General features: G+C 63.4%; 54 protein-coding genes (2 of these 54 cut by a window edge). 18 read left to right on the forward strand and 36 right to left on the reverse strand.

The genetic code is table 11. The annotated features are described in order from the left end of the window. Nucleotides 1–153, reverse strand: partial view of a TrmH family RNA methyltransferase gene (locus tag NKI19_RS01835; protein WP_352488926.1) — the 5' end (the start) only. The gene continues 645 nt to the left of window position 1, outside the view; only the first 153 of its 798 coding nucleotides appear in the window; the start codon lies at nt 151–153; its stop codon lies beyond the left edge, outside the window. A 315-nt stretch (nt 154–468) separates the two neighbouring features. Here NKI19_RS01835 and NKI19_RS01840 point away from each other — a divergent pair, with 315 nt between their 5' ends. Continuing rightward, nucleotides 469–1,473 carry a L,D-transpeptidase gene (locus NKI19_RS01840; protein WP_352488928.1) on the forward strand — a complete coding sequence of 335 codons (1,005 nt, stop codon included), beginning with the start codon at nt 469–471 and terminating at the stop codon, nt 1,471–1,473. A 70-nt stretch (nt 1,474–1,543) separates the two neighbouring features. Here NKI19_RS01840 and NKI19_RS01845 read toward each other — a convergent pair whose 3' ends face one another. The 4 genes from NKI19_RS01845 to NKI19_RS01860 form a co-directional block, all read right to left on the reverse strand. Then, entirely contained in the window at nt 1,544–1,882 is a 339-nt protein-coding gene (locus NKI19_RS01845; RefSeq protein WP_292663671.1) for an ArsR/SmtB family transcription factor, read from the reverse strand. Between the two features lie 173 nt (nt 1,883–2,055). Further along, the gene (locus tag NKI19_RS01850) at nt 2,056–2,862 is read right to left on the reverse strand and encodes a HugZ family pyridoxamine 5'-phosphate oxidase (RefSeq protein WP_352488930.1); all 807 of its coding nucleotides are present in this window, start codon (nt 2,860–2,862) and stop codon (nt 2,056–2,058) included. Continuing rightward, nucleotides 2,834–3,595, reverse strand: coding sequence for a 3-hydroxyacyl-CoA dehydrogenase (locus NKI19_RS01855; protein WP_352488931.1), 762 nt, complete (start codon nt 3,593–3,595; stop codon nt 2,834–2,836). Before NKI19_RS01855 ends, NKI19_RS01850 begins: the two co-directional genes overlap by 29 nt. A gap of 61 nt (nt 3,596–3,656) precedes the next feature. After that, the gene (locus tag NKI19_RS01860) at nt 3,657–4,193 is read right to left on the reverse strand and encodes a GNAT family N-acetyltransferase (RefSeq protein ID WP_352488933.1); all 537 of its coding nucleotides are present in this window, start codon (nt 4,191–4,193) and stop codon (nt 3,657–3,659) included. Nucleotides 4,194–4,475: 282 nt separating this feature from the next. Here NKI19_RS01860 and NKI19_RS01865 point away from each other — a divergent pair, with 282 nt between their 5' ends. Continuing rightward, entirely contained in the window at nt 4,476–5,465 is a 990-nt protein-coding gene (locus tag NKI19_RS01865; RefSeq protein ID WP_352488934.1) for a glutathione S-transferase family protein, read from the forward strand. Nucleotide 5,466: 1 nt separating this feature from the next. Here the strand turns inward: NKI19_RS01865 and NKI19_RS01870 are convergent, their stop codons facing one another. Continuing rightward, a complete protein-coding gene (locus NKI19_RS01870) occupies nt 5,467–5,967 on the reverse strand; it encodes an NUDIX domain-containing protein (RefSeq protein ID WP_352488935.1) in 501 nt (166 codons plus the stop codon). Between the two features lie 53 nt (nt 5,968–6,020). On the opposite strand from NKI19_RS01870, the gene NKI19_RS01875 reads away from it, so the two are divergent. Further along, entirely contained in the window at nt 6,021–6,965 is a 945-nt protein-coding gene (locus NKI19_RS01875; protein WP_352489129.1) for a metallophosphoesterase family protein, read from the forward strand. 76 nt (nt 6,966–7,041) lie between these two features. Here the strand turns inward: NKI19_RS01875 and NKI19_RS01880 are convergent, their stop codons facing one another. From NKI19_RS01880 to leuA, 4 genes are all read right to left on the reverse strand, one after another. After that, nucleotides 7,042–7,659, reverse strand: coding sequence for a hypothetical protein (locus tag NKI19_RS01880; protein ID WP_352488937.1), 618 nt, complete (start codon nt 7,657–7,659; stop codon nt 7,042–7,044). A gap of 132 nt (nt 7,660–7,791) precedes the next feature. Continuing rightward, nucleotides 7,792–8,595 carry an alpha/beta fold hydrolase gene (locus NKI19_RS01885; protein WP_352488938.1) on the reverse strand — a complete coding sequence of 268 codons (804 nt, stop codon included), beginning with the start codon at nt 8,593–8,595 and terminating at the stop codon, nt 7,792–7,794. A gap of 229 nt (nt 8,596–8,824) precedes the next feature. Further along, complete coding sequence (locus NKI19_RS01890) at nt 8,825–10,615, reverse strand: tetratricopeptide repeat protein (protein WP_352488940.1); 1,791 nt, start codon at nt 10,613–10,615, stop codon at nt 8,825–8,827. Between the two features lie 143 nt (nt 10,616–10,758). Beyond that, the gene (leuA, locus tag NKI19_RS01895) at nt 10,759–12,435 is read right to left on the reverse strand and encodes a 2-isopropylmalate synthase (RefSeq protein WP_352489131.1); all 1,677 of its coding nucleotides are present in this window, start codon (nt 12,433–12,435) and stop codon (nt 10,759–10,761) included. An 838-nt stretch (nt 12,436–13,273) separates the two neighbouring features. On the opposite strand from leuA, the gene NKI19_RS01900 reads away from it, so the two are divergent. From NKI19_RS01900 to NKI19_RS01910, 3 genes are read left to right on the forward strand one after another with little or no spacing between them, the layout of a single operon-like run. Next, nucleotides 13,274–14,440 (forward strand): ATP-grasp domain-containing protein, encoded by a 1,167-nt coding sequence (locus NKI19_RS01900; RefSeq protein ID WP_352488941.1) that lies wholly within the window; start codon nt 13,274–13,276, stop codon nt 14,438–14,440. A gap of 4 nt (nt 14,441–14,444) precedes the next feature. Continuing rightward, nucleotides 14,445–15,221 (forward strand): esterase family protein, encoded by a 777-nt coding sequence (locus NKI19_RS01905; RefSeq protein ID WP_352488943.1) that lies wholly within the window; start codon nt 14,445–14,447, stop codon nt 15,219–15,221. An 18-nt stretch (nt 15,222–15,239) separates the two neighbouring features. After that, the gene (locus NKI19_RS01910; protein WP_352488944.1) at nt 15,240–15,554 is read left to right on the forward strand and encodes a nuclear transport factor 2 family protein; all 315 of its coding nucleotides are present in this window, start codon (nt 15,240–15,242) and stop codon (nt 15,552–15,554) included. Nucleotides 15,555–15,572: 18 nt separating this feature from the next. Here NKI19_RS01910 and NKI19_RS01915 read toward each other — a convergent pair whose 3' ends face one another. From NKI19_RS01915 to NKI19_RS01930, 4 genes are all read right to left on the reverse strand, one after another. Then, nucleotides 15,573–16,661, reverse strand: a complete 1,089-nt coding sequence (locus NKI19_RS01915; RefSeq protein WP_352488945.1) for an AbrB family transcriptional regulator — start codon at nt 16,659–16,661, stop codon at nt 15,573–15,575. Between the two features lie 270 nt (nt 16,662–16,931). After that, complete coding sequence (locus NKI19_RS01920) at nt 16,932–17,240, reverse strand: putative quinol monooxygenase (RefSeq protein WP_352450553.1); 309 nt, start codon at nt 17,238–17,240, stop codon at nt 16,932–16,934. Between the two features lie 50 nt (nt 17,241–17,290). Then, a complete protein-coding gene (locus tag NKI19_RS01925; RefSeq protein ID WP_352488946.1) occupies nt 17,291–18,088 on the reverse strand; it encodes an SDR family NAD(P)-dependent oxidoreductase in 798 nt (265 codons plus the stop codon). 72 nt (nt 18,089–18,160) lie between these two features. Further along, complete coding sequence (locus NKI19_RS01930) at nt 18,161–18,613, reverse strand: DsrE family protein (RefSeq protein ID WP_352488948.1); 453 nt, start codon at nt 18,611–18,613, stop codon at nt 18,161–18,163. 101 nt (nt 18,614–18,714) lie between these two features. Here NKI19_RS01930 and NKI19_RS01935 point away from each other — a divergent pair, with 101 nt between their 5' ends. Continuing rightward, nucleotides 18,715–19,803 carry a hypothetical protein gene (locus tag NKI19_RS01935; RefSeq protein WP_352488949.1) on the forward strand — a complete coding sequence of 363 codons (1,089 nt, stop codon included), beginning with the start codon at nt 18,715–18,717 and terminating at the stop codon, nt 19,801–19,803. Nucleotides 19,804–20,023: 220 nt separating this feature from the next. Here the strand turns inward: NKI19_RS01935 and NKI19_RS01940 are convergent, their stop codons facing one another. Both NKI19_RS01940 and NKI19_RS01945 read right to left on the reverse strand, forming a co-directional pair. Then, on the reverse strand, nt 20,024–20,953 hold the full coding sequence (locus NKI19_RS01940; protein ID WP_352488950.1) for a cation diffusion facilitator family transporter: 930 nt from the start codon (nt 20,951–20,953) through the stop codon (nt 20,024–20,026). A gap of 217 nt (nt 20,954–21,170) precedes the next feature. Beyond that, nucleotides 21,171–23,360 (reverse strand): anthranilate synthase, encoded by a 2,190-nt coding sequence (locus tag NKI19_RS01945; RefSeq protein ID WP_352565763.1) that lies wholly within the window; start codon nt 23,358–23,360, stop codon nt 21,171–21,173. 321 nt (nt 23,361–23,681) lie between these two features. Here NKI19_RS01945 and NKI19_RS01950 point away from each other — a divergent pair, with 321 nt between their 5' ends. After that, the gene (locus tag NKI19_RS01950; RefSeq protein WP_352488953.1) at nt 23,682–24,452 is read left to right on the forward strand and encodes an isocitrate lyase/PEP mutase family protein; all 771 of its coding nucleotides are present in this window, start codon (nt 23,682–23,684) and stop codon (nt 24,450–24,452) included. 13 nt (nt 24,453–24,465) lie between these two features. On the opposite strand, the gene NKI19_RS01955 is transcribed toward NKI19_RS01950, so the two are convergent. The 3 genes from NKI19_RS01955 to NKI19_RS01965 form a co-directional block, all read right to left on the reverse strand. After that, the gene (locus NKI19_RS01955; RefSeq protein WP_352565765.1) at nt 24,466–25,515 is read right to left on the reverse strand and encodes a M14 family metallopeptidase; all 1,050 of its coding nucleotides are present in this window, start codon (nt 25,513–25,515) and stop codon (nt 24,466–24,468) included. Nucleotides 25,516–25,616: 101 nt separating this feature from the next. After that, nucleotides 25,617–26,993: an FAD-containing oxidoreductase gene (locus NKI19_RS01960; RefSeq protein ID WP_352488956.1), complete on the reverse strand. Its 1,377-nt coding sequence runs from the start codon at nt 26,991–26,993 to the stop codon at nt 25,617–25,619. Then, nucleotides 26,990–27,451 (reverse strand): DUF4126 domain-containing protein, encoded by a 462-nt coding sequence (locus tag NKI19_RS01965; protein ID WP_352488957.1) that lies wholly within the window; start codon nt 27,449–27,451, stop codon nt 26,990–26,992. The genes NKI19_RS01960 and NKI19_RS01965 overlap by 4 nt, the downstream gene beginning before the upstream one ends. Before the next feature lie 147 nt (nt 27,452–27,598). On the opposite strand from NKI19_RS01965, the gene NKI19_RS01970 reads away from it, so the two are divergent. Continuing rightward, nucleotides 27,599–28,156 carry a sugar O-acetyltransferase gene (locus NKI19_RS01970; protein ID WP_352488959.1) on the forward strand — a complete coding sequence of 186 codons (558 nt, stop codon included), beginning with the start codon at nt 27,599–27,601 and terminating at the stop codon, nt 28,154–28,156. A gap of 56 nt (nt 28,157–28,212) precedes the next feature. On the opposite strand, the gene NKI19_RS01975 is transcribed toward NKI19_RS01970, so the two are convergent. Then, nucleotides 28,213–28,722 carry an RES family NAD+ phosphorylase gene (locus tag NKI19_RS01975; protein ID WP_352488960.1) on the reverse strand — a complete coding sequence of 170 codons (510 nt, stop codon included), beginning with the start codon at nt 28,720–28,722 and terminating at the stop codon, nt 28,213–28,215. Further along, complete coding sequence (gene parS / locus NKI19_RS01980; RefSeq protein ID WP_352488961.1) at nt 28,719–29,198, reverse strand: type II RES/Xre toxin-antitoxin system antitoxin; 480 nt, start codon at nt 29,196–29,198, stop codon at nt 28,719–28,721. Before parS ends, NKI19_RS01975 begins: the two co-directional genes overlap by 4 nt. Before the next feature lie 270 nt (nt 29,199–29,468). Here parS and NKI19_RS01985 point away from each other — a divergent pair, with 270 nt between their 5' ends. Both NKI19_RS01985 and NKI19_RS01990 read left to right on the forward strand, forming a co-directional pair. After that, nucleotides 29,469–29,663 carry a type II toxin-antitoxin system HicA family toxin gene (locus NKI19_RS01985; RefSeq protein WP_352565767.1) on the forward strand — a complete coding sequence of 65 codons (195 nt, stop codon included), beginning with the start codon at nt 29,469–29,471 and terminating at the stop codon, nt 29,661–29,663. A 63-nt stretch (nt 29,664–29,726) separates the two neighbouring features. Then, nucleotides 29,727–30,158, forward strand: a complete 432-nt coding sequence (locus NKI19_RS01990; protein ID WP_352565768.1) for a type II toxin-antitoxin system HicB family antitoxin — start codon at nt 29,727–29,729, stop codon at nt 30,156–30,158. Nucleotides 30,159–30,288: 130 nt separating this feature from the next. Here NKI19_RS01990 and NKI19_RS01995 read toward each other — a convergent pair whose 3' ends face one another. Beyond that, nucleotides 30,289–31,281, reverse strand: coding sequence for a GlxA family transcriptional regulator (locus tag NKI19_RS01995; RefSeq protein WP_352488964.1), 993 nt, complete (start codon nt 31,279–31,281; stop codon nt 30,289–30,291). Nucleotides 31,282–31,409: 128 nt separating this feature from the next. Here NKI19_RS01995 and NKI19_RS02000 point away from each other — a divergent pair, with 128 nt between their 5' ends. Then, entirely contained in the window at nt 31,410–32,057 is a 648-nt protein-coding gene (locus NKI19_RS02000; protein ID WP_352488965.1) for a cysteine hydrolase family protein, read from the forward strand. A gap of 76 nt (nt 32,058–32,133) precedes the next feature. On the opposite strand, the gene NKI19_RS02005 is transcribed toward NKI19_RS02000, so the two are convergent. The 9 genes from NKI19_RS02005 to NKI19_RS02045 form a co-directional block, all read right to left on the reverse strand. Further along, the gene (locus NKI19_RS02005) at nt 32,134–33,813 is read right to left on the reverse strand and encodes a formate--tetrahydrofolate ligase (RefSeq protein WP_352488966.1); all 1,680 of its coding nucleotides are present in this window, start codon (nt 33,811–33,813) and stop codon (nt 32,134–32,136) included. A gap of 307 nt (nt 33,814–34,120) precedes the next feature. Beyond that, nucleotides 34,121–35,245: a DUF2333 family protein gene (locus tag NKI19_RS02010; protein ID WP_352488967.1), complete on the reverse strand. Its 1,125-nt coding sequence runs from the start codon at nt 35,243–35,245 to the stop codon at nt 34,121–34,123. 15 nt (nt 35,246–35,260) lie between these two features. After that, entirely contained in the window at nt 35,261–36,565 is a 1,305-nt protein-coding gene (locus tag NKI19_RS02015) for a DUF6638 family protein (RefSeq protein ID WP_352488968.1), read from the reverse strand. 109 nt (nt 36,566–36,674) lie between these two features. Continuing rightward, nucleotides 36,675–37,091: an endonuclease domain-containing protein gene (locus NKI19_RS02020; RefSeq protein WP_352488969.1), complete on the reverse strand. Its 417-nt coding sequence runs from the start codon at nt 37,089–37,091 to the stop codon at nt 36,675–36,677. A 137-nt stretch (nt 37,092–37,228) separates the two neighbouring features. Then, on the reverse strand, nt 37,229–39,139 hold the full coding sequence (locus NKI19_RS02025; protein ID WP_352488970.1) for an AAA family ATPase: 1,911 nt from the start codon (nt 39,137–39,139) through the stop codon (nt 37,229–37,231). Between the two features lie 24 nt (nt 39,140–39,163). After that, complete coding sequence (locus tag NKI19_RS02030) at nt 39,164–40,309, reverse strand: hypothetical protein (protein ID WP_352565770.1); 1,146 nt, start codon at nt 40,307–40,309, stop codon at nt 39,164–39,166. 35 nt (nt 40,310–40,344) lie between these two features. After that, nucleotides 40,345–41,433, reverse strand: coding sequence for a hypothetical protein (locus NKI19_RS02035; RefSeq protein WP_352450536.1), 1,089 nt, complete (start codon nt 41,431–41,433; stop codon nt 40,345–40,347). A 203-nt stretch (nt 41,434–41,636) separates the two neighbouring features. Further along, nucleotides 41,637–42,026 carry a c-type cytochrome gene (locus tag NKI19_RS02040; protein ID WP_352488972.1) on the reverse strand — a complete coding sequence of 130 codons (390 nt, stop codon included), beginning with the start codon at nt 42,024–42,026 and terminating at the stop codon, nt 41,637–41,639. A 138-nt stretch (nt 42,027–42,164) separates the two neighbouring features. Further along, entirely contained in the window at nt 42,165–42,776 is a 612-nt protein-coding gene (locus tag NKI19_RS02045; RefSeq protein WP_352466807.1) for a thymidine kinase, read from the reverse strand. A 236-nt stretch (nt 42,777–43,012) separates the two neighbouring features. Here NKI19_RS02045 and NKI19_RS02050 point away from each other — a divergent pair, with 236 nt between their 5' ends. The 3 genes from NKI19_RS02050 (at nt 43,013) to choV (ending at nt 46,099) form a co-directional block, all read left to right on the forward strand. Further along, nucleotides 43,013–43,948: a choline ABC transporter substrate-binding protein gene (locus tag NKI19_RS02050; RefSeq protein WP_352488973.1), complete on the forward strand. Its 936-nt coding sequence runs from the start codon at nt 43,013–43,015 to the stop codon at nt 43,946–43,948. A gap of 118 nt (nt 43,949–44,066) precedes the next feature. Continuing rightward, complete coding sequence (gene choW / locus NKI19_RS02055) at nt 44,067–44,921, forward strand: choline ABC transporter permease subunit (RefSeq protein ID WP_352488974.1); 855 nt, start codon at nt 44,067–44,069, stop codon at nt 44,919–44,921. Then, nucleotides 44,918–46,099: a choline ABC transporter ATP-binding protein gene (gene choV, locus NKI19_RS02060; RefSeq protein ID WP_352466810.1), complete on the forward strand. Its 1,182-nt coding sequence runs from the start codon at nt 44,918–44,920 to the stop codon at nt 46,097–46,099. Before choW ends, choV begins: the two co-directional genes overlap by 4 nt. 56 nt (nt 46,100–46,155) lie before the next feature. Here choV and NKI19_RS02065 read toward each other — a convergent pair whose 3' ends face one another. After that, nucleotides 46,156–47,565, reverse strand: a complete 1,410-nt coding sequence (locus tag NKI19_RS02065) for an ATP-binding protein (protein WP_352488975.1) — start codon at nt 47,563–47,565, stop codon at nt 46,156–46,158. Beyond that, on the reverse strand, nt 47,562–48,278 hold the full coding sequence (locus NKI19_RS02070; protein ID WP_254819161.1) for a response regulator: 717 nt from the start codon (nt 48,276–48,278) through the stop codon (nt 47,562–47,564). The genes NKI19_RS02065 and NKI19_RS02070 overlap by 4 nt, the downstream gene beginning before the upstream one ends. 237 nt (nt 48,279–48,515) lie before the next feature. On the opposite strand from NKI19_RS02070, the gene NKI19_RS02075 reads away from it, so the two are divergent. From NKI19_RS02075 to clpS, 3 genes are all read left to right on the forward strand, one after another. After that, nucleotides 48,516–48,845 (forward strand): hypothetical protein, encoded by a 330-nt coding sequence (locus NKI19_RS02075; protein WP_352565815.1) that lies wholly within the window; start codon nt 48,516–48,518, stop codon nt 48,843–48,845. 36 nt (nt 48,846–48,881) lie between these two features. Continuing rightward, nucleotides 48,882–49,097 carry a hypothetical protein gene (locus NKI19_RS02080; protein ID WP_254819162.1) on the forward strand — a complete coding sequence of 72 codons (216 nt, stop codon included), beginning with the start codon at nt 48,882–48,884 and terminating at the stop codon, nt 49,095–49,097. Nucleotides 49,098–49,352: 255 nt separating this feature from the next. Then, nucleotides 49,353–49,658 (forward strand): ATP-dependent Clp protease adapter ClpS, encoded by a 306-nt coding sequence (gene clpS / locus NKI19_RS02085; RefSeq protein ID WP_023679498.1) that lies wholly within the window; start codon nt 49,353–49,355, stop codon nt 49,656–49,658. A 38-nt stretch (nt 49,659–49,696) separates the two neighbouring features. On the opposite strand, the gene NKI19_RS02090 is transcribed toward clpS, so the two are convergent. The 3 genes in view from NKI19_RS02090 to NKI19_RS02100 are tightly spaced (at most 3 nt apart) and all read right to left on the reverse strand, a layout consistent with a single transcriptional unit that may run on beyond the window. Beyond that, nucleotides 49,697–51,784: a hypothetical protein gene (locus tag NKI19_RS02090; protein WP_352488976.1), complete on the reverse strand. Its 2,088-nt coding sequence runs from the start codon at nt 51,782–51,784 to the stop codon at nt 49,697–49,699. A gap of 3 nt (nt 51,785–51,787) precedes the next feature. After that, a complete protein-coding gene (locus NKI19_RS02095; protein WP_352565772.1) occupies nt 51,788–54,610 on the reverse strand; it encodes a DUF4159 domain-containing protein in 2,823 nt (940 codons plus the stop codon). Continuing rightward, nucleotides 54,607–55,400: the 3' portion of a DUF58 domain-containing protein gene (locus tag NKI19_RS02100; protein ID WP_352488979.1), read on the reverse strand. The gene runs 121 nt beyond the window's last position; the window shows 794 of its 915 coding nt (coding positions 122–915); its start codon lies off the right edge, out of view; the stop codon is at nt 54,607–54,609. The genes NKI19_RS02095 and NKI19_RS02100 overlap by 4 nt, the downstream gene beginning before the upstream one ends.

Below are 55,400 nucleotides of genomic sequence, written 5' to 3' on the forward strand. Positions count from 1 at the left end.
TGCCTCGAAGCGCCGAGCGGCAAGCAGCGTGTCGAGCACCACCTTGCCTTCGGCGACGAAACGGCCTTGCCGGCCGGCAAGGTCTCGCTCGCGGATGTCGAGATAGGCGGCGACGCGGGGATCCTGCGGGTCGTCTATGCGGATGGGGTTCATGGCTTCCTCGCCGGACCCTGGCGTCGGCCGCGAATCGGGATTCGGTGTCGGAAGGCGTGATTGCCGGATCCGAAGCTCGGACCGTATCTCAGCGTCCAAATGGATGCACGTCGTTCGAACGGTCAAGCCCAATCAGGTGGTGCCGGGATCAGATTGGGCCTGCCTGCCTCTTAGCGACAGGGAAATCCTGATTCCCGCGGCACGGCTCGTCGGCCAAGCTGCTTCAATGCAGAATTTTCGATGGAACGAAGGAACCGCATGGGGCCATACCGCGTCATAGAAGCGGGCTCCTGCTGCGGTCCTGGGAGGACATCGATGATCAGGCTCCTCCTCGTCTTTGCCGCCACGCTTGCCCTCGCATGCGGCGTGGCTCGCGCGGCCAAGCTCGATCCTGCCACCGTCAATCAGGCCCAATTCACTGTCGGCGAACCGAAGGGTGTCGATCCGATGCTGCTGAAGGCGCAGATCCTTCTGGATCGCGCCCGCTTCTCGCCGGGCCTGATCGACGGCCGCCCTTCCCAGAACTTCGCCAAGGCCGTTGCTGCGTTTCAGGCGGCAAACGGACTTCCGCCCGACGGCAAGCTCAGTCCACTGACCTGGAGCAAACTCATCGCAACCTCCGCCAAGCCGGTGCTGGTGACCTATGAGGTCATGCGCAAGGATGTGCGCGGACCTTTCACCAGGCGTATTCCGGCCCGCTTGGAGAGGATGGCCCGCTTGCGGCGGCTCGGCTACCGCAATGCGGTGGAGAGGTTGGCCGAGCGCTTCCACGTCAGCGAACAATTGCTGAGAATGCTCAATCCGGGCACCAGCCTCAGAAAACCAGGCAGGACCTTGGTGGTTCCTGATGTCGGCAGGGGTGACCCTCCCGCCGGCGTCGCCGCCGTCGAGGTCGACAAGGGCGCTCGCCTGGTGCGTGTGCTCGACCGTGCCGGCAAATGGCTGGCGGTCTACCCCGCCTCGATTGGGAGCGAGGAGAAGCCGGCGCCAAGCGGCATGGCAGAGGTCAGGCGCGTGGTGCACAACCCTACCTACCACTACGATCCGGACTTCGCTTTCAAGGGGGTCAAGACCAAGCGGCCCTTCACCATCGCTGCCGGGCCGAACAATCCCGTGGGATCGGTCTGGATCGATCTATCCATCGAAAGCTACGGCATCCACGGCACGCCGGAACCGGGCAAGATCGGCACGACCTTTTCGCATGGCTGCATCCGCCTGACCAATTGGGATGCCGAAGACCTTGCCTCCATGGTGCAGCCGGGCACCAAGGTCGAGTTCAAGGACGAGATTGCGCAGGCCGCCGACGAGCGTGTTCAGTAGCAAGGCTGACTTGGCAGCAAGGCGGACTTTGCAGCAAAGCGGATTGGCGGGAGCATCTCCCTCCGGCCGCTCAGGTCCCGGCGCGACGCAGCCGGTGAGCCATCTGCGACAGTTCACCTTCGCCGAAAATGCCGTCCAGCATGTGCAGCAATTCGCGCACCGCCTCGGATTTGCAGGAATAATAGATCATCTGCCGATCGCGGCGGGTCTCGACAAGGTCGGAAGCCCTGAGCTTGGCCAGATGCTGTGACAGGGCGGATTGGCTGAGCGACACTTTCTCGGCTATGGCGCCGACCGACATTTCGCCCTCGGCCAGATAGCTCATGATCAACAAACGTTTTTCGTTGCCCATCAGCGTCAGAAACGCAGCCGCGGTTCCGGCGTTGGCGACTAGCTTGTTCGAGACCATAGATCCCCCATACGTTCTTGCTCATCCGCCGCTATGGGGGCAATAGCGTCGAATTCCATAGACTTTCCCTATAGATGCACGCCAGCGATTCAGCGTCACTCGCAAAGGTAGAACATTTCGCTCAAATCTCAAGGCTTGCTTTCCATGCAAGCCGATTAACTGTGCGGCTGTGATTAATTTGCCGATCGGGCAGCCTTTGCCATGTCGACCAGGACAGGCCTGAGGTCGCGCGCCGCTCTCAGCGGCTCGGGGAAGAAAACCCGACAGACATTGTCGCCGGATACGAGATCCATCCCGTCGGCGTCGAACCCGGTGACGATCCAGCCGTCACTCCCGGCCCCGCCGAAACGACTTGCGTAGAGGGCAATCGCATCGAGATGGTCGGCGTTCATGTGGTCGAGTGCCGATTGCTCGCCGGCGGCAAGCTCGTCGACGATCGCGCCCGTCGCGACCAGATCGGTGCGGTCGAGCAGATAGGCCTTGCCGAAGCCGCCGTTCAGGCTGGCGCGCTCCGGTTCGAGCCGGAAGATCGAGAAGTCGCCGAGCCCGGCATAGAGTTTTGCCTTGGGGTTGCGGTTGAGGTAGCGCCGTTCGGTGCGGGCGTGTTCGCTCGATCCGCGTTCGAGCCGCACGGCGCGGCAGACGAGCGTCAATCGCGGATGCGCCAGCGGATCGCCCTTGCCGGGTTCGCCGACGAGCAACGAGCAGCGCGGGTCGGCAAGGATGGCGCCGGTATGGGCGGACAGCATCGACACCAGGATCAATGGCGTGCCGTCGATGTCTGTGGCGACGCCGACCCGGCTGGCCAGCGGCGAACCGGTTCCTGGTTCGAGCACTGCCAGCGCGCCGAAACGGGCGCTGCGGATGAGCGTCTTTGCCAGCCTGATCGCCTCGGCGTCGGTCGCGCGGATCACGTCTTTCCTGGATTCGTCCAAGGCATCACCGTCGCATTTATTTCGGCGCCATGCGGATGGCGCCATCGAGGCGAATGGTCTCGCCGTTGAGCATCTGGTTCTCGATGATGTGCAAGGCAAGTGCGGCATATTCCGAAGGCTCGCCCAAACGGGAAGGGAAGGGAACCGCGGCGCCGAGCGAATCCTGCACCTCCTGCGGCATGCCGGCCATCATCGGCGTCCTGAAGATGCCGGGCGCGATGGTGCAGACGCGAATGCCGGAGCGGGCGAGATCGCGCGCTACCGGCAGCGTCATGCCGACGACGCCGGCCTTGGACGCGGAATAGGCCGCCTGGCCGATCTGGCCGTCATAGGCCGCGACCGATGCAGTGTTGACGATGACGCCGCGCTCGCCGCCCTGCAGCGGTTCGAGCCTGGCGGTCCGGTCGGCGACCAGGCGGATCATGTTGAAGGTGCCGATCAGATTGACCTCGATTACCTTGCGGTATTGATCGAGCGGATGCGGTCCGTCCTTGCCGATCGTCTTCATGCCGATAACGATGCCGGCGCAATTGACCAGGATGCGTGGCGCGCCGAGCGTCTCTGCCACTTCCGCGACTGCCGCGGCACCGCTCCCGGCGTCGCTCACATCGCATCGGACGGCGATGCCGCCGATGTCGGCAGCCACCTTGGTCGCACGCTCGATACCGAGATCGAGGACGGCAACCCTGGCGCCGCCGGCGGCAAGAGCGCGCGCCGTTGCCTCGCCAAGGCCTGAGCCGCCACCGGTGACGATCGCAATCTGGCCGTTCGGGTTCATCTCGACGTCCTCCTCCTTGCCCAAAATGCCGCGAAGCCACCGTGCGACAGCACCGGCATGGTCATGCCATCGCGGCGATGTGCGCGGCAATCCTTGCCTGGTCGGCGTGGCAAACCTCGCCCGCCAGCCTCGCCACCGCGCCCGGCACGATCTCGTGCGCCAAAAGCCGGTCGGGGTCGACCGGACGCGGCATGGAGATCTGCCCGCGCGGCAGCCTCCAGAAGCCGAGCGGGCCGTAGTAGGGTTCGTCGCCGACCAGCATCACGGCCGGCGCGCCGGCCTTAGCGGCGGCTTCCAGCGCGATTGCCACCAGCCGGCGGCCGATGCCGAGATTTTTGAAGGCCGGCCGCACGGCGAGCGGCCCGAGCATCAGCGCGCGGCCGGCACCGGCGGCGATGCGCGTCATCCGCACCGAGGCGACGACGATTGCGCCGTCGACGGCCACGAAGGACAAAGCGCGTTCGTGCGGGCCAGTTTGGCGGATCTTGTAGGCGGCAAGCACGAAACGGCCCGGCCCGAAGGCCTCGTCGTTGATGGCTTCGATTTCAGCATCATGCGCCGGAGTTTCCGGCAGGTATTTCACGTCGGCAAGGCTCATGGTCTTTGCGTTCCGGTATACGAGGAAAGGTTTGCTGCAAGCGGCAGCGTTCGCCAGTCAGCGCTTCATCAAGCGCGGGCGCTCTTTCGTCGTCGGTCGAACCGGATCACGGCAAAGTCGAACATGCGGATTGTCCGCTAGCACCAATTTTCAGCCGCCGCAATCGGCAGGCGCACCCGACACGCACTCGACGACGCAGCCGTTGACGATCTGTTCAGCGTCGGGGATTTCCGCGGCGCCGCTTGGTGCCCTACATCAAGCAGGAACGCGAAAGGATATTGCATGGGATTGCTAGTCGAAGGCCAATGGCAGGACCGCTGGTACGATACCGGGGAGAGCGGCGGCAAGTTCGTGCGGGCGCAGTCGCAGTGGCGCGATTGGGTGACCCGCGACGGCACGCCGGCCGAAGGGCGAAAACGCGGCTTCAGGGCCGAGCCCGGCCGTTACCACCTCTATGTCTCGCTCGCTTGTCCGTGGGCGCATCGGACGATGATCTTTCGCGTGCTCAAGAAACTCGAGGACGTGATTTCCATTTCGGTCGTCCATCATTTCATGGGCGCCGACGGCTGGACGTTCCTGGCCGAGGACGGAGCCACGGGCGACACGCTCTACGGCCTCGATTTCCTGCACCAGATCTACACCAGGGCCGATCCCGGCTATTCGGGGCGCGTCACCGTTCCGGTGCTGTGGGACAAACGCGAGCAGACCATCGTTTCCAACGAATCCTCCGAGATCATCCGCATGCTCAATTCGGCCTTCGACGAATGGGGCGATGCAAAGCTCGATTTCTATCCGCAACCGCTGCGCGGCGAGATCGATGCGATCAATGCGCTGGTCTATCCCGCGGTCAACAATGGCGTTTACCGTGCCGGCTTCGCCACCACGCAGGCAGCCTACGAGGAAGCATTCGGCGAATTGTTCTCGGCGCTCGACATACTGGAGGACCGTCTGTCAAAGCAGCGCTATCTCGTCGGCGGCCGCATTACCGAGGCCGACTGGCGGCTGTTCACGACACTGGTCCGCTTCGACCCGGTCTATGTCGGCCATTTCAAGTGCAATCTGCGCCGTATCGCCGACTATCCGAACCTGTCGAATTACCTGCGCGACCTCTACCAGGTGCCGGGCGTCGCCGGTACGGTGAATCTCCACCACATCAAGTCGCATTATTACGGCAGCCACGAGACGATCAACCCGACGCGCATCGTGCCGGTCGGGCCAGAGCTCGACTATGGCGCGCCGCACGACCGCGCGCGATTCAGGAAGGCGGCGTGATCTACCAATAGGGTAGTGCTGGTTGACCCCCAAAAATCTCAGCGATGCGCCGCAGCGTCGCCGGCGTCGTTCCCTCCGGCAAGCGGTCGAGCGGGAAGAAGCCGGCTTCGGCGATCTCGCGATCGGGCAGTTTCGGTGCTGTCTGGTTGAACTCCTCGACCAGATAGAGGCCAACATGGTCGCGGCGGCTGGCGCGGCGGTTGAAATGCAGCGATTTCAGCACCGGCGGTCCGGTCAGCGCGATGTTGCCTTCCTCGAACAGTTCGCGCGCCAGCGCCTCGATCATGGTCTCGCCCGGCTCGACGCCACCGCCGGGCAGGTGCCAGCCAGGAACATAGGTATGGCGGATGAGGAAGACGGAATTGGAGGCTCGGTCGTGGATCAAGCCGCGCACGCCGAGCGTCATCGGCCGCCGCAGTACGAAGTACAGGTGAAACAGCCTCGCCCTGAGGCCCGGCCAGCCAGTCTGGCGCAGGGCTTGCTCCGGATCCGGCGCCGTCATCGTCCGCGAAACCGTGAGTGGAAAGCGGCGCGCGCCTCGCCTATGAAGAAAAGATGTTCAGGCTCGCGCATATTTCCGATGTCCATCTGGGGCCGCTTCCCGATGTAACCTATCGCGATCTCGCCTCCAAGCGCGTGGTCGGTTACGTCAATTGGCAGCGCAATCGCCGCCGCCACATGCACGACGCCGTCATCGACACAATCGTCGCCGACATGAAGGCCAGCGGGCCGGACCATCTCGCCATCACCGGCGACCTGGTCAATCTGGCGCTCGACGGTGAGATCGAGATGGCCAAGCACTGGCTGGAGACGCTGGGCTCGCCCAACGACGTGTCGGTGGTGCCGGGAAACCATGACGCCTATGTGCCGGGCGCCTTCGACAAGACCTGCCGGTCGTGGGCGGCGTGGATGACCGGCGACGGCGTCAATACGCCGGTCGACCGCAACACTTTTCCCTATCTGCGGGTACGCGGCGATGTTGCGTTGATAGGCGTCTCGACGGCGCGCGCCACGGCTCCGTTCATGGCCAACGGCTTCTTTCTCGAAGGCCAGGCGGAACGGCTGCGCGGCATGCTCGACGCCACGGGCAAGCGCGGCCTGTTCCGGGTGATCATGATCCACCATCCGCCGTTGCGCGGTGCCGTTTCGCAGAACAAGCGGCTGTTCGGCATCTCGCGCTTCCACAAGGTTCTTCACCGGCACGGCGCCGAGCTTGTGCTGCACGGCCATTCCCACGTGCCGTCGCTGTTCTTCATCGGCGCCCGCAAAACAAAAATCCCGGTGGTCGGGGTCGCCGCCGCCGGGCAGGCCCCGGGCAGTTCGCATGCGCCGGCGCAATACAATCTGCTCGACATCGACGGTGAAAAGGACAATTGGCGGATCAGGCTGACGCGCCGCGGCCTGACCGGGCCGGCATTGCCGCCCAGCGACCTGCAGACGCTGGAGCTTGGCGTCGAGGCCGAGGCGTCGATGGCTAGAGCAATTCCAGGAAAAGTGTGAAGCGGGTTTCCGTCCGGAATTGCGTCAAAACAAAGAGATAGAGCGGTTCGGCGTTTCCGTGAAACGATGAACCGCTCTAGAAACTGATTTTCATCGCGACGATGCGGTCCCAGAACAGCACGAGCGAAATCGCCAGGCCGACCAGGGCGCCGGCGGCGATCAGGCCGAGGCCCGAGAAGAACGCCGACCAGCCGTTGGCGCGTGCGGCGATTCGCAGCGGCGGCTCGGCCTCCGCCACCAGGGCGCGTTTCAGGCCGGCGACGGCCTGCTCGATGCCGCCTTCCATCATCCTCTGGCGTTCGACGACGCGCTCGGCGACGTAGCGCGTCACCTGGTCGGCAACGACCTTCATGTCGGTCGACTCGGCGAGGACGACGCGGCCGATGCGCGTATCCTTGAGAAAGCGGTAGGTGCGGCGGTCGCGCCCCATGGCGACATGGCTGACGGCGTCGATCCACAGCCGTGGCTGCAGGCCGGACGAGACGGCGAAGTCGAAACTGTCCATGTCGGTGGGCACGTCGGCGAAGACCGGCGCGAGTTCGGCGGCAAGCAGATCGAGCCGCATGCGATGCGCTTCGCGCATGTCGACCACGACGTCGTCGCGGTCGGCGAAGGCGTTCTTGACGTCGCGAATGGCATCGGACAGTTTTCGCGACTGATCGATCTGGGTGATGTTCTCGCCTGCGTCCTTCATCGGCGTTGCCTCGCGGGTTTGGTTAACACCGAATTAACACAGCCGCCGGCGAAATGCACTTGCGAGATCGATGGGCCGGCAAAGCTTCGCCGGAGGAGCACCAGCGCCCCGTCGTGCCCGCGCGAGGACCGATCAGCTCGCCGCAGCGGCGAATTCCGGGCGAAACCGCCTGCCGCGGCGCCGCATATTGCGGCGAACGGCCTCGACGACCAGGCCGGGCGCTTCCTCGACCAGCATATGGCCGGCTTCCAGCACGTGGTGCAGGTGAAAACGCTTCGGCAGGCCGTCCGCCTGGCTGACGGGCAGCATCGCGTCGTCGGTTCCCCAAACCACCATGATTGGCATATTCAGCGTTTCAAGCCGCTCGTTCGGGATGACGCCTTGCCGATCATCCCGGGTCATTGCGGCTGCGTGCTCGACAAGTGTGCGCAACTGGCCGGGACGCCGGCGCATCTCCTTGAGGAGCTCGACTCTATGCTGCGGCGGCCGGCTTTGCGGTCCCGACATGGCGGCTAGACAGGCGCGAATTTCGTCGGTGCCGGCAGCCGCGGCGTAGCGGCGCAGCAGCGGGCCATTGATCTCAGGACCAAGACCGCCCGGTGCCAGCAGCGTCAGCGAGGCCAATCTTTCCGGCTCGCTCAATGCCATCAGGGCGGCCACGGCGCCGCCCATCGAATGGCCGACGAGATGGGCCCGCTTTATTCCGCGAGCGGAAAGATCGGCAAGGACGGCGCTCGCTGCGATCCTGGCCGGACCGCCGCCCGGAAAATCGAGCGATAGCCCATGCCCCGGCAGATCATAGGCCAACGTCCGCGCGCCGAGCGCCAGGGACGCGGCCACGTCGCGCCAGTCGTCGTGGCAGCCGCCGAAACCATGCAGGAAGGCAATCGTTGTCGGGCCGGTGCCCCGTTCGGCAGCGTAAAGGGATGGGGTCATGCAAACTTTATGGCTTGGTGCCGGGATCAATCAGGATGCCGGGGGCGGTCTTATGCGAGGATCAGTCTTTGCGGGAGGTCAGACTTGCATGGAGATCGGTGTTATGCGGGATCAGACTTACGTGGGGATCAGATTGGCCGGTTCAAATTGTGTCTGAATTGCGCTTTGGCCGTGCGGATGGCCAGTAAAATTTTTGCGATCACCTGACGTCGTCACGCGCCGGGAGACATCAGCTGGCGCCGCCAAGGCCGGTGGCGCGCAGGGCTTCCACCAGCCGGTTGGTCAGATCGGCGGGATATCTTCGCTCGACGAAGGTTGCGCGCGGATCGGCTGCGAATTTCGGGAATTTGGTGGTCAGTTCCTGCAGCAGCCTGCTCGCCAGCTTCTCGCGGCCGGCAGCCTTGGCGCCGATCAGCCGCGCTGCCAGATAATGCGATTTCATTTCCGTCGTTCGCAAGCCGTCGCTGGCAAGCGTCGCCTTGTTCATGTCGCCCATCATGAATTCTCCGGCGAACAGCCCGTAATCCCACCATGTCGGATGGGCGCTGGCGATATCCACGGCGTGAGCAAGGATCGGGGTGCCCTCGCTGTACCTGCCGGCGAAAACCAGCCCGTAGCCATAGGCGGCGGCCATTGCGAGATCGTAGGGATTGAGCTCATAGGCCTTGCGCATCCAGCGGATCGATTCCGCGGAATCGCCCATGCGCGAATTGAGATAACCAAGTGCGCGGTGCGCGTAGGGGCTGGTCGGGCCCATCTGGATGGCGCGATGGGCAAACGTCATCGCTTTGTCGATCGTCGCGTCGGCGGGGTAGGGATAGTGGTCGGTGACCGCTTCGAGATGCAAGGACGCGAGTTCCGAATAGACGAGCGACGACTTCGCCTCCCGGTTGGCAAGGTCTTCGAGGCAGCGGTAGGCGGCTTCATGCGTCTGGGCATTCTGGTCGAGATAATATTTGCCGTTGAGCACCAGACACGCCGTCAGCCCGGTCTGGATGCCGCTCTGCTCGATGTAGTTGTAGATCGTGCCCGAGGCGGGAAGAGCCGAGCTCAAGATGCCGGAGATCTGGTCCTCGATGGCGGTGTTCGCGCTGTCGCCGGCGGTCAGGTTGCGTGACAGCAGCACGCGGCCCGTCGCCACGCTTTGCAGCTCGAGCATGATGTCGCCGGTACGCGGCCCGGGCAGGACATCGAATACGAAGCTGGCGGCGTCGGTAATTGGATCGGGCGGGCTGTCGGCATCACGGCCGATGAAATTGATGGTATCGAAGCCGCTAAGGCCGGCGCGCAGCGATGCGGCGACACGGCGAGCCACGTCGCTGTCAGCCTTGATGGCGATGTAGACCTGGGGGAGGTTTTCAACTGGCGGCGCTGCTATGCTGCCGGTCGCCACCGCGGTCTCGACCGCCGTGTCGCCGCCGGTCAGCAACACCACGCTACCCTGGCGAAGGATCAGCACACCCAGCATGAGAATGACCAGCGCGATCGCCAGCCAGAAGAACTGCAAATGGCGCTGCAGCGAAGGTGCAGCAGGGGCGACGGCTGGAACGCTCAGCAATGCAGCCGGATGTGCCCGGTTGCCGGCATCCTCCGGCGATCCGGGCGGAGCGGTCGTCGCCATCTCCCCTGTTGCCAGCTCCGGCTTGCTCTCTGCCTCCGCCTCTGCCGGCAAGCGAATGGCGTTGAGTTCGTAGGATGGAACATAGCCGCCGCGCGGGATGGCGATGCGGACCGGTTCGGCAACGCCCTCATTGGCGAAATACTGCTGCAGCAGCTCGCGCAGCCTGCCGGCCTGAACCCGCACCACCGCATCGGTCGACGGATCGAAATCGCCGTCCTTGCCGAAGACATCCATTGCGATGGAGAAGCCCTTGAGCCGGTCGGCTTCGCCTGCCTGCTCGCGCTCGACCAGGTAGCGGAGCAGCTTGCGCGCGCGCTCGGATCGCCCGAACGTTTCGCTGGCAAGCAATCGCTCCAACGTTTCGCGCACTGCGGGGGCGGCAGGCGTGGTATGCTGCAAGTGTCGATCCCTTCGAATTCGGCACAGGTTGAGGTACAATCATATAGCGCTGGCGGCGCCTTACAAGCATGTGCTTATGGTGCGATAGCGTACCCACCGGATAAAAGTCCGGTGGGCTGATGGCGCGAGCCTGGCAGTCCCGGCTAGCCGGCCTTTCGGCCGACGATGCGGTTGGCGGCCGAAACCACGGCTTCGAGCGAGGCGGCGACGATGTTGGTGTTGATGCCGGCGCCGAACAGCTTGCCGCCCGGATGTTCCATCTCGACATAGGAAATAGCCGAGGCGTTCGAGCCGCGCTGCATGGAATGCTCGGAATAATCGAGCACCGACATCGGCACCCCGACATGACGTGACAGCGCATCGACGAAGCCGTCGATCGGGCCGGTGCCGGTGCCTGATATGGTCACCTCCTTGCCTTTGTCGAGGATCACCGCTTCGACCACGCGCCGGCCCTTGACCTCGGAGTCGGGGTAGGTGTGGTGGTCGAGGAACTTCAGCCGCGCGCCGGGCTGGTCGACATAGGTCTCGAGAAAGCGCTCGTAGATGCGCTTGGCCGGCACCTCCTTGCCTTCGGCGTCGGTGATCGCCTGGATGGCCTGGCTGAACTCGATCTGCAGGTTGCGCGGCAGGTTGAGGCCGTAATCCGCGTGCAGCACATAGGCGATGCCGCCCTTGCCGGACTGCGAGTTGATGCGGATGATGGCTTCGTAGCTGCGGCCGACATCGGCCGGGTCGATCGGCAGGTAAGGCACCTCCCAGTGCGGCGTGTTGGCCTTGCGCAGCGCCTTCATGCCCTTGTTGATGGCGTCCTGGTGCGAGCCGGAAAAGGCGGTGTAGACGAGCTCGCCGACATAGGGATGGCGCTCGGGGATCTTCAGCTGGTTGGAGTATTCGTAGACGTCCTTCATCCGGTTGATGTCGGAGCAGTCGAGCCCGGGATCGACGCCTTGCGTGTACATGTTGAGCGCCAGCGTGACGATGTCGACATTGCCGGTGCGTTCGCCATTGCCGAACAGCGTGCCTTCGACGCGGTCGGCGCCCGCCATCAGGCCGAGCTCGGTGGTGGCGATGCCGGTGCCGCGGTCATTGTGCGGATGCAGCGAGATCAACAGGTTCTCGCGATCGTCGAGATTGCGGCACATCCATTCGATGCGGTCGGCATAGATGTTGGGCGTCGACATCTCGACCGTGGAGGGCAGGTTGATGATCAGCTTGTTTTCCGCCGTCGGCCTGACGATCTCGGTGACGGCGTTGCAGATCTCCAGCGCCACTTCGAGCTCGGTGCCGGTAAAGCTTTCCGGCGAATATTCGAAACGGTAGCCGCCGCCGGCCTTGGCCGCCATGTCGGTGATCATCTTGGCCGCATCGGTGGCGATGCGCTTGATGCCGGCGACGTCCTTCTCAAACACGACGCGGCGCTGCAGCTCGCTGGTCGAGTTGTAGAAATGGACGATCGGGTTGGTGGCGCCCCTCAGCGCCTCGAAAGTGCGGGTGATCAGTTCCGGCCGGCACTGCACCAGCACCTGCAGCGAGACGTCGGCGGGCACGTTGCCTTGTTCGATGCACCAGCGGGCGAAATCGAAGTCGGTCTGCGAGGCCGACGGAAAGCCGATCTCGATCTCCTTGAAGCCCATGTCGAGCAGCAGGGCGAACATGCGCGCCTTGCGTTCCTGGCCCATCGGATCGATCAGCGCCTGGTTGCCGTCGCGCAGGTCGACGGAGCACCAGATCGGCGCCTTGTCGATCACTTTCGAAGGCCATGTGCGATCGGCAAGGCCGACGGTTGGATAGGGCTGGTATTTGCGGGCAGCGTCCGGCATGCCCTTTACCGCAGGCTTGCTGATTTCCTCTACACTCAGACGGATATCTTCTCGTGCGTTCATCGTCTTTTCTCCCGGCGGCTCGCGGATCCAGCTTCAGGCGGATTGGTGGCGAGCGGCGCCTTTACCAGAATTTCGTTCGCTTGATGTGACGTGCCAATTTTGTAACTGGCCAAGGAGCGTGCGCGTGAGCGGCGAATTCGACCGCCGGGCGCTCCTTCAGCGAACCCGGCGATCGCCGATAAGGCCGAGAAGCAGCAGGGTGGAGGCAAGCGCGCGAACGGTCTGGCCGGCAATGCCGGTCGGACGGGACGCAAAAGAGGTGGCGCGCGGGCTCATGGCGGATTTCATACAGGAGCCGGCAAAGCGAGGCAAGTGGGAGCCTCGCCGTCGCAGAAGCTGCCGATCCAGCCTCAAGACCTGGATTCCTCGCCCCCGCGAAGCGGGGGAGAGGTGGCCGCAGAGCGGCCGGAGAGGGGGCCTTCGTAGGCCGCAGTCCCCTCTCCGTCTCGGCTTCGCCGAGCCACCTCTCCCCACTTTCGTGGGGCGAGGAACCCAAGCTGGAACGAAGGCGCGGCGCCGAGGTGAAGCGATTTTTCCTGACTATAGCAACTTTGTTCTTGCTTTGTGCCGGCAGCTATGCTACTAATCTCGGTATGGTGCTAATTGGCTCCAACGACCCGCCCGCCGAGGCGGGTTTTTCATTTTTACGGTTTTGGCGTCACCTTTCGCGGACCCAGCCGCTCACTGATCCAGTTGCTCTTCCCCGAGCCCGGCAAATGCGCCAGAGTCGATTGTCGGCGGGGGTGCGATGGCTCGCCGCCGGGAGGGATCGTCCATGAACTTCGTGTTCTTCTCGCCGCATTTTCCGGCCAACGGCGCCGATTTCTGCGACCGGCTGAAGAAGGCCGGCGCCACCGTGCTCGGCATTGGCGACGCGCCGTTCGATGCGCTGGACGGCAAATTGAAGGCAGCCCTTTCGGAATATTACCGCATCGACGACCTGGAGGAGTACGAGCCGGTGTTCCGGGCGATCGGCCATTTCATCCACAAATGGGGTCGCGTCGACCGGTTCGAATCGCTCAACGAGCATTGGCTGGAGCTGGAAGCCAATATCCGCACCGACTTCAACATCTTCGGTACCAAGCTCGACTTCGTGAAGAATTTGAAACGCAAGAGCCGCATGCGGGCGTTCTTCCGCAAGAGCGGCGTCGAAACCATCGCGCAACGCAAATGCTCCGACCGCGCCGGCGCCATGACCTTCATCCGCCGCGTCGGCTATCCCGTGGTGGTGAAGCCGGATTCCGGCTCCGGCGCCTCGAACACCTTCAAAATCTCCAATGCCGGCGAACTCGACAGGTTCTTCAGGGACAAGCCGGAAGGTGTCAGCTTCGTCATGGAGCAATTCATCGAAGGGTTGGTGGTGACCTATGACGGGCTGGTCAACCGCGACGGCGAGGTGGTGCTGGCCGCCAGCCACCGCTACGACCAGAGCGTCATGGAGGTGGTCAACCGAGACCGCCATATGAGCTATGTCTGTTTTCCCGAGATCAGCCCGGCGGTCGAGGAGGCCGGCAGGAAGATCCTCAAGGCGTTCGACGTGCGCGAGCGCTTCTTCCACATCGAGCTGTTCGAAACCAGGGACGACCGGGTCATTGCGCTGGAGGTCAACATGCGGCCGCCTGGCGCATGGATGACCGATGCCATCAATTACACCTTCGATATCGATGTCTATGCCGCCTGGGCCGACATGGTGGTCAAGGACGCCGCCGGCGGCCCTTACAGGGGCAAGTATTTCACCGCCTATGCCAGCCGCAAGCGGCACCTCAACTATGTGCACAGCCATGCCGACGTGCTAGCCGCCCATGGCGACATGATCGTCCATCATCACGCCATCGAGGAGGTTTTCAGCCGCGCCATGGGAAACTACGCCTATCAGCTGCGCTCCACGGACCCGAAGGCGCTGCGCCGGGCGGTCGACTACATCCATGCGGAAAAGGCGTGAGGCGATGGACGTTTCCTATCACAAGGGTTTTGGCCGCAACCTCGGCCGCGACATGGAATACAAGCGCTACGGCCATGCCGGCCGACCCGTGGTTGTGTTCCCGACTTCGCAAGGGCGGTTCTACCAGTTCGAAGATTCCGGCGCCGTCTCGGCTCTCGCCGAGTTCGTCGACACCGGTCGCATCCAGTTGTTCACGCTGGACGGCATCGATGCGGAATCCTTCTTCGACCGCGATGCCGAGCCGGCCCATCGCATCGCCCGGCATGAAGCGTATTTCCGCTATGTGCGCGAGGAGGCGCTGCCGGAACTCCTGTCTGTGGCAGCCGAAGGCAATGGCGGGCGTACGCTGAAGCCGCTGTTTTGCGGCTGCTCGATGGGCGGCTATCATTCGTCGAATTTCGTCTTCCGCTTTCCGGAGCTGGCCAGCGGCGTCATCGCGCTGTCGGGGGTTTACTCGACCCACGATTTCTTCGGCAACGCGCTCGACGGACAGATTTTCTTCAACTCGCCGCTCGACTACCTGCCGGGTATCGTCGATCCGGGGCTGCTTGTCAGGCTGAAGGCGCTGCGGCTGATCTTCTGCTGCGGGCAGGGTGCCTGGGAGGAACGGATGCTGGCCGATACGCAGGCGCTGGAACAGATCCTGCGTGACAAGTCGATTCCGGCCTGGGTCGACTACTGGGGCGGCGATGCGGCCCATGACTGGCCGTGGTGGCACAAGCAACTGGTTTATTTCTTCGCCCGCTGGCTGGACGACGATCTGATGCACCGGCTGGATTAGGCCACATGGAGCAAGGAAATGACCACGCCCGATGCCATCCGCCGCTTTGTCGAAGCCACCAATGCCGGCGATAGCGAAGCCTTCCTGGACAGCTTCACGCCCGATGCCTTCCTGAGCGACTGGGGCCGGTCGTTCAAGGGCCGCGAGCAGATAGCGCGCTGGAACCAGTCGGACAATATCGGCGTGCAGTCCAAACCTAGCATCATTCGTATCGAACCGGAGGGCGATACCTACAAGGTCCGCATCGCAGTCACAGGCAACGGCTTCAACGGCGAGGGCGACATGGTCTTCACGCTGGACGGCGAGCGTATATCGAGCCTGGTGATCAGCTGACGCGCTACCCGGCCGATCTTACTCCCGCAGGCTTTTCGCCACCAGCCGCGCCACGCTTGGGCCGACCAGAAGCACGATCAGGAAGCGTGCCGATTGCAGCGCCATGACGAAGGATATGTCGACATGCTGCGCGGCGGCGGCGATGATGGCGACGCTGTCCATGCCGCCGGGGCTGGTTGCCAGATAGGCGGTCAGCGGATCGATGCCGAGCAGGCGGCTGATCAGGAAGGCGAGGCCGCCGCAAAAGACGATCAGGGCAATGATCGAGCCGACGATCTGCGGCAGCGCGCGGGCCGCGTGGCGCAAAATGGCCCTGGTGAAATTCAGGCCGATGCTCCAACCGATCATTGTATAGCTCAAGGCAAGCAGCCACGGTGGCAACTGCATGGTCACGCCGAGCCCGAGATGGATCACGGTGCCGAAAATGAAGGTGCCGAGGAAGAACGGCGACGGCAGCCTGAAAAGCTTTCCGGCGAGGCCGCCGACCAGCGCCACGCCGAATGTTGCGGCCAAGCCTTGCGGGTCGACCGGTGGGAACCAGACGATGGCCGGCACCTCGATGCCTGAGGTGTCGACCCAAAGCTTGGCCACCAGGGCTGCCGTCATCGACACGCAGATGACGCGCAGATAAAGCATGAAGGCGACGAGGCGCTGGTCGGCGCCGAAGGCACCGGCCATCAGCACCATGGCGGTGGCGGCGCCCGGCGACGAGCCCCAGACCGCGGTGGTGCCGGGCAGGATGCGCCAGCGGCTGATCAGCCAGCCGAGCAGGCTGGATGCCGCGATCGTCGCCATCACGACGCCGAGGAACAGCGGCCATTCCCTGTAAAAGACGGGAAAGATATCGGCCGAGATCGAACTGGCGACCAGGCAGCCGACGACCGCCTGGGCTGAGCCGAACAGAACCCGCGGCACGCGCACCGTGGCGCCGTTGGTGCCGGCAGCGATGGCCGCCAGCATCGGTCCGATCAAGAGCGCGGCGGGCAGGGCGGCGAGTTCCAGCGCGCCGGCAAACAGCACCGAGACCACCACCAGGACCGGCCACTGCCAAGCCTTGTGGATCCGCGCCAGATGCTCGATGGCCGGCGGGTTCGGGGAAGAATCCATAGATCGGCTCTTAGACCGGTCGCTAAAAAATGCGAACCTTTTTTGCGGGGGAAACGGTCGTGGGTGGTAATGGCACAACCATCCGTAGCGATCCTTCGCGCCCCCCTCTGGCCTGCCGGCCATCTCCCCCTCTAGTGGGGAGATTGGCAGCTTCGCCGACAGCGCTCTTCTTTGGAGGTTGGCGAAGGCCGAAGTGACAATCAATCTCCCCACTAGCGGGGGAGATGGCCGGCAGGCCAGAGGGGGGCGCTGTCCCGCCGGCCTCTCCCTCTATCCCGCCTTCACCGCCGGTAACCCGAACCCGCCAACAGGATGCGTTTCCACCTGAAACTCGAAGCCGGCAATGATCGGCCGTGCCTTGGCGATTGCCGCCTGGACCTCGGGCAGCTGCAGCGAAGCCTTGTGGCTTTCGGCGTCGGTCCACACTTCGGTCACCCAGATCGCGTCGGCATCGGCCGGGTCGGTGGCGATGATGTAGTTCAGGCAGCCGGGCATGGCGCCGGTGCTGGCGAGCAGGATATCCATCATTGCGTCACGCTGGCCGCGCATCGCCCGCATCTTGCCGATCAGTCCGTACATTCGCTTTTGCTCCGTTGAGATGACGCAACCAGGAGTATGCAGTTCGTCGCCTACGGCATCAACTGGCCGCCATTGACCTCGATCACCTGGTCGATGATGTAGCCGCTCAGCAGATCGGAGGAGAGGAATAGATAGGCGCCGACGCAGTCCTCGGCGGTGCCGGCGCGGCCCTGCGGGATGGTGGCGATCATGCCTCTCATCTGGTCGTCGGTCGAGTAGCGCTCGTGGAAAGGCGTCGCGATCGTGCCGGGCGCTACCGCGTTGACGCGGATGTTGAAACCGATCAGCTCCTTGGCCATGCCGCGCGTGATGTTGGAGACGAAGGCCTTGGCCGAGCCGTAAAGGCCGGCGCCGCCACCGGCTCCGTTGCGCGCGGCGATCGAGGAGGTGTTGACGATGAAGCCACCCTGCCGCTTCAGCCATGGGATCGCCTTGCGCGAAGCTGTCAGCACGGAACGCGCGTTGAGGTCCATCACCGCGTCGTAATGCGCCTCGGTCTGCTCGGCATAGGGCACGCGGCCGAGCATGCCGCCGGCATTGTTGACGAGGCCGTCGAGCCGGCCGAAATGTTGCGCACTGTCCTCGACGACGCGCTCGACATCGGCGGGAATCGAGAAATCGCCCTGGACTGGGAATACCTCGCCGCCGCCGTTGCGAATGGTCGCGGCCAGGTTTTCGGCAGCCGCGCGGCTTGAATTGTAATGCAGCGCGACGCGGCATTTCTGCGCGGCGTAGGCAAGTGCAAGCGCCGCGCCGATGCCGGTCGAGGCGCCGGTGACCAGGACCGCCTTTCCGGCAAGGTCGGGGATGACCAGAGTGGGGCTGACAAGGGTGGTGGTGGCTGGCACGTCTATTCCTCCGGGGGACTCTGCCTGCTCTTCGTAGGCCCTCGCAGTCCTCGCGTTCAAGTCCGTAAAAGCCTATGGCCTGAGATAGGCGTAGCCCTGGCGTTGCAATTCGGCGAGCTTGACGACGCCACCCCGGTCGGCTGCATGGAAGCCGTCGAGCAGGTCGGCCAGGCCGATATCCATGCCGTGCATGGTGTTGGCGCAGGCGTGCGGGCGGAGCCCATCCTGGACAAGGCCGGCGAACCGCCCGGAAATGGCGGCCGATATGCCCTTCGACTTGAAGGCGGCAAGTGCCGGGCCGTGCACGACAAGCGCGATGTCGACCTTGCCGTCGGTGCCTTCGAAGTGGTTCTTGATGTTGCCGAGCACGAAATTGACCTTGTCGAGGTCGCTGAGGTGATAGGCGACCTTTTGCCTTTCCTCTTCGACGGCCTTGACTTCACTAGCTGCTGCCTTGATGGGGCGCAGCCCGAAAAGCCCGGCAGCCCCGGCAAGACCGACGCGGAAAATATCGCGGCGTCGCATGGCTTCATCTCCCATTTGGCCTGCCCGCGCAAATTGCGTGGCCTCGGCCTCGATCCTAGCATAAATTGAAGCCACGTCTTGTCGGGGCAGGGGGAGCCAGCATGATATCAAGGACCGTGATGGGCGCCGGGAGTGGGGTTGCCTTGCTTGCCGCCGTCGCCGGCACTGCTTTCGCCGACGAGACGCTCAAACTCACCGAGCTCAGCCCCGACGGCAAGGACGCCTGCTTCGGCCGCGTCTACGACGCCGCGCATCTCAAGTCGCATCCGCAGCAGAAGGTGACGCGCATCTTCTTCTATTACGGCCGCGATCCGGTCAGCCGGCCAAACGAGGAGCCAAGCACGGGCATCGATTCCTCCTACAATGGCTTCATGGCGACGACGGTGCGCGGCGCCGAGGCGCCGGAATGGCTCGGCGGCTGGTGCAGTCACGAGTCGGAGGACGGCAAGACCGGCCCGATCCGCTGCGGCATGGACTGCGATCGCACCATGGCTTCGCTGAAGGTCGACGACAAAGGCCGGCTGATGATCTCGGACGTGCAGCCCGACCTCTATCTCGACGCCGGATCGGAAGACGAGCTCGGCAAGGCGGAGTACGAACGGCAGGCGCTGGGCAAGGACGACAACGGCTTCAGGCTCGACCCGATGCCGGCCGCCACCTGCAAGGCGGAGTTCGCGCGCATCGACCCGATCGACCCCGCCCTTGGCCCGCCATTGCGCGAGCGGCTGAAGCCGGACCAGGCCTTCTGCTACGGCCGCGACTACGATGCCGCGCATCTCGGCTCGCATCCCGATCAGCTGACGCAGACGATCCGGGTTTATCGCGGACCGGTCGAGCTGGCGTCTTTCGCCGGGGCTGGCGATCCGGCCAATTGGCCAAGCGGCGCCGATATCGCCGTTTCAGTTACCACGCGGCAGAAATCGGCCAAGGTCACGCAGGTCTACAACTGCCAGGGCGAGGGCGACCAGTGGCGCTGCGCGGCGAGCGCGAAGACGGGTGCAGCCTCCTGCGACATCGCGCAAAAGGAGGTCTTCCTCCGCCGCGGCGCCAACGGCACGATGATGCTGGCCAACCCGAACAGCGGCCTGCCGATCGTCGATCTGTGCTCGAAGGCGGCGGAAGGCGACACCAGCTCCGACGACAAGGTCTACCGGCTGGTGCCGATGCCGCAGGCCGCCTGCGGGCTATAGCAACCGCAATGCTGGAGGGACAGCGCCCCCCTCTGTCCTGCCGGACATCTCCCCCACTTGGGGGGAGATCGGCCGTCACTGCCGCCTTCGCCAATCACCCATCGTCGCAGGAGTGAGCGGCGCGCTGAAGCTGCCAATCTCCCCACTTGTGGGGGAGATGTCCGGCAGGACAGAGGGGGGCGCGAAGGATCACCACTGAGCGATTTTTCTCCGCGCCACCTCACGCGAAGGGCACGGCCGTCGTGCCCTTGGGCAGTTTCGCCTCGTCGTCGGGCTCGACATGGATGATGACGCGGACGGAAGGGATCTCTGCCTGCAGCGCGTCCTCGATGCGGTCGCAGATGACGTGGCTGGCGCCGACCGACATGTCGGCGTCGACGACCAGATGGAACTCGATGAAGGTGGCGCGGCCGGCGATGCGGGTCTTCAGGTCGTGGACCTCGAGCGCGCCCTTGCAATTGGCCGAGATGATATCGCGGATGCGGATATGTTCCTGGGTGTCGACGGCGCGGTCCATCAGCCCGTTCATCGACGAGCCGATGACGTGCCAGCCCTGCCAAAGAATGTTCAGCGCCACGATCACGGCAAGAGCCGGATCGAGAACCTGCCAGCCGGTCAGCACGGCGCCGACCAGGCCGATGAACACACCGACCGAGGTCGCCACGTCGGTCATGATGTGCCTGCCGTCGGCGACGAGAGCCGGCGATTTTTCGCTTCGGCCGGTGCGGATCAGCGTCAAGGCCCAGACGGCGTTGATGACCGTTGCGACGCCATTGACGGCAAGGCCGGTCCATGGCTGTTCGAGCGGCGCGGGGTGTTGCCATGACCACCAGACCTCATTGAGGATCAGCAAGGCGGCAAGCACGATCAGCACGCCTTCGAGGACGGCCGAGAAATACTCGGCCTTGTGGTGGCCGAACGGATGGTCCTGATCGGCCGGCTTGTAACTGACCCGGATCGCCCAATATGCGGCGGCCGAGGCAATGACGTTGACGATCGATTCCAGCGCGTCCGAATAAAGCGCAACCGAGCCGGTGATGTACCAGGCGGCCAGCTTCAGGCCGAGCACGACGAAGGCGACAATGATCGACCAGAAGGCGAGGCTGGCGACCTTCTGCCTGGCGGCGGTTTTGATTTCGGCGGTGGTCATTGAGGAGGCCGCGTTCCTTCGCGCCCCCCTCTGTCCTGCCGGACATCTCCCCCACGAGGGGGGAGATCGGCCATCATGGACGACGTCGCTGGATCTACAATGTTTGAGATTGGCGAAAACCGAAATGAGAGACAATCTCCCCCCAAGTGGGGGAGATGTCCGGCAGGACAGAGGGGGGCGACGTAGAGCGCAAACCTCAACACGAAAACTCCTGGCCCTAAGCGGCCTTTTCCTTGGCCTTGCGCGGCAGGTGCGCGACAATGTTCTCGATGATGCGCATGCCGGCATTGTGGCCGAGCGTCATGATCGATTCCGGGTGGAACTGCACCGCAGCGATCGGCTCCTTGCGGTGCTCGAAGGCCATGATGATGCCGTCTTCGGTCTCGGCGGTGACGACAAAACCATCGGGCAGCCGCACCGGATCGGCGAAGATCGAATGATAGCGGCCGACCGTCACCTCCTTGGGCAGGCCGGAGAAGATGATGCCCGGCTTCGACACGCGGATGCGCGACGGCTTGCCATGCATCGGGATGTGCAATTGCCGCAGCTCGCCGCCATAGGCCTCGGCCAGCGCCTGCAGCCCGAGGCAGACGCCGAAGATCGGCAGGTCGCGTGCGCGGGCTCTCTTGATGGTGGCGGCGCAGTCGAAGTCCTTCGGCGTGCCGGGGCCGGGCGACAGCACGACCAGGTTTGGCTTCAGCCGGTCGAAGATCTCGTCCGGCACCGGTGTGCGCACCGTCGAGACATTGGCGCCGGTCTGGCGGAAATAGTTGGCGAGCGTATGGACGAAACTGTCCTCGTGATCGACCAAGAGGATGTTGACGCCGTCGCCGACACGCGCGGTGCTGCGTTCGGTGCTGGCGGCATTGCCTAATTTGGCGTCGCGGATGGCGGAGAGCATGGCGGAGGCCTTCAGTTCGGTTTCGGCTTCTTCTTCCTCGGGGATGCTGTCGAAGAGCAGCGTGGCGCCGGCGCGCACCTCCGCGATGCCGTCCTTGATGCGGATGGTGCGAAGCGTCAGGCCTGTGTTCATGTCACCGTTGAAATTGACCATGCCGATCGCCCCGCCATACCAGGCGCGCGGGCTCTTCTCGTTCTGCTCGATGAAGCGCATGGCCCATAATTTCGGCGCGCCGGTAACGGTGACCGCCCAGGCATGCGACAGAAAGGCGTCGAAAGCGTCCATGCCTTCGCGCAGCCGTCCCTCGATGTGGTCGACGGTGTGGATCAGGCGCGAATACATTTCGATCTGGCGGCGGCCGATGACGCGCACCGAGCCCGGCTCGCAGACCCTCGACTTGTCATTGCGGTCGACGTCCGAGCACATGGTGAGTTCGGACTCGTCCTTCTTCGAATTGAGCAGCTTCAGGATCTGCTCGCTGTCGGAGATGGCATCGTCGCCACGTTTGATCGTGCCGGAGATCGGGCAGGTCTCGACGCGGCGGCCGTTGACGCGCACGAACATTTCCGGTGAAGCGCCGATCAGATATTCGCCCTCGCCGAGATTGATGAAGAAGGAATAGGGCGAAGGGTTGATGCTCTTCAGCTTGCGGGAAATTTCGGAGGGCTGGGTTTCGCAGCGTTCGTAGAACATCTGCCCCGGCACCACTTCGAACAGGTCGCCGCGCTCGAAGCTCTTCATCGCCTTGCGCACCAGCTTGGCATATTCGCCCGGCTCGTGGTCACCGCGCGGCGGGATGCGGTCTGCGGTCCTGAACGGCTCGACGACTTCGTCGCGCGGCAGGCCTTCGGTCGAGAAGCCATCGCCGGAATAGTCGTAGCGGTCGGTCCAGGCCTTGGTCGAATAATGGTCGACGACGAGGATTTCGTCGGGCAGGAACAGCACGAGATCGCGCTGGCTTGGCTTGCGCTCGAGCTTGTAGTCGACCGGATCGAACTGGAAGGCGAGGTCGTAGCCGAAGGCGCCATAGAGGCCGAGATTGGCGTCCTCCTCGGTCTTGAACAAAGCCGTGATGGCGCGCAGCACGGTGAAGACGGAGGGAACGCGGCTGCGTTCCTCTTCGGTAAAGATACGACCGGGCTTGGCGACCTCGAGGCGGATGAGTTTGTTGGACGTCTCGGCGATCGTTACGTCGTCAAGGCCGGCAAGCACCGTGCCGATCACCGGCAAAAGCACCTCGCCGCGGCGGTTCAGCGCCTCGATGCGCATGGTGCGACCGCGTGCCGAGATCACCACGGGCGGATCGATGATGGCGGTGTCCCAGCGGGTATAGCGGCCGGGATATTCGTAATTCGAGGAAAACACGGCGCCGCGGCGCGAATTCAGGCCATCGACATAGCCGTCGATCGCCCCTTCATATGGCCGGTCTTGGCGCTGGCGGGTAATCGCCACGCCACCCGCGGTGACGAAGCGCTCGGCGCCATTCTCCAGAATTTTCGTCGTCATTGCCGTCTCCATCAGCGTCTTTGGGGCAACGGACCCGGGAATGGCTTGAAAAAAACAAATGGCCGCCCGGACATTCCGCTGCGGCCACCCTCTATTGTCACGCGAACGCGTTCGAACAGGCCGCTGTCAGCGAGCCCACCACCAAATGGTCTTGATCGAACGCATATTCATGGCGAAATCCATAGCCGCGAAAAGCGGTATGCGCAACAGGTTTGAAAGTCTGTGGGGTGGCTGCCGCTTTCGCAACCCATGGCACATGGCCAAGACCGGCAGTCCTGCCTAGACTCTGCATCAAACAGCAAGAAGACGGGAAGATATCAAATGACCGAGCAGATCGACCGCGCACGGACGTTCCATTCCCTCCATGTCAAGGGAAACCCGGTTGTCCTCTACAATGCCTGGGATCCAGGCTCCGCCAAGATCATCGAGAAAGCAGGGGCCAGGGCCATCGCCACCGGAAGCTGGCCGGTCGCGGCTGCTTTCGGATTCGCCGATGGCGAGAAGATCCCGTTGGAACTCGCGCTCGAAAACATCAAACGCATCGTTGCGGCGGTGGATGTGCCGGTAACCATGGACCTCGAGGGGGGTTACGGGGTCGCTCCGGAGGTTGTCGCCCGCAGCGTGGCGCTCGCCGTGCAGGCTGGGGCCGTCGGCTTTAATTTCGAGGATCAGATTGTCGGCGGCAGTGGGCTGCACGACATCGCCATACAGGTGAAGCGGATCGAAGCCGCCGCAGCGGCGGTGAAGGCGTCGGGTATTCCGGCCTTCATTAACACCCGAACCGACATTTTCCTGAAGGCTAAACCGAATGCGCACGACAGGGCTCTTCTCGATCAGGCGATCGAGCGGGCGCACGCCTACGAAAGGGCCGGAGCGCATGGCTTCTTTGCGCCGGGGCTTGCCGATGAAGGCCTGATCGAGGCGCTCTGCGAGGCAACGGCATTGCCGGTCAACATCATTGCCCTGGCGCATGTGCCGCCGCGCCAGAGGCTTGCCGAACTCGGCGTCGCCCGCGTGAGCCATGGTCCGGTGCCGTACCGGCAGATGGCCGAATGGCTGGAGGCCAAGGCACGACAGGCGATTTCGGGCTAGCCCGGCGGGTGCGTCAGTCCTCCAGCGTCCCCGACCTTGCATCGGCGCTCGTCCTGTCGCCGACCAGCTTCAAGAGGTCTTCGCCGGCGCGGATGATGCGCCGGGAACGCCGTGTCAGGATGAGGCCCGCCTGCGGCGCCAACACTTCCGTGCGGCCGTCGGGCTCGCCGGGCGCGTGGACGATGGTGGCAAGGCGCGCACCCTTGGTGACGCGGTCGCCCGGCTTCACGTCGAAGAGGATTGCGCCCGAGCGGGGCGCCGGCATCATCTCGATGTTTTCGATAGGTGCGACGAGCCCAACGAAGCTGCCAGGCGCGGGCAGCGCCTGATCCCGGATGACGCCGCGCGCCACCAGCAGCCGGTAGAGCCCCTCGGCATCGGCACCGGCCAGGGCGCCGTCGACATCGAGTATGCCGCGATATTCGACGGTGGTGGCGACGCGCCGGTCGAGGCGCGCCACGTCGGCCGGGACGTTTTGGTGCGGCATGATCGAGGCGCCTTCGAAGGTGCCGTCGGGATCTTCGTCCCACAGCATCACCGCGTCGACGCCCATGGCCGCCGCACAGTCCGCCATCGCCGGCCACAGGCTGGTGTGGACGTAGAGATAGGCGAGGCCTTCATCGTCGCAATGCAGGTCGAGCACGATGTCGTGGCCGATGGAGAGCTGCAGCAGCCGCGTCTTCAGCCGCTGGTCGACCGTGCCGTGCGCCGGCAGGAGCGAGAGGTCGGGCGCGGCGAGCCGCGGAAAGCCACGGTTGAAATTGGTGCGCGTGCCCAGATGGAAGCGGCCCTGATGGTCGCCGTAGAGATATTGCGCCCGGCCGATCGGATTGGCCCAGGGCACGATGGTCATGTTGCCGGTGATGCGGCCTTCGGCTTCCGCCTTGCCAAGCATCGGCATCAGCGCGTCGAGGGCAACGACGCCCGGCAATTCGCCGGCATGAAGTGCCGCCTGCAGATAGGCGGAAGGCGCCGTCTGGTCCGTTCCGGTGAAGCGGAAGACGGGGAATTCGTAGGAAACGCCTTCGCTGTCGCCGGCGATGCGTTCGATGGATTTCTGCATGGGATGCCTCCGGGAGAAGAGGCGGAACACATGCCCTTTTGCCCCTGGGCTGTCGATTGGTCCAGCCGGCGCTGCTATGGGCGCACGATTCTACCCTGCGCTCACACCAGCGGCTTGAGTTCCTGGGCGATGGTCGGCAGAAGCTCCGAGACGTTCGGGTGGATGTGCACGGCGCGCGCCAGCGTGCTGACCGGCGCCTTGGCATACATCAGGTCGAGCACGCAGTGCACCGCTTCGTCGCCGCCCGGGCCGAGCACCGAACAGCCGAGGATCTCCCTGGTGTCGGCATCGACCAGGATCTTCATGAAACCTTGCGTCTCACCTTTTTCGACGGCACGGCTGACACGGGTCATTGGCCGCTGGCCGACCAGGGCGCGGCGGCCGGATTTCCTAACCGCGGCTTCGGTCATGCCGCAGCGGCCGAGTGGTGGGTCGATATAGAGCGCGTAGGCCTCGATGCGGTCGCTGACCTTGCGCGGATCGTTGTCGAGCAGGTTGGCGGCGACGATCTCGTAGTCGTTGTAGGAGGTGTGGGTGAAGGCGCCCTTGCCGTTGCAGTCGCCCATCGCCCAGATGCCGGGCACGCTGGTGCGCAACTGGTCGTCGACGACGATGAAGCCGCGTTTGTCGACCTCGACGCCGGCTTTGTCGAGGCCGAGATCATCGGTGTTTGGCGTGCGGCCGAGCGCCAGCAGCACATGCGAGCCGACCGCAGCTGCCTTGCCTGGCGAGAACGTCACGGCGATTTCGTTGCCTCGCCTGGCGAAGCGGATGTCGTCAGCGCCGAGATGGACGGCAATGGCTTCGTTTTCGAGGATCGACAAAATGGCGCCCGAGACATCCTCGTCCTCGCGGCCGATCAGGCGCGGGCTTTTTTCGATGACTGTGACTTCGGAACCGAAGCGACGGAACATCTGCGCGAATTCGAGCGAGACATAGCTGCCGCCGACAACGATGAGATGGCGCGGCAGCACGTCGAGATCCATCATCGACGAGTTGGTGAGGTAGGATACGTCGTTGACACCGGGCAGGTCGGGCACCGAGGCGCGGCCACCGGTGTTGAGGAATATCCTTTCGGCGCTCAGCAGATCGTCGCCGACGCGCACCGCATTGGCGCTCACGAAACGCGCATGGCCGCGATAGAGCGTGCATTTGTCCATGCCGGCAATCCAGTCTTCGAGATTGCCGCGTGCGTCGTTGGAGACCTTGTCCTTGCGCGCCTTGATCGCCTTGTAGTTGACGCCGACGGGACCGGAGAGCGTCACCCCGTAATCCGCTGCGGAGCGGGCGAGATGCGCGGCATAGGCGCTTGCTACCATCGTTTTGGTCGGCGTGCAGCCGGTGTTGACGCAAGTGCCGCCGACCAGCTTTCGCTCGATCAGCGCCACGCTCATGCCGGCCGCATTCAGCCGGCCGGCGAGCGGTGGGCCGGCCTGCCCGGCACCGACGATGATGGCGTCGAATGCCTTTGCCGTCATGCCACTGCCGCCACGATCAGAAGCCCGCCGACGATCGCCACCGCGTCCTCGATGAAGGCGGCGGGCGGGTCCTTGCCGAAGGCGGTGGCCAGGCGTTTGCGCGCCTCGGCGCCGCCCAGCGTGCCGATCACCGCGCCGATGGCGCCGGCGATCAGGCCGCCGATGATGGCGCCACCGGTGGCGCCGATCACCGCGCCGGTGAAAGCGCCCAGGACGATGCGCGTGCCGAATTGCTGCGGCACCTTGCGGCTCGGCGTCGATGGCAGCTGGTCGGTGACCAGCTCGGCGATGGCCAGGATGGTGAAGATGCCGACGGCGATCCAGTGGCCCATGAAGCTCGCCCAGGTGCCGGCGACCGGCAACCAGCCAAGCCAGGCGCCCCAGGCGACCGCGGCGGGCGCAGTCATGGCGCGAAGCCCGGCAACGATGCCAATCAGGAGTGCAAGAATGTACAGCATGATTGATCCCCTCGATGGCCGGCTTGGGACAGGTCCGAGAAGGCAAGCTACCATAGGTCGGGTATTTGACCAGAGGTGGTGTCTCCGCCGGCGCTTCCGTATTTTCACCACTTGTGCTTTGGCAAAGTTGAAACTGGAGTTGCGGCCATGATGGGGAGCGAACGCACGAAAATGGCGGCGGGCGAGTGGTATTGCTGCCTCGATCCGGAACTGGAGGCGCTGCGCATCACAGCGCGCGACGCGATGTTCGAGCACAACAGCCTGCCACCCCGGCAGCGTGGCGATATCGGGCCTGGATTGCGGGCGCTGCTCGGCGCTGCGGGCGAGGGCGCCCGGATCGAAGCGCCGTTCCACTGCGCCTATGGCTTCAACATCTTTCTCGGCGACCGCGTCTTCCTCAATGCCGGCTGCACCATTCTCGATACGGCGCCAGTGCGCATCGGCAAGGGAACGCTGCTCGGCCCCAATGTGCAGATCTATTGCGCCGAGCACCACAAGGAGGCCGCCGGAAGACGGGCAGGGCTGGAGATGGCCAGGCCGGTCGAGATCGGCCACAATGCCTGGATCGGCGGCAGTGCCATCATCCTCGGCGGGATCAGGATCGGCGATGGCGCTATCGTCGGCGCCGGTGCCGTGGTGACACGCGACGTGACGGCAAACATCACGGTTGTCGGCAACCCGGCACGGATAATCAGGAGCGGCTGAGCACCGCGCTTCTGTCGCCGGTCATGTCCTCGTTTTGATGGACATGGCGGCTGTGTTCACTTGGCCGGAGGTGGATGCAACCGTGTGTCGAGCGCAAACGCCTCCTGGGTCTTCATGGCGTATGCCCCTCTGGCGAGGCTCGCGTCGAAGATCAGGTTCCAGCTGTGCTGCGATACGGCGCTCGGAATCACCACGAACCGGTGCCGTTGCAGAAGATCGTCGCCAAACGCCTGTTGCCCGGAGCTCGGAATGCCCGGGCGCAACCAATTGGGGTTGGGCACGGTGGCGGGGTCGACAATATGCACATCCGCGACATCGCTGACGATTGCTGCCGTCATGACATGCGCAATCGTGTCGAGCGCCCTGAAGCCCTTATGGACCGCAACTTCGAGGATCGCGGTCGACGGATCGATCGAGCAGTAGACGGCGCGCACGCCCTTGCTGTTCCAGCGTCCGCCCACCCTGTATGCGCCCTCGCCACTATCCCATGTAGGCGCAAACACGGCTTGATCGAGGCGCCATCCGATAAGCTCGGAGCCACCCAGCGCCGCCGGCAGCGGCGTCATGCATAAACGCCATATTCAAGCCGTTCGAGATAATCTTCTACAAGCTCGATCCCCGCCGGCGTTGCCAGAAGGTCGATTGGACGACGCTGGTCGAGCCCGATCGCCGGGCGCTCCAGCCATTGCTCTGCTTCCGCCTGCGAACCGAACACGTCGGTAGCTTTCGACAGGATCTCCGCGAACTTCCAGGTTCGTCCGCTCTGGTCCTGACTGAGAGGCTTGGAAGGAGCATCCTTGCGGCGCTGATAGGTGCGCAGGCTCATGCCGACGGCCTTCTCCAGCGAATCGGTCTTCTGGATGAAGACGAGTTGCCCGATAAGATGGTCCAGCGCTGAAGCCGGCAGGCCGTGCAGAAGCAGCTCGTGGGCATCCAAAGCGCTGCTGAGGCGCCTTGCCAGAACGCGGCTGCCGCCGAGCAATCTGGCCACCTTCTGCAGTTCATTGCTGCCTGCCTTTGTTGCGGTCTTCTCAAATGCCATGGGTTGCTCGCTGCGTCATCTGTCACTTGACACATGACACATGGCGCGACCTCTTTCAACGAGCGAGAAAGAGAGCATGCGCGCGCCTCGAGGAACATGGCGAACACGTCGAAATCGATATGGTTTGGGTCGAAGGCGTCGGTGACCATCGGGGCGAGGTTCATTCTGCCACCTCCTCATCGGCAAAATCCTCACAATTTTGTGTGGGTTTTCCTTCACATCCACACATTTTTGTGTGATATTGAGATCAACGGAAGGAGGTGAAACGGATTGACGAGAGACGCCCTGATTCGAGAGCTTCGAAAATATGCAAGACTTAAAGACCTGACATTCGAAGTATTCGAGAACAACGGAAAGGGCTCTCACTACCGGATTAAGCTTGGCGAGCAGTTCACAACTGTGAAGTCTGGCGAACTTAAACCGGGCTATGTGAAGCTTATCAAGAAGCAGCTGGGGGTCATTTGACCCCCAGCAGGGAAATTCACAAAGCCCAAATTGAACACAAGAGAAAGGATGAGGTAATGCACGATGGTTTACTCTTACGCGGGGCAATTCGGGATTGACCCGGACGGAGGCTTTCTGGTGACCTTTCCGGATGTTCCGGAAGCGATCACCACTGGCGACGACATTGTCGAAGCCAAGCAGAATGCCTCTGAAGCCCTTGGACTGGCCCTGCGCGGGTATCTCGCGCAGGGTAAGCCCCTTCCCAAGCCCATGGCTAAGGGAAAGGGACTTGTCGAGGTGCCTGTCGAAGCGACCGACGCTTTGAAGATTGCTGTCATCGAGGCTGTGCAAGCCTCCGGCATCTCCAAATCGGAACTGGCTCGCCGTCTCGGAAAAGCCGAGACCGAGGCATACCGGATCCTCGATCCGGATCACGCGACCAAGCTCGCCTCGCTTGAGGCGGCCCTGGCGGTGCTCGGCAAACAGGTCGTCGTGTCCGTGATGGACATGGCTTGACCTTATAAGGGCGGCGGAGTGAGCGATCATTCCGCCGCCTCATCCGCCTCGATTTCAACAGTCTCGGCCTCCAGCAGGTCGAACGTGCTGGGGCGCTGCCCGCCGCCTGACGCGATGGATGGGCGCAGGCTCACCTCGGCGAGTGCGTTGAAAACCTATCCAGATCGACACTCCTCGAGAATTCGCGCCGGTACTGCGCCGGCGAGGTTCTGAGGCGCGCTGCGAAATGCTGGCGCAGCGAGGTGGCGCTGCCGAAGCCGGCCTCGAAGGCAACCGTGTCCATCGATTTTTCAGTTGCTTCCAGCAGCCGCTGCGCCAGCTGGACGCGCTGGTCGGTCAGCCAGTCGCCGAAACTGGTGCCGATCGATTTCTGGAAACGGCGCGTGAACGTCCGGCGGGTGAGGCCGGCGTGACCGGCAACGCTGTCCAGACTGTGCGGCTCACCCAGGGTTTTGCGCACCGTTTCGAGAGCCTGGGTAAAGCGGTCCGCATTGCCGGTCCTGGCGATGGGACGTTCGATGAATTGCGCCTGCCCGCCCTGCCTATGCGGAGAAAGCACGATCTGTCGGGCAAGGCGAAGTGCCGCCTCCGCGCCGTAACGAGCCCGTACGACGTGCAGGCAGCAGTCGAGCCCGGCGGCGACGCCGGCGGATGTCACGACATCGCCATTGTCGATGTAGAGCACTTCCGGTTCGACGAGAATGTCGGGATAGAGTTCCTGCAGCTGATCCGCGTAGGCCCAGTGCGTCGCCGCTCGCCGCCCCGAAAGCAGTCCGGTCGCCGCGACAGCGAACGTTCCCAGGCACAGTCCGACGATCAGCGCGCCGCGCCGGTGCGCGCCAATCAACGCGTCGATCAATGCCGCTGGAGGCGCGCTCCCGAGATCCTTCCAGCTTGGCACGATGACGATGTCGGCGTCATCGAGCGCGGAAAGCCCGTGCGGGACGCTGATGGTCAGCCCGGCATCGGTGCGGATCGGCCCGTCCTCAATCGTGCAGACCCGGAAGTCGAAGCGCGGCAGGCCGAGCGTCGTGCGATCCGCGCCGAACACGAGACACGGTACGGAGAGATGAAACGGGCTGATGCCATCGAAGGCGATGGCGGCAACGGCAGGATCGGTCATGGCAGCACCAACAGGAGTAACAACCAATTGTCCCAATTCTTTCGAATAATGTCAATTGGGACACTTTTTGCAATCCCGTGCCGAGCTTATGGTCCACCCATCAATGTCCAACGGGAAAGGAAAACCCCATGTCGCAACCAGCCAAAGGCAAAGCTCCACGCCGCGCCCTCATCGTCATCGATGTTCAAAATGACTATGACGGCGGCAACCTCGCCATCCAGCATCCGCCCTTCCGCGACAGCGTCGTCAATGTAGCGCGAGCGATGGATGCGGCCACCGAGGCAGGCGTCAAGGTGGTGGTCATCAAACAGTTGGCGCCGGAAACCTCACCTGTCTTCGCCAAGGGCAGCCATGGCGCCGAGCTGCACCCGGAAATCGCCAGACGAAACCGCGACCATTACATCGAAAAGAACCTGCCGAGCGCCTTCACCGGCACAGACCTCGAGGAGTGGCTGCGCGCCAACGCTATCGATACGATCACGGTCATTGGCTACATGACGCATAATTGCGATCTGTCGACGGTCATCCACGCCGTGCATATGGGCTTTGAGGTGGAGTTCCTGTCGGACGCAACGGGGTCATTGCCGTACGCCAACAGCGCCGGGTACGCTTCGGGGGAGGAAATCCATCGCGTCGTGACGATCGTCCTGCAGTCGCGCTTCGCGGCGGTTCTCAAGACCGCCGAGTGGATCGATTGCCTGAAAACCGGTGTGGTTCCCCAGCACGACACACCCTATGCCTCCAACCAGCGCGCGCTGGCGCGAAGCGCGGCATAGGGACGAGATCGTCGCGAAGACGCAAAAAGGGCGCCGCAGCGTTGCGGCGCCTTTGCCGTTCGAACGTTGATTATCCCTAGAACAGGCCTTCGATCTGGCCTATTTCGTTCAGGAAGATCTTTTCCGAGGATGGCGCTTTGGGCAGGCCGGGCATTGTCATCACCTCGCCGCAGATGATGACGACGAAGCCGGCGCCGGCGGACAGCCTGACCTCACGCACCGGCACGGTGTGGCCCGTCGGCGCGCCGCGCAGATTCGGATCGGTGGAGAAGGAATATTGCGTCTTGGCCATGCAGACCGGCAAATGACCGTAGCCGGCGTGCTCCCAGGCGTGGAGCTGGTCGCGCACCGACTTGTCGGCGATCGCTTCGGAACCGCGATAGATGCGCTGGACGATGGTGTTGATCTTCTCGAACAGCGGCATGGCGTCGGGATACAGCGGGGCAAATTGCGACGCGCCGGATTCGGCCAACGCCACGACTCTTTTGGCCAGTTCCTCGATGCCGGCCGATCCCTGAGCCCAGTGCTTGCACAGGATCGCCTCTTCGCCCATCGAGGCGACATAGTCCTTCATCGCCTGGATCTCTGCGTCGGTGTCGGAGTAGAAATGGTTGATGGCGACCACGGCCGGCACACCGAACTGGCGGATGTTCTCGATATGGCGGCCGAGATTGGCGCAGCCCTTCTTGACCGCCTCGACGTTCTCCTTGCCTAGGTCCTCCTTCTTGACGCCGCCATTCATCTTCATGGCGCGAACCGTGGCGACGATGACCGCCGCTGCCGGCCTAAGGCCGGCCTTGCGGCATTTGATGTCGAAGAACTTTTCGGCACCGAGATCGGCGCCGAAACCGGCTTCGGTGACGACGTAATCGGCAAGCTTCAGCGCCGTCGTGGTGGCAACGACGGAGTTGCAGCCATGTGCTATGTTGGCGAAGGGGCCGCCATGGACGAAAGCCGGGTTGTTCTCCAGCGTCTGCACGAGATTGGGCTGCATGGCGTCCTTCAAGAGTACGGCCATCGCGCCGTCGGCCTTGAGGTCGCGGGCATAGACGGCCGACTTGTCGCGGCGATAGGCGACGATGATGTCGCCGAGGCGCTTTTCCAGGTCCTTCAGGTCGGTCGACAGGCACAGGATGGCCATGACTTCCGAGGCGACTGTGATGTCGAAACCGGCCTCGCGCGGGAAACCGTTGGCGACGCCGCCGAGCGAACAGATGATCTCGCGCAGCGACCGGTCGTTCATGTCCATGACACGGCGCCAGACGACGCGGCGGGTGTCGATGCCGAGCTCGTTGCCCCAATAGATGTGGTTGTCGATCAGCGCCGACAGCAAGTTATGGGCGGTGGTGATGGCATGGAAATCACCGGTGAAGTGGAGGTTCATGTCCTCCATCGGCACGACCTGCGCGTAGCCGCCGCCGGCGGCACCGCCCTTGACGCCGAAATTCGGTCCGAGCGAAGCCTCGCGGATGCAGACGATGGCCTTCTTGCCGATGCGGTTGAGACCATCGCCCAAGCCCACCGTCGTCGTCGTCTTGCCTTCGCCGGCCGGTGTCGGGTTGATGGCGGTGACGAGGATCAGCTTGCCGTCCTTGTTGCCCTTCACCGACTTGATGAACTCGGCCGAGATCTTCGCCTTGTCGTGGCCGTAGGGCAGAAGATGTTCGCTCGGAATGCCGATCTTCTGGCCGATCTCCTGGATCTGCTTCTTCCTGGCGCCGCGCGCGATCTCGATGTCGGACTTCACTTCGGCCATGACGGCTTCCCTCTGGATTGGACGGATTTGACTAGTGTGGTCGCAAGAACAGCCCGGCATTGCAGGCGCGAGCATGTTCTACCCCTGTCGCTGCCGCGGCGTCAACTTTCATGCAACTATGTTTCCTGCGAAGAAAATACCTCTGCCGCCGGCCGCTCTGCTACAGGTTCTTTTTTGCGCCGGTTGCAGCGCCGTATAGAAGCCAGAGCAGGCGCGGTTCCGCCGTCTCAAAACAGCCGCCTAATACGCGAAAAGCGACAGAAGCAACGGCGCAAATTCACCAGCGCCGGCTGTGCGGAACGATCCGCTACTGGGTCAGCACGTTGCTGATCTCGACCATGTTCGAGCGCACCCTGAGTATGTAAAAGCCCATCGTCGTCAGATGTGTCGGCAACAGCCAGCCGTCCTCGCGGCCATTGGCGATGATGAAGGGCTGGATGCGCAGCGCCGAGACGAATTGCGCGTCCATCGTATCCCACAGGTTCTGCAGGTGCTTTTCCTTGATGACGTCCTCGAAGTCGGCCTGTGCGCCTTTCATCAGCCCGTAATAGGCATAGAGCTGGCCATAGGCGAACCAGAAGCGGTCGTCGGCGCGGGTGTCGAACCAGCCATTATTGTGGTTTTCGGCACGCTCCTTGAGGATCGCCGAGGTCGAGCCGATATCGGACGAGATGCGGTCGATATACTGCTTGAGATTGTCGGCGCGGGCATCGAACGTCGCCTGGCAGGCTGCGAGGCGGGCGTTGAAGGAACGCAGCTTGCGAACCGCGTCGCGATAGTAGCTCGGCGTCGGCGTCTTGGGGCCGAACGGATTCAAGCCGAAATACCAGGTTTCCTCATCGAACTGCAGATTGCCGCGGGCGTCCTGCAGGTCGGCGTCGATCTGCGAGGTGGTGCGGACGCGGCCGAGATTATCGGCAAGCTCGGTCGCCGTGCGCCGCACCGCCTGGTTGATGCCGCGCTGGAACGAAGCCTTGTTGTCCATGAACGGCGTGTGGTCCCAGTCGATGCCGAACAGGCCGAGCTTGTAGAGGATCATCGACGACACCCAGGCATTCTGGTTGACGTTGAAGTCGGTCAGGTCGGCCGCAACCTGGGCAATGGCTGAATTTCCGCAGGTCTTGGCCGTGTCGGTGCCGGCGCCGGCGGAAACCTGTTCACCGGCGGAGCTGTTGCGTTTTTCGAACGTGTATTTGTCGACGTAATTCGGGTCGAAATTGTTCCACCACTGGGTGGCGTAGAAGAAATTGACATAGAGGCCGATCAGCACGAGCACAGCCAGGCCGAGCACCGCCTTCAGTATCCAGCCGCGTTGCGTGTACCAGCGCCCCGCCCACAGGAACGGCCACAGGATCGCACCGACGACCAAGCCGATGCCGCGGCCAATCCACTGGAAAATCCGGGTGAAGAAACTCACGATCGGATCAAGCATGGCGATATCACCCCCTCAGTCAGTCAAGCCGTAGAGGCGTGTGCGAAACGCCACCTTGTCCTTCAGATATGTGGTTTTCAGAACGTCCACAACATGCGATCTCCAGGCGTCGCTGAAGCCTTCATAATCCCTGTAGAAGCCCGGCTTGTTGAAGACGTAACGCGAGACGAAGTCCTGCGGCACGAAGTCCGAGATCAGCTGGTTGGTCAGCCAGGCGTCGGGATGGTCCGGCTTGGCGCGGATGACCAGGAAGCGCTGCTGCGGGAACACGTCCTCGATCTTGAGATGGCCGAGCTGGGCGATCTCGCGCTTGGCGGCGTTGAGGAAGGGAAAATTGCCGTCCCTGGTAATCAGATCGGTATGGCCGTGGATCCAGGTCTGCAGCCAGACCTTGTCGACGTCGGTCAGATTGCGGTCGGGATCGGCGTCGCGGATCAGCGCGCGCACCACCATTTCGGCGCGATGCTCGAGATAACCGGAGGTTTCGATCCATGAGGCGCGCGGCAGCTCGATGCGGCCGGTCGAGGCGAGGAACTTGAATACCTTGTCGGCGTCGTGGATCGAAAGGTAACTCACCTGCCATGGCCGCGAGCGGCGAAAGCCCGGCGCTGCCGGGTCGCTGATCACCGTCGTCACGTCGGGATCGACAAACACATAGAGCCCGCCGAAATGGCTGGTCCAATAGGCGTTGTGGCGGAAGATCACCTGGTCCGGCACCAGCGCATTCTCTCGGATGTCGCCGCAGATCTTCGCCAGTTCGACCATGTGGGCCAGCATGGCGTTGTCACGCCAGGCATCCGGCTCCTGCTTCAGCCGGTCGACCAGCTTGCCGAGTTCGGCGGCCTTGCCGAGCACGTCCTCCGCCGACAGCACCTTGAATTCGACCTGGTTGATCGACAGCAGGTCCTCGATGTCGTCGACCTTGGGGACCGAATCCTCGATCTCGCCATAGATGACGTCCTTGATCGTCAGCGCATCGATGGCACGCTGGTTCTTGGACATGAATTCGTACATCAGCAGCGAGGTGTTGGAAAAAGCCGTGTGCACCACCGGCAGGTCGACCTGCGACGGCGTCAGGATGATGAAGCGGCGGTTGACCTCGTTCGGATCGAGGTAGCTGTAGTCGCCGCATTCCTCGGCGACCTGCGGCGAAAAGCCGGTGCGGTCGATCTCGAAGCTTTTCAATTTGGTCGGTTTCAAGCCGAACGCGACCATCGCCTTGTTGTAGCGCTGGATCAGATGCGGCTCGTCGATCGTCAGCAGCCGGCCGTAGATCAGCTCGTTGTCGCGCAACAGATCGGGCTTCTTGGCGGGGCTCATGCGCGTAGTCCCAACCGATCTTGCGCTGGGTGACCGAGCTCCAACGCTGACGCCCCCCTCTCCCCGTTCTTCACGGGGAGAGGGTAAGGGTGAGGGGCAGCGCAAACGGTCAAGGACATGTCTCTCCATAGCCTTTGGCGGCGACAAATCGAAGATCATGCGTTTCGATATGGCGTTCGAGGCGCCCTTCAATCGCAGCCACTACTGTTTCAAGGACGGCTTCCCGCTCCTTCAATACGTCTACATTCCAAAAGCGAAGGATGGACCAGCCATCGGAGACAATGAAGCGATCCCGGATTCGATCATATTGGCTGCCGACATGCTGACTGCCATCGACTTCGACGACGAGCTGGCAGTCTCTGCAGGCGAAATCGACGAAGTAAGAGCCTATCGGCAATTGCCGTACGAATTTATGGCCGTTCAGCCTGCGGTCGCGCAACTCCATCCAGAGCGCGGTTTCTGCATCGTTGTCGGATTGACGCAGGCGACTTGCGCGCTTGGTTGTGTCTATTTCTGGCCCACGCATGCGCTGCCCCTCACCCTTACCCTCTCCCCGTGAAGAACGGGGAGAGGGGGGCGTCAGCGTTTGAGCCACGTCTTTCAGCGTTGCTGTGGGAGCTTATGCATCGCACCGGAAACAGTGTTATCCGGCGAGAAGGAAGATCACGCATTCCACAGCCCTTTCTTCTTCATCTCCTCGATCTCGCGCACCGCACGCTCCCGCAGACGGGTGTCGCGGACCATCTTGGTCACCGCCGCATCGTCGGACTTGTCGGAGTAGCGGAATTCGGAGTCCGCGTAGCGGTTGATCTCCTGCATGACCATGTCCATCGAGAATGGTCCGCGCAGTTCCTCGATCATCGCTTTCTTGTCGTCGTAACCCTTGTGCATGAAGGCGTCCGGCTTTTCGAACCACTCGTCCGGCAATTCGATGTCCATGGCGCGCATCTTGATGGCGTCGGTGACGTTCTTGATGGCGCGGCCGGTAAAGCGCGGCTCGGCATCCTTGATCATATGCAGATAGGTGCCGATGTCGGCCATCGTCTTTGGCGCGCCGTTCTCCTTCATGTAGCGCTCATAGACCTTCATCAACCCGTCTTCCTGCGGCTTCTCATGCTCCTCGTAAGCTTCCATCACCGCGCGCTGGATCTCTTGCGCCGCATAAAGCTTGTGGTCGCCGAGCGGGATCTTGTGGTTCTTGCCGGCGAGCAGGACGAAGATGTCAATGTAGTCGTCGCGGCTCTGCGGGCCGTCGACCAGCCAGCGGGCGCCGGCGCGCTGCCGTAGCGCGTCGTCGACGTTTTCGGGATAGTTGGAAAACATGCCGAACGAGCAGTTGCCGCGCACCACGGTCGCCGCACCTCCAAAGGCGTCCATAAGCACGCCGGTGATTTCCTGCTGGCCGGCGGAGGCGCGGTCGTCTGAGCGGCGTGCGGCGACCTGGTCGATATCGTCGATGGTGCCGAAGCCGATGACGCGTGGGTTCAGCACATTGTTGATGAACTGGCGGCAGTTCTGGCCGGACTTGCCCTGGTAGGACGAGATCTGGTCGACGCCGAAATTCTCGTAGGCGAAGGGATAGCCGGCGACCTGGCAATAACCATTGAGAAGGCCGGCGATCATCTGGATCAACGTTGTCTTGCCGGTGCCGGGCGCGCCATCGCCGATAAAGGTGAACAGGAAGCCGCCGAGCTCGACGAATGGGTTCAGCTCACGCTCGAAATCGTACGCCATCAGCATCTTGGCAAGCTTGACCGACTGGTATTTGGCGATGTGGTTGCCGACGACCTCTTCGGGCTTCTTGAACGTCATCACCAGCGGCTTTGCCCGCTTACCCGGCGCGACGTCGAAACCGTCAAGGGTGAAATCGTCGACGTCGATGCGGATATGCGCGTTCTCGAACGGGCCGATGCCGTCGAAGCGGCTCTTTCGCGCCAACAGCCCGTCGATGGCGACGCGGGCAAAGGCGCGGGCGCGGGTCATCAGGTCGGCATCGTCCTTCGAACCTGCTATCGCCCTGTCGAGCCCGGCTACGATCGACTTCACCGCATCCTGTGGCGTGTCGAACAGAAAGTCCGGCTCGGGCGTGTCGTTCGGCGCCTCGCCGTCGCTGTCGATCAGCTGGAACAGATAGGAGGCAAGGCTGAAGGCGGAGATGTAGGCAGAGGCCGACAGCAGCTTCTTGAAGGTGGCAGCTTCATCGCCTTCGAGCGGCGCGCGGGCATTTTTCGCCTGCAGGCTTTCGAGGTCCGAGCCCTCGGCGAAGACATCCGATATGGCCAGCGCTATCGCTGTGCCGCGCCGGGCGCGAAACAACAACGTGTGCTGCGGGATGGTCAGCAACTGGTCGTCGGAATGGACGGCGGCGACGGTTTTGGCGAGCTCGACCTCGTGTGTGCGGCGAACCGAGCCGACCGAGACGGTGGAGACGAAGCGGCGGTTGGTACCGGCAAGCGCGGTGCCGGACTCGCGCGATGGGTCTTCCAGCACGACGATGCGAGTGATGAAACTTTGCGCAGTGGCACGGTGCTTTTCAATTGCCGCTTCCGGGATGGTGGTCAGGCCGGTGTCCATGGAGGATGCTCCGCGATTTGACGGTCAGACGTCGCTGATGACCTGCCCTTTGGACAGGATGTGGACCTTGTAGCCGGAAAAGATCTTCTGCGCCTCGCCGGCGGCATAGAGCGCCTGATAAGCCTCGTGCGGGATCAGCGCATGGTTCTCATAGCTCGACACGCCTTGCCGCGCGGCCTCGAGATCGTCGGTATTGATGAAGAATTCCTGCGTCGTCTTTTCGCTCGAAAACAGCCCCTTGCGGCCTGGCTTTTCGGCCTTGGAAAAGACCTCCTGGATGGTCCAGGTCAGCAGCCAGGCGTTTTCCGGCTTGCGCACCTTGGCCAGCACTTCGCTCACCGTCGAATTGTTGTCGGTAATCCCTGCAGAATAGAACGGGCCGAGCACGACGCGACGCAGCTGCTTGGGATGCAGCGGCTCGAAATCCTTGTCGAGGTTGACCGCGATGGTCGCCGGCGACAGCGCGTAGGCGGAATTCTTCTCGGTGAAATCGTCGAAACGGTGGGCAAGCTCGGGATTGAGCAAGCCGTCGACCGGCAGCGGAATGTCGACCCTCTCATTAAGTTTGCCACTGGAGTCGACAAGTTGCCGGATCATGTCGTCCGAGGAATCCTCGACCGTCACCATATAGACAAGCGGCAGGTTGGCGCTGCCGTCGAAGCAGGCCCAGTGGACCAGATAATAGGGCCGCAACGTCTTCGGATTGACCGACACCTTGACCGTCTGGGCCAGGGTGAACGGGCCGAAGGTGGTCTCGCTCTTGACGTCCTCGAGGTAAAGCCGCTCGGCCATCGACTTCTGCAGCGCTTCGGGGAATTCCTTGTGGCGCAGGATGAAGTCCGCCATTTCCTCGCGCAGCTCGTCGGCCAGCGGGAGATTGGCGAGGCGCGCATCGGCCTGGAGCCGGTCGTTTTCCAGCTCCAGCAGGTTCTGGAAGACCGGGAAACCGCTTTCGGCGCGCGAGATGCGGAATGTCTCGGTGAAGCCCAGCCGGTTGCGCCAGCACGAGAACGACTTGTCGAGCCGCGCGATATATTCGGCGACGACCTTGGCAACGATGCCGTGCCGGTAGAGCGGCGAGCGATCGTCGCGCATGAATACTTCGAGGCCGCCAAGTGCCGCCGCGATCGCTGAGAAATAGCGCGCCGCCGCTTCGTTTTCGGGGGTCATGCTGCCAGCCCTTGGGAGCAGTGCACGTGCAGCAATTACGACTGCACGTAATTTGCCGAATTGTGCTTCTTCATCACATCGTCGAAGCGGCGGGCGAAGGCATCGTCGGCGAGCTTCTTGCGGCGCTGGATGTCGGCGGTGGCGACCATGTTCTTCTCATGCATTTCAAGCAGATCGCCAATGTGCTTTTGCGAGGCGGCACCGATGCCGGCCATGGTCTCTTCGGCGGTGTTGTCGACCTGGCTGCCCAGCGTGTTGATCTTGTGGGCGACATCCTGCTGGGCGGCGGTCTTCAGCGAATCTTCCAGCGCCTTGTAGAGCACGATGCGCTGCTCGGTATCGATGGTCAGTTTGTTGATCAGCGTCGATTGCGCCGCGATCTGGTTGTTGAGCGAATCGACAAAGGTCTGGAACATCGAGGTGTAGCGCTCCAGCGTCTGGCTTTCGGCCAGCAATTCCTGCTCCTTGGCCTGCTTCTCGTTGTATTCCGTGGCCAGTTTCGAGCGTTCGCCTTCAAGCTGCGTGCGCTCCTTCTGGCTGGTCGAGGCGGCGATCTTGTTCTCGATGTCGAGCAGCATCGGGTTGAGCTCCTCGATGCGCTTCTGCACGGTCTCGAGATTGGACATGGTGGTCTTGCGGCGCTCGATCACCTGCGACAGGCTGGCCTCGGAGGTCTTGTAGCGGGTGTCGAGAACCTGCTTCTGCGCCTTGAGGATGCCGACAATGGTGTCGGATTTCGCCAGCAGCTCCTGCAAATTGCCGGCCAGCGACATGTTGCGGACGCGGTCGGTGCGCAGGCGCTGCTTACGCTGGCTGGAGAAGACACCGACGAAATTTTCCCAGCCGGTGTAGTTCTTCATGCTCTCGAATTCGGCGCCGAAGACGTTGGTGGCGTCCTCGAGGCCGATGATCAGGTCGGCGATATTGCCTTCCATCACCTTCTGCTGCTTCAGCACATCCTCGATGCGGGCATTCTCGATGTCGAAATTGGCGTCCCCGATCTTCTTGTCGGCGGTGGCGAGCGTGTCGAGCACGGTACCGGACTGCTCGATCTTGGTGCGCATGTCCTCCACGACCTGCTTGGTCTTGGCAATCTCGGCATCGAAATTCTGCAATGTCGCCATTGGGGCCTCCCGCTTCGGCATCGGTTTCGTTTCGCAAACCGCCGCGAATATATGTGCCGGGTTTGGCGAATGAAAGACGGAAGACATGGGATTACAGGAAAACAAAAGAATTTCAGGAGGCCGACCGCAGGATAGTCAGGCAATGATTACGGTGTAACTGCCGTCCGGTCAGACACCGCTTCAACCGTGCTCGGGAGCGACGCTCAGGGCTTGGGATCGGCCTTGAGGTAGGCGATGACGTTGGCGATGTCGTCGTCGCTGGTCAGGCCGGAGAAGGCCATTTTGTTGCCGGGGACCTTCTGCCGCGGCGCGCGCAGGTATTCGGCAAGGTTTGCTTCGTCCCAGACCAGGCCGGTGGCGCCGGCGTCCTTCATCCCCTGCGAGTAGCGGCTGAGATAACTGTCCGCGGTGCCGGCGGTGCGGCCGACGACACCCAGCAGATGCGGGCCGACCTTGTCGCGGTCGCTCGTTGCCTCGTGACAGGCCATGCATCTGTTGAAGACTTTCTTGCCGAGAGCAGCATCGCCGTCGGCATGCGCGGCAAGAGCGCCGGCGATGAGGAAAGCAGCGGCAGACGAAATGGCTCGAAGCATGAGAACTCCCCGACGGCTCTGGCTGCGGATCAAAATAGGCGGCACGCTTAACAAACGCCGCATGATGGCGGAAACGATTGCTGTTTCAAGCTGTTCGGCGTGCGCCAAGTCAAGGCCGGATGAAACAAATAGCGCTGGTCAGGTTTTGGTGAAGCCGATGAAATCGTCGGGCACGGCGCGGCCCATTTCTTCTTCCCAATGGCGGCGGCAGAGCGAGACATAGACATCCTTGCCGATCGCCACCTGTTCGCCCTGTTTCGCCACCTTGCCGTCAGCGCCGAGGCGCACCACCATCGTCGCCTTGCGGCCGCAACGGCAGATGGTGCGCACCTCGCGCAGGTCGTCGGCGATCGCCAGCAGGGCGCGCGAGCCGGAAAACAGCTTGCCCTGGAAATCGGTGCGCAGGCCGTAGCACATGACAGGGATGTTGAGCCGGTCGGCGATGCGGGCGAGTTGCCAGACTTGCTCCTCTTCTAGGAATTGCGCCTCGTCGACGAAGACGCAATGGACCGTGGCGTGGTCGTGATGCTCGGCGACCCGGGCAAACAGATCGTCGCCGTCCCGGAACATCTCGGCTTCCGTCTCCAGGCCAATGCGCGACGAGATCAGCCCGGTATCGCCCTTGCGGTAGTGGCCGGCGATGAACAGCATCGTCGTCATGCCGCGCTCGCGGTAATTGTACGAGGCCTGCAACAGCATCGTCGTCTTGCCGGCATTCATCGTCGCATAATGGAAGTACAGCTTGGCCATGCCGTCCTTTTAAGCCGAGTTGCAACAAAGCGGGGAGGGGGAGAGCCTACATTCCACCGGGAAAAGGCGACTTCCATCCGGAAAGCGGCGGGCGTGTCGCTGATCGGCCAGCCCGCGCCGTTGTTCGTGATTGCCTTAGTGCTTGAAACCGCAGCAGAATGATGTTTGGCTGGCGTGACAAGGCGGAGATAAAACCGTCGCTTCGCTTCACCGAGAACTGAAATGGGAGAATTTTCATGTCGCGTATGAGTTCATTCGTCGCCGGCCTCGGCCTGGCGGCTTTTCTATCCACGACTGGGGCCTTCGCCGGCGATCCGGAAAGCTGCAAGACGGTGCGGCTGTCCGATGTCGGCTGGACCGACATCCAGGCGACCACCGGCGTCGCCTCGGTGCTGCTCACGGCGCTCGGCTACGAGCCGCAGGTGATCCAGCTTTCGGTGCCGGTGACCTATGCATCCCTGAAGAACAAAGACCTCGACGTGTTTCTTGGAAACTGGATGCCGTCGATGACCAACGACATCAAGGACTATACCGCCGAAGGCTCGGTCGAGACCGTCAGCGAAAACCTCAGCGGTGCCGGCTACGGCATCGTCGTCCCGACCTATGTCGCCGATGCCGGTGTCAAGACGCTGACCGATCTCGGCAAGTTCAAGGACAAGTTCGACGGCAAGATCTACGGTATCGAGGCCGGCAATGACGGCAACCGCATCATCCTCGATATGATCAAGGATCCGAAGACCAATCTCGAAGGCTTCGAACTGGTCGAATCTTCCGAGGCCGGCATGCTCACCCAGGCCGAGCAGTCGATGAAGAACAATGAATGGATCGCCTTCCTCGGCTGGACGCCGCATCCGGTGATGGGCGCCATGAAGATCACCTATCTCGAGGGGATGGGCGATAGCGGCTTTGGCGCTGCCACCGTGCATACCAATGTGCGCAAGGGCTACATGAGCGAATGCCCCAATGCCGGCAAGTTCATCGCCAACCTGAAGTTCAACCTGGACATGGAAGGCGAGATGATGGACGCGATCCTGAAGGGCGGCGACGCCAATACGGTCGCGACCGACTGGCTGAAGAAGCACCCGGACGCGGTCGCTCCCTGGATCGCCGGCGTCACCACCTTCGACGGCGGCGATGCGGCGGCTGCGGTGAAAACAGCGCTCGGAAGCTGACCCGACCATCTGGCATGACGAGACAAGGGGCAGCCACGGTAGAAATGGCTGCCCTTTTTCATATCCTGTGACAAGATGACCGTCCCGCAAAGGACGGCGCCGGCAGAAGAGGGGCTAGATGGATCCGATCTCCAAATTCCTGGTCAGTTACAAAATTCCCATTGGTGCCTGGGGGAAGGCGTTTTTCGGCTTTCTCACCGACAATTTCGACACCGTCTTCAGGGCTTTTTCCAACAGCCTCAACTTCCTGCTCGACGGCATCGTCGATGGGTTGCTGTTGCTGCCGCCGGTTCTGCTGATCGCCCTGATCGCTTTGCTCGCCTATTTCCTGCAACGCTCGAAGGGCCTCGCCCTGGCGGTGTTCGTCGGATTGCTGTTCATCCTCAACCAGAATCTGTGGAAGCAGACGGTGGAAACGCTGGTGCTGGTCGTTGCCGCCGCCGCCGTCTCGATGGCCATCGGGGTGCCGCTCGGCATCTGGGCCGCGCACAAGCCGAAGGTCTACCGCGTCATGCTGCCGGTGCTCGACCTGATGCAGACGCTGCCGACCTTCGTCTACCTGATCCCGGTGCTGACCCTGTTCGGCCTCGGCAACGCGCCCGGCCTGATCGTCACCATCATCTTCGTCATCCCGACCTCGGTTCGGCTCACCCATCTCGGTGTCACCTCGGTGCCGAAATCGATCGTCGAGGCGGGCGAGGCTTTCGGCGCCACCAAGCGCCAGCTGCTGTGGAAGGTCGAGCTGCCTTCGGCGCTGCCGACCATCATGGCCGGGCTGACCCAGTCGATCATGCTGTCGCTGTCGATGGTGGTGTTCGCCGCCCTGATCGGCGCCGGCGGGCTCGGTACAGAAATCAACCGGGCGCTCGGTTCGCGCAGGATCGACCTCGGGCTTGAGGCAGGGTTGGCCATCGTCGTGCTCGCCATCGTGCTCGACCGAATGACGCGCATCGGCGTGGGAGGCAAGAAATGACAGTCGCCGTCGATTTCAGAAATGTCGACATCGTCTTCGGCGCCGACCAGGCAGGCTCGCTGGCGCTGATCGACAGCGGCGCCACCCGCGCCGAGATCCTCGAACAGACGGGCAACGTGCTGGGCTGCGCCGGCGCCAGCCTCACCGTGAACGAGGGCGAGATCTCGGTGCTGATGGGGCTTTCCGGCTCCGGCAAATCGACGCTGCTCAGAGCCGTCAACCGGCTGAACGTCGTCTCGCGCGGTCAGGTGCTGGTCAAGGACGGCGACGGCACCGTCGACGTCGTCACCTGTGACGAGGCGACGCTTCGGCGGCTGCGGCAGAAACAGGTCGCAATGGTGTTCCAGCAGTTCGGCCTGCTGCCCTGGCGCACGGTGGAGGAAAATGTCGGCCTCGGCCTCGAACTCGCGGGCGTACCCGAAGCCGAGCGCAAGGAGCGGGTGAACAGGCAACTGAAGCTGGTTCATCTCGACCAGTGGTCGAAGAAATACGCGCATGAGCTTTCGGGCGGCATGCAGCAGCGCGTCGGCCTGGCGCGCGCCTTTGCCACCGAGGCGCCGATCCTGTTGATGGACGAGCCGTTCTCGGCGCTCGATCCGCTGATCCGGACCAAGCTGCAGGACGAGTTGCTGCAGCTCCAGGCCGAGCTGAAGAAGACCATCATCTTCGTCAGCCATGACCTCGAGGAGGCGCTGAAGATCGGCACCCATATCACCATCATGGAAGGTGGGCGCATCGTGCAGACCGGTGCGCCGGAAGACATCGTGCTGCGGCCTGCCAACGACTATGTCCGCGACTTCATCGCCAATGTGAACCCGCTCTCGGTGCTGACCGCCTGGAACGTCATGCGCGACCGCCGCGACCTCGAGCACGGCGAGAACGGCTGGGTGTGGCTCGACCGGCGCAAGACGACGCGTTTCAAGATCGACGAACACGGGCTGGTGGCGGCGGCCGAGCGCGACGGCAAGCCGGCGGTATGGGTGTCCTGCGCCGATGTCGAAGCCCAGCCGGAGGAGACGGCGCAGGTATTCTGGGCCAATCCCGGCACGTCGCTGAAAACCGTGATGCTGGCCATGCATCGCTCGCAGACCGCACCGGTGGCGCTGTTCGACGACCAGTCACGCTTCGTCGGCGCCATCGGCGTCAGGGATGTGCTGAGCGCGGTGCTGCGAAGATAGTTTTTCTCCTTGGGAGAGAACCAAGACCAAACGTCGGCTTAGCCCGATACCGCAAGCTAAACCGCCAGCGGCAGGCGTAGCTCGGTCAGCAGGCCGCCATCGGGATGGTTGGACAGGCTGACTTCGCCGCCGGCGCTACGGGCGATGTTGCGGGCGATGGTCAAGCCGAGGCCGAGGCCGCCGGTCTGGCGGTTGCGCGATTGTTCCAGGCGCACGAACGAGCCGAACACGGCGTCGAGCTCGGCCTGCGGTATGCCCGGACCCTCGTCATGGATCGCCAGCGTGATGATCCTGCCCGATTGACGCAGGCTGAGATGCGCCTTCTTGCCGTAGGTCACCGCGTTCTGGACGAGGTTGGTGACGCAGCGCCGGAGCGCGACCGGCCGCGCGACGCAGATCAGGCCGCGCGAGCGCGCATCGTCATTGTCGAAGGAGACCTCGTCGAAGCCGTCGGCGATCGATTCCACCAGCGACCAGAAATCGATCCTCTCGCTCTTCTCCTCGGTCACCTCGAAAGTGGCGAAGTCGATAACCGAGCTGGCAATACCTTCGATGTCGGCGAGGTCGTGCGCCAGTGCGGCGCGGACGGTCGAATTCCTCAGCAGTTCGAGGCGCAGCCGCATTCTGGTCAGCGGCGTGCGCAGGTCGTGCGCCAGTGCGGCCGCAAGATGCTCGCGGTCCTCGACATAGGCGCGCAGTCTTGCCTGCATGGCATTGACCGCCTTTGCCGCGGTACGCACCTCGCGGCTGCCGCTCTCGGCGATCGGCGGGCTCTTCAGGTCCTCGCCGATCCGCTTCACCGCGGTCTCCATCATCCGGTAGGGCGCCGTCAGCCGGCGCAGCGACCAGATCGAAGAAGCCACCACCAGCCCGGCGATCAAGGCATAGAGCGGCAGGCTGTCGAAACTCAGTATCGGCCCGGCCGGCGTGTTCGGCTCGGTGAAGTTCAGCCATTGGCCGTCGGCGAAGCGGAGCGAGGCCGTCAGCTTGTCGCTCTGGGCGAAGTCGGCCGCCAGCACCAGCAGGTCGCGCTCGACCTGGCCGATATCGGGACCGGCGACCACGCCATGGGGGACGTCGGCTTCGTGCGTCGCCGGATCGCGGCGGACCCGCGCGTCGGTGATGCCGAACTTCGATAGCCGGCCGACCAATATGTCTTCCAATTCGGCCAGTTCATCGTCGCCGGCTATCGAGGAAGTAACAGCGGGCGTGTTGGAAACGGTGAGCGCATAAGTGGCGTTGAACAGGCCGGAGGCCGTCGCCTTGCGCTGTTCCGGCGTAGCGTCATGCATCAGCTGCACCAGTGAGAAGGCGCGGTCGTTGAGCCGGTAGAGATCGACGACGTCATTGGCGGCGGCACGGTCGCGCGAAACGATGTAAAGGGTCGCGATCTGGCTGATCAGCAGGCCGGCGATGACGATGAGCAGCACCCAGACCGGTAGCGTTTGCGGCAGGATGCGTCTCATTCGGAGGTCGTCTCAGGCAGGAACTGATAGCCGCCGCTGCGCACGGTCAGGATCAGCTTCGGCGTTTTCGGGTCGTCCTCCATCTTGCGCCGCAGCCGGCTGACCAGAATGTCGACGCTGCGGTCGAAGCTGTAGCCGCTGTCGCCGCCGGACAGCTCGATCAGCTGCTCGCGGCTCAGTACGCGCTGCGCGCTCTTGACGAAGGTCTGCAGGAGATTGAATTCGGCCATCGTCAGCTCGATCCTGACGTCGCCGGGCGCCATCAGCCGGCGGCGCGAACAGTCCATCGTCCAGCCGGCGAAATGGTAGATCTGCCGCGAGGCGGCGCGTCGCGGTTCGGCGGCGCCATTGCGCCTCAAGACGGCACGGATGCGGGCGAGCAGCTCGCGCGGATCGAAGGGTTTCGGCACGTAGTCGTCGGCGCCCATCTCCAGGCCGACGACGCGGTCGGTAGTTTCGGTAACCGCGGTCAGCATGATGATCGGCGTCGAATAATTGGCGCGCAACTCGCGGCAGAGCTCCAGCCCGCTCTTGCCGGGCAGCATGACGTCCAGGACGATCAGGTCGACCTGGGCGCGGCGCAGGACGGTCTCCATCTCGGTGCCGTCGGCGGCGACCGATGTATGCAGCCCTCGCTTCTGGAAGAATTCCTGAAGCAGGTCGCGAATGCCCTTGTCGTCGTCGACGATCAGTATGTGGGGGTCGGATTTCACAGGGAACCTGTCATTTGTGGATCGCCCAAGCGGTGCTTCGGCCGTCAGCCAGACGATAGAATTCAGGCCATAAGTTGGCCAGTGGAGATCGGCGGCCCGATCCGGGCTGCCCAGAAACAATCCAGAAACAAAATTCTACAATCCGGAAAAACTGCCGAAAAAAATCAAAGGCATAAGTGGTGCCGTGGCGGTCAGGTCATCGGCTGCGACACGCGTTACGGGATTACGGATAGACCAATGCAAAGGTTCGCGATCAGTCTGATGGGTGCGTTGCTTTCCATTTCGCTCGTCACGGCCGCGGTTGAACAAGCCGATGCAAAACTGGCCGATGCAAAGGTGGCCAATGCAAAGGTGGCGACCACCCGCAGCGAGCGTTGCATCGATCTGAACCGCCAGTTTGACGAAGCCCTCGAAACCCATGCCGCGGCAACGCAGGTCACCGCGGCGAAAGCACTTCAAAGAAAGGGAAACCGGTTCTGCGCCAACAAGAAACAGGCACAGGGAATCCGGATGCTCGCGAACGCTTTGAAGCTGCTTGGAGTGACACCGATCGATCCCGTTCAGTGACACTCAATCCGATCTGCACAAAAAGGAAGTGAAGCCATGAAAAAGTCCCTCCTCTCCGCCCTCGGTCTCGCCATCGCGCTGGCTGTCTCGATGCCCGTTCTCGGCGCCAGCAGCGCCAATGCCGCGACCACTACCCCGGCTGCGACGACAACGACGACCGCTGCGCCGGCCAAGGCCGTGAAGAAGGTCGCTGCCAAGAAGACCGTGAAGAAGCACAAGAAGCACGTGGTCAAGGCAGCTCCGAAGGCCTGATCAAGCGACACCTTTCTACCCCATGAGAAGACCGCTCCAGTTGCGATTTGCCTGGAGCGGTCGTCTTTGTTGGCGTGCGGACAGTAGGGCCAGTCCCGGCCCACACTGCCAGTTGAACGCCAGACGGCAGTTCCCACATAGGCACGGACTTTTGAACTGCGCCCGCCGGGAAGCCGATCGCGCGCGGTTGAATGGACGACCGCTTTTGCCCATGTCAAAATGACCGCAAAGCTGTCGTACGCAATTGCCGGTCCAATGCCTGAAATCACGACAAAACCCCGTACCAGCACGAAGCCGAAGGTCGAACGGCCGAAGCTCTACAAGGTCATCCTGGTCAATGACGATTTCACGCCGCGCGAGTTCGTCGTGACGGTGCTGAAGGCCGAGTTCAAGCTCAGCGAAGACCAGGCGCATAGGATAATGATCACCGCGCACCGGCGCGGCGTCTGCGTTGTCGCCGTCTTCACCAGGGATGTCGCCGAGACCAAGGCGGCGCGGGCAACCGATGCCGGCAAGGCCAAGGGCTACCCGCTGATGTTCACGACGGAGCCGGAGGAGTAGGGCTCCTCCCTCGCCCCGTTTGCAGGGAGAGACGGGAACTACCGCCCTTCGCGATACCACATCGAGCCCATCGCCAGAAGCAGCAGGCCGAGGCCGAGGAAGCCGCCGAACAGCGGCACGCGCGAGACGGCCTTGAGTACGCTGTCGTCGGTGGTGCGCAGGCCGATCCAGTCATTGCCTGAGGCCGCGCCCGAGGAACGGACCGGAACGATTGAGGGCAGCGTGACCGTGCTGGTGAGATTGCCGAGCGCCGAGGCCGGCGCCAGCCGGCGAACGCTGCCGCCGGTTGCCTCAGCCGGTGGTTTGAGCCGGTTCTCGGTGGAGACGACGTCGGTGAATTCCGGCGCGTTGACCGGCCCGACATGGGCCAACGCCGTCAGGTCGCCATTGCCGACCTGATAGAGACCGATTTCGCTGGTCTCGACGCTGCCGAGGAAGACGCCTGGTTCGGATTTCTCGAGCCTGACGATCAGTGCCTTGCCGGACGGCGTGATGACTTGCGCCGGGCCGGGGTCGTCGCTCATCGTCTGGCGGCGGATTTCCAGCACCATGCCGCGGCCGTCGGCGGTCAGCCGCTCTTCCTCGAGTTCGGGCTCCTTCATCAGCCAGTGGGCGATGCGCCGGTAGAGCTGGACGTGCGGGCCACCGCCCTCGAAGCCGCGCGCCCACAGCCAGCCCTGGTCGGACAGAAGCATGCCGACGCGGCCTTCGCCCTTGCGGTCGAGCAGCAGCAGCGGCCGGTTGTCGGCGCCCTTCATCACCACCTCGCCCTCGGGGTTCTCGACGCCGATGGTGCGGAACCAGCGGCTCCAGTGCGGCGGCTCGGTCGCGGAGCCGTCGAGCCCACGGGTTACCGGATGACGCTGGCCGGTATCGGTAAGACGCGGATAGAAGGCCTTGTCGATGACCTCGCCGGTCGGCATTGCCGGCAGCGCCGACATCAGTGGCGTGCGGGCGATGGAGCTTTCGCCGGCATATTCGGGGCCTGCCGCGATCAGCAGCGCGCCGCCTTTTTCGACATATTCGGAGATGTAGTCGTAATAGAGGATCGGCAGCACGTCGCGGTGCTGATAGCGGTCGAAGATGATCAGGTCGAAATCCTTGATCTTCTCGACGAACAACTCGCGCGTCGGGAAGGCGATCAGCGACAATTCGTTGATCGGAGTACCGTCCTGCTTTTCCGGTGGGCGCAGGATGGTGAAGTGCACGAGGTCGACCGAAGCGTCGGATTTCAGCAAATTGCGCCAGGTGCGCTCGCCGGCATGCGGTTCGCCGGAAACAAGCAGCACGCGCAGATTTTCGCGGATGCCGTCGATCAGCGCGATGGCGCGGTTGTTGGTGTCGGTGAGTTCGCCCGGCTCGTGGTTGATGGTGAGTTCGACGATGTTGCGCCCGGCGCTGGGAATGGTCACCTGCAGCGGCATCGCCCGGCCGATGTTGGCGTGCTCGACCGATACCTGCTCGCCGTTGACCGATACGCGGACATCGACCGGACCGGTTTCGTTGTTGGTGGCGATGACGCGATAGGTCATGTCGAGCGGCTTGCCAACGAGGCCGAAGCGCGGCGCATTCTCGAAGCGGATGCGGCGGTCCTTCTCATGCTCGTTGCCGGTAATCAGCGCGTGCAGCGGGGCATTGAAGTCGGGTGCGCCGGGCGGCGCGTCATGCACCTCGCCATCGGTGATCATGATGGCGCCGCCAATGCGCGACGGCGGCACGTCGCGGAAAGCATTTTCGAGTGAGGAAAACAACCGCGTCTCGGTGCGCTCGTCGGCGGCTTCGGACTTGCCGGTTTCGACGACACGAACGTCGAACTGCTTGAAGCGGCCGAGACGCTGCTGAAGCCCAGCCAACGCCGCATCGGTCTGCTTGGTACGGTCGCCGATATCCTGGCTCTGGCTGCGATCGACGACGACGGCGACGATGCTTTTCAGCGGCTCGCGTTCTTCGTCGAGGAACACGGGATTGAGCAGCGCCGCAGCCAGGGCAATCAGGGCTGCCAGGCGGAAGACCGCGCCGCGCTGGCGAAACCAAAGGCCGACCAGCGCCAGCAGCAGCAGCGGCACCAGAACCACTGCGAGCAGCGGCCAGGTGGTGAGCGGTTCGAAGGCGAGCGACCAGTTCACGGTCTATTGCCCCAGCCGTTCGAGCAGCACCGGGACGTGCACCTGATCGGATTTGTAGTTGCCGGTCAGCATGTACATCATGATGTTGACCCCGGCACGCAGCGCATAGATGCGCTGCATCGGATCCGATGGCACGGTCGGCAATAGCGGGTCGCCATTCTCGTCGACGGCCCAAGCGCCGGCGAAATCATTGGCGGTGATCATGATTGGGGAAACGCCGTCGCCGGTGCGCACCGGGCGGTTCTCGGTGTTGCTGGCTTCAAGCGATGCCTCGACCCAAAGCGGGCTGCCGGCAAAACGGCCGGGAAACTCCGGAAGGATGTAGAAGGATTTGGTCAGCACGTGGTCCGACGGCACCGGTTCCAGCGGTGGCACGTTGAGGTTGCCGAGGATGTCACGCAGCCGCTCCGTCGCCGGGCTGGTCGAATCCGCACCAATGCCATTGGCGAACTGGTCGCGGGTGTCGAACAAGACCGTTCCGCCCTGCTGCATGTAGGCGTCGATGCGGGCGATAGCGGCCTCGCTCGGCATCGGGGCCGAGGGATCGATCGGCCAGTAGATCAGTGGATAGAAGGAAAGTTCGTCCTTCGAGATGTCGACGCCGGCCGGTGCTCCGGGTTCGAGCGCGGTTTTTTCTATGAGGAAGCGGGTCAGGCCTTCGAGCCCGGCGCGGCTGATCGAATCGACACCCGGCTCGCCGGTCAGCACGTAGGCGATCCGGGTCTTTGAAATGTCCCCGATCGCCTCCGTATCTCCCGGTTTGGCGTCGTCGGCACGCGCGACGTCCGCGTGGCCAATCAGGCCGCCGAGCGCAATCAGCAGGACGGCTGCCGTCGCCGCAGCGCCGGCACGGCGCGGCCGGCGCGACAACAGGCCGCCCATCCAGAGTACGGCAAGCGTGTCGAGCACCATCAGCACCAGGGCCGCCGTGACCAGCGGACCTTTGAGGTTGCGCTGCTCGTCGAAGGCATACTGGATGGTGGTGACCGGTACCGTGATTTCAGGCCGGGCCAGCGGCGTGAATGCGCTGTCGCCACCGAGCAGATTGTGAGCGAACACTCCTGTCTCGGAGCCGTAGAGGCCGGGCGGGTTTTCCAGCGTCACCGGCAGCGGGCCGGCGCCGGGCACCAGCGGCCTGGCATCCGGCGTCGGCGGCACCAGCGTGCCGTCGGCGGCGATCATGCGATAAGGTGCCAGCGACGTGGCGGCGGCCTCGGCATTGGCGACAGCCGCGCCCTGGTTGCGCGACAATTGCACGATGCGCCGCAGCATCTCGACGAAGCTGCCGGAGATCGGCAGGTTGGACCACGTCGCCTCGGGGGTGACGTGGAACAGCACGAGCGTACCCTTGTCCTTCTTCATCCCGGTCACCAGCGGCGTACCGTCGGCAAGGGTGGCCCAGGTGCGCTCGACAATGTCGGGCGTCGGTTCGGCCAGCACCTGCCTTGTGACGGTGACCTCGGTGGGCGGCGCGAGGTCGGCGAAGGGGCCGGTTTTCGGGAATTCAGTAACCGGCTGCGGCGCCGTCCACGACAGCGCGCCGCCAAGCGATCGCTCGCCGGTGCGCAGCCGGACCGGCAGCAGGTCGTCGTCATTGCCGGCAGCGGCCAGCCGCGAACCGGCAAAACGCACCAGCGTGCCGCCCTTGTCGACCCAGTCGACCAGCCTTTGCCGCGCCTGTTCCGGAATGGTGCCGACATCGGCCATGACGATCATTGCCGGCTTCTGGTCGAGCAGTTGCGGGATCGCGTCGGCGAGATCGACGCTCGACGGCTCGACCAGATCGGCAAAGGGCTGCAGGGCGCGGCGAATGTAGTAGAGCGGCGACAGCAGCGGTTGCGCCTGGTCGGCCTCGGACTGCGACAGCAGCCCGACGCGGCGGCGTTTTGAGCTCTCGTCGAGAACGCGGACGGCACCGGCCTGGCGCTCGCCATCGAGCGCGATGTAGGCGAAGTCGTTGCGGAGTTCGAACGGCACCGCCATCGTGCCGGTGGCGGTGGTTCCGCCCGGGGCAAAGGTCAGCGTCGCGTCGGCAATGCGGCGGCCCTTGTCGTCGAAGGCGCCGGCCGTCACCTGTGCAGGTGCCGGATCGCCCGGTGCGCGGATCGCGGTCAGGGCGAAGCCGTCGACCTGGTTGTCGGCGCCGGTCAGGCCGGTCAGCGACAGCCGGTCGGAGACGGCCCAGACGACGCGTGCTGCGTTCTTTGACAACAACGTGTTGAAGGCGGCTTCGTCGCCTTGCGCCGCCAGACCATCGGCGAGCACCGCGACGCTGGCGCCAGGCAGCGACTCCAGGGCTGAAGCGACGCGGGCGTAGACGGCGGGGCGGTCGGTCGGGATGGGCCGCGGCTTTGCCGCGCGCAGCCGGTCGAGCGCGGCAGCGGCATCGAAGGGATCGATCTCGGCATTCGGCTTCTCGGCGGTGAAAGCGATGAGCACCGGCACGCCGTTCGAATTGGCATCGGCGATCAGCCGCTCGGCGGTGGCGACGCGCTTGCCCCAGTCGGCGGCACTTGCCCAGTCATTGTCGATCACCAGCGCCAGGGCGGCGCCCTCGGCCGGCAGCTTTTCGCGCGGATTGAAGACCGGTTCGGCAAGTGCCGCCACGACAAGCGCGGCCATCAGCAGCCTGAGCAGCGTCAGCCACCAAGGGCTCTGCTGCGGCGTTTCTTCGCGCCTCAGCACGCGGGCGAGAATCCTGAGAGGCGGAAACACCTCAGTTTGCGGCCTGGGCGGGGTCAGCCGCAGAAGCCACCAGATCACCGGCAGCGCCAGCAGGCCCCACAGCACCATCGGCGCCCCGAAAGAGAGCGGCAGCCAACTCATGCGCGGGCCCTCCCGGCAAAGCTGCCCTCGGCGGTCATGGCCATGTGGATGCGCACCAGCGCCTCGGAGGCAAGGCGATCGGTATGATTGACGGTAAAGCTCCAGCCAAGCCGTTTGCACCAGGCGGCCAGTTCCTGGCGGCGGGCGGCATAAAGCAGGCGATATTCCTCGCCCAGCATTTCGGCACGGCCGGCGGTCAGCTTGTCGCCGGTCTCAGGATCGGTGAATTCGGTGCGCCCGGCATAGGGGAAGCTTTCCTCGGCCGGATCGGCGACCTCGATCAGATGGGCGCGCACGCCGTGGCGGGCGAGCACGTCCAGCCAGGCTATGGTGTCCTCGACCGGGTCGAGGAAATCGCTGACGAGGACGATGTCGCAGAAGCGGCGAATGCCGGACAGGTCGGGCTTTGCCGGCAGGTCGGCGGCGTGTATCAGTTGCGCCGCGATGCGCTCGGCGCCATTGCGGGCGGTGAATGGGTCAGTCAGGCCCGGCCAGGCAATGCGCTCGCCGCTGCGCGACAAAAGCTCGGCCATGGCCAGCGCCAGCACCAGGGCGCGCGATTCCTTGGAAACGCTGGCTCCGGTCGATTTGTAGAGCATGGAAGGCGAGGGGTCGGCCCACAGCCACACCGTATGGGCGGCCTCCCATTCACGGTCGCGGACATAGGTGTGGTCGTCGCGAGCGGAACGGCGCCAGTCAATGCGCGAGGAATCGCCTTCGACATAGGGCCGGAACTGCCAGAAATTCTCGCCGATGCCGCGCTTGCGGCGGCCATGCCAGCCGGCAATTA

The sequence above is a fragment of the Mesorhizobium sp. M0751 genome, assembly GCF_040320265.1.
GTDB lineage: Bacteria > Pseudomonadota > Alphaproteobacteria > Rhizobiales > Rhizobiaceae > Mesorhizobium.

Excerpts from the sequence above, each read along its gene's own strand:
- NKI19_RS01880 (WP_352488937.1), bottom strand. The coding sequence starts at position 7,659 with ATGAAGGACGCAGGCGAGAACATCACCCAGATCGATCAGTCGCGAAAA.
- NKI19_RS01990 (WP_352565768.1), top strand. The coding sequence starts at position 29,727 with ATGGTTTACTCTTACGCGGGGCAATTCGGGATTGACCCGGACGGAGGC.
- clpS (WP_023679498.1), top strand. The coding sequence starts at position 49,353 with ATGCCTGAAATCACGACAAAACCCCGTACCAGCACGAAGCCGAAGGTC.
- NKI19_RS02030 (WP_352565770.1), bottom strand. The coding sequence starts at position 40,309 with ATGACCCCCGAAAACGAAGCGGCGGCGCGCTATTTCTCAGCGATCGCG.
- NKI19_RS02040 (WP_352488972.1), bottom strand. The coding sequence starts at position 42,026 with ATGCTTCGAGCCATTTCGTCTGCCGCTGCTTTCCTCATCGCCGGCGCT.
- NKI19_RS01900 (WP_352488941.1), top strand. The coding sequence starts at position 13,274 with ATGAACTTCGTGTTCTTCTCGCCGCATTTTCCGGCCAACGGCGCCGAT.
- NKI19_RS02075 (WP_352565815.1), top strand. The coding sequence starts at position 48,516 with ATGCAAAGGTTCGCGATCAGTCTGATGGGTGCGTTGCTTTCCATTTCG.
- NKI19_RS01965 (WP_352488957.1), bottom strand. The coding sequence starts at position 27,451 with ATGCTGTACATTCTTGCACTCCTGATTGGCATCGTTGCCGGGCTTCGC.
- NKI19_RS02005 (WP_352488966.1), bottom strand. The coding sequence starts at position 33,813 with ATGGCCGAAGTGAAGTCCGACATCGAGATCGCGCGCGGCGCCAGGAAG.
- NKI19_RS01960 (WP_352488956.1), bottom strand. The coding sequence starts at position 26,993 with ATGACGGCAAAGGCATTCGACGCCATCATCGTCGGTGCCGGGCAGGCC.
- NKI19_RS01875 (WP_352489129.1), top strand. The coding sequence starts at position 6,021 with ATGTTCAGGCTCGCGCATATTTCCGATGTCCATCTGGGGCCGCTTCCC.
- NKI19_RS02010 (WP_352488967.1), bottom strand. The coding sequence starts at position 35,245 with ATGCTTGATCCGATCGTGAGTTTCTTCACCCGGATTTTCCAGTGGATT.
- NKI19_RS01885 (WP_352488938.1), bottom strand. The coding sequence starts at position 8,595 with ATGACCCCATCCCTTTACGCTGCCGAACGGGGCACCGGCCCGACAACG.
- parS (WP_352488961.1), bottom strand. The coding sequence starts at position 29,198 with ATGGCATTTGAGAAGACCGCAACAAAGGCAGGCAGCAATGAACTGCAG.
- NKI19_RS01935 (WP_352488949.1), top strand. The coding sequence starts at position 18,715 with ATGATATCAAGGACCGTGATGGGCGCCGGGAGTGGGGTTGCCTTGCTT.
- choW (WP_352488974.1), top strand. The coding sequence starts at position 44,067 with ATGGATCCGATCTCCAAATTCCTGGTCAGTTACAAAATTCCCATTGGT.
- NKI19_RS01850 (WP_352488930.1), bottom strand. The coding sequence starts at position 2,862 with ATGGCGCCATCCGCATGGCGCCGAAATAAATGCGACGGTGATGCCTTG.
- NKI19_RS01840 (WP_352488928.1), top strand. The coding sequence starts at position 469 with ATGATCAGGCTCCTCCTCGTCTTTGCCGCCACGCTTGCCCTCGCATGC.
- NKI19_RS01975 (WP_352488960.1), bottom strand. The coding sequence starts at position 28,722 with ATGACGCCGCTGCCGGCGGCGCTGGGTGGCTCCGAGCTTATCGGATGG.
- NKI19_RS01920 (WP_352450553.1), bottom strand. The coding sequence starts at position 17,240 with ATGTACGGACTGATCGGCAAGATGCGGGCGATGCGCGGCCAGCGTGAC.
- NKI19_RS02050 (WP_352488973.1), top strand. The coding sequence starts at position 43,013 with ATGTCGCGTATGAGTTCATTCGTCGCCGGCCTCGGCCTGGCGGCTTTT.
- NKI19_RS01950 (WP_352488953.1), top strand. The coding sequence starts at position 23,682 with ATGACCGAGCAGATCGACCGCGCACGGACGTTCCATTCCCTCCATGTC.
- NKI19_RS01945 (WP_352565763.1), bottom strand. The coding sequence starts at position 23,360 with ATGACGACGAAAATTCTGGAGAATGGCGCCGAGCGCTTCGTCACCGCG.
- NKI19_RS02025 (WP_352488970.1), bottom strand. The coding sequence starts at position 39,139 with ATGGACACCGGCCTGACCACCATCCCGGAAGCGGCAATTGAAAAGCAC.
- NKI19_RS01860 (WP_352488933.1), bottom strand. The coding sequence starts at position 4,193 with ATGAGCCTTGCCGACGTGAAATACCTGCCGGAAACTCCGGCGCATGAT.
- NKI19_RS01910 (WP_352488944.1), top strand. The coding sequence starts at position 15,240 with ATGACCACGCCCGATGCCATCCGCCGCTTTGTCGAAGCCACCAATGCC.
- NKI19_RS02035 (WP_352450536.1), bottom strand. The coding sequence starts at position 41,433 with ATGGCGACATTGCAGAATTTCGATGCCGAGATTGCCAAGACCAAGCAG.
- NKI19_RS02045 (WP_352466807.1), bottom strand. The coding sequence starts at position 42,776 with ATGGCCAAGCTGTACTTCCATTATGCGACGATGAATGCCGGCAAGACG.
- NKI19_RS01905 (WP_352488943.1), top strand. The coding sequence starts at position 14,445 with ATGGACGTTTCCTATCACAAGGGTTTTGGCCGCAACCTCGGCCGCGAC.
- NKI19_RS01995 (WP_352488964.1), bottom strand. The coding sequence starts at position 31,281 with ATGACCGATCCTGCCGTTGCCGCCATCGCCTTCGATGGCATCAGCCCG.
- NKI19_RS02000 (WP_352488965.1), top strand. The coding sequence starts at position 31,410 with ATGTCGCAACCAGCCAAAGGCAAAGCTCCACGCCGCGCCCTCATCGTC.
- NKI19_RS02080 (WP_254819162.1), top strand. The coding sequence starts at position 48,882 with ATGAAAAAGTCCCTCCTCTCCGCCCTCGGTCTCGCCATCGCGCTGGCT.
- NKI19_RS02065 (WP_352488975.1), bottom strand. The coding sequence starts at position 47,565 with ATGAGACGCATCCTGCCGCAAACGCTACCGGTCTGGGTGCTGCTCATC.
- NKI19_RS01845 (WP_292663671.1), bottom strand. The coding sequence starts at position 1,882 with ATGGTCTCGAACAAGCTAGTCGCCAACGCCGGAACCGCGGCTGCGTTT.
- NKI19_RS01955 (WP_352565765.1), bottom strand. The coding sequence starts at position 25,515 with ATGCAGAAATCCATCGAACGCATCGCCGGCGACAGCGAAGGCGTTTCC.
- NKI19_RS02015 (WP_352488968.1), bottom strand. The coding sequence starts at position 36,565 with ATGAGCCCCGCCAAGAAGCCCGATCTGTTGCGCGACAACGAGCTGATC.
- NKI19_RS01855 (WP_352488931.1), bottom strand. The coding sequence starts at position 3,595 with ATGAACCCGAACGGCCAGATTGCGATCGTCACCGGTGGCGGCTCAGGC.
- choV (WP_352466810.1), top strand. The coding sequence starts at position 44,918 with ATGACAGTCGCCGTCGATTTCAGAAATGTCGACATCGTCTTCGGCGCC.
- NKI19_RS01930 (WP_352488948.1), bottom strand. The coding sequence starts at position 18,613 with ATGCGACGCCGCGATATTTTCCGCGTCGGTCTTGCCGGGGCTGCCGGG.
- NKI19_RS01865 (WP_352488934.1), top strand. The coding sequence starts at position 4,476 with ATGGGATTGCTAGTCGAAGGCCAATGGCAGGACCGCTGGTACGATACC.
- NKI19_RS01970 (WP_352488959.1), top strand. The coding sequence starts at position 27,599 with ATGATGGGGAGCGAACGCACGAAAATGGCGGCGGGCGAGTGGTATTGC.
- NKI19_RS02095 (WP_352565772.1), bottom strand. The coding sequence starts at position 54,610 with ATGAGTTGGCTGCCGCTCTCTTTCGGGGCGCCGATGGTGCTGTGGGGC.
- leuA (WP_352489131.1), bottom strand. The coding sequence starts at position 12,435 with ATGCCGGACGCTGCCCGCAAATACCAGCCCTATCCAACCGTCGGCCTT.
- NKI19_RS01915 (WP_352488945.1), bottom strand. The coding sequence starts at position 16,661 with ATGGATTCTTCCCCGAACCCGCCGGCCATCGAGCATCTGGCGCGGATC.
- NKI19_RS01940 (WP_352488950.1), bottom strand. The coding sequence starts at position 20,953 with ATGACCACCGCCGAAATCAAAACCGCCGCCAGGCAGAAGGTCGCCAGC.
- NKI19_RS02020 (WP_352488969.1), bottom strand. The coding sequence starts at position 37,091 with ATGCGTGGGCCAGAAATAGACACAACCAAGCGCGCAAGTCGCCTGCGT.
- NKI19_RS01870 (WP_352488935.1), bottom strand. The coding sequence starts at position 5,967 with ATGACGGCGCCGGATCCGGAGCAAGCCCTGCGCCAGACTGGCTGGCCG.